We start from the raw sequence: 56,022 nt of genomic DNA, 5'->3' as shown, positions 1-56,022 counted from the left end.
ACCCGCCATGGCCCGACACCGACGCGCGCCACGACGCGGGCGATCCCGACGAGGCGTTCCGGACAGGGATCAGCCTGTTGGCGGCGTTCCTGATCCTCGCCTGGTCGATCCTCGCGCAGGTGGTGGTCGTGGCGGTCGCGGTGGCCGCAGGTGTGGACGTCGACGGCCTGTCGGGACTGGCCAGCATCTGGCTGGTCGTGGGCATGCAGGTCCTGACCCTGGCCGGGGTCCTGGGCTGGCTGCGCCTGACCGGTCGCTCGGCGTGGCGGCTGCTGGGCCCGGTCCGTCCCCGGTGGCGCCACGTGGGATTCGGGATCGGCCTGGGTGCCGTGGGTTTCCTGCTGGTCCAGGTCACCGCCCTGGTCGTGGTCGCCGCCTTCCCCGACTCCCAGGCACCCAGCCAGGCCCTGCTCGAGATCGAGGGCGGGGTCGCGACCACGATCGCCGTGGTCGTCGCGACGATGGTCATGGCCCCGATCGTCGAGGAGACGACCTACCGCGCCGTCCTGTTCCAGTCCGCTCGCTCCCGGGTCGGGCTGGTCGGCGGCCTCGTGCTGTCGTCGCTGCTGTTCGCGTTCACCCACCTCGAGGTGCTGAACTCGCTCCCGGCGGTCTTCGGCCTGCTGGTGCTGGGCCTGTGGCTCGCCGCCATCTTCCACCGGACCGGCTCACTGGTCGTCCCGGTGGTCGCGCACGCGACCTTCAACGGGATCACCCTGCTGCTGGCGTCACTGGTCCCGACCAGCCTGTGACCCACGAGCGGCGGGGGTCGGCCCGGCCGGGTGGGTCGTACCCTGCCCGTCGACGCCCACGCCACCGACGTCGGTGGCCACGAGGAAAGTGACCGAGGTGACCGACCGCATCCGCCGCGTGGGGGTCGTGGGTGCCGGCACCATGGGTGCCGGGATCGCCCAGATCATCGCCGGCAACGGCATCGAGGTCGCGTTCGTCGAGGTCGACGAGGCCGCGGTCGAGACCGGGCGTGAGCGCATCCGCAACGCGCTGGACCGTGACGTGCGTCGGGAACGCCTCAGTCCCGACGACGCCGAGGCGATCGCGGACCGGATCACCGGCTCGCCGGACTGGTCGGTCCTGGCCGGGGCCGACCTGGTGATCGAGGCGGTCCCCGAACAGCTCGCCCTCAAGCAGCGGGCGTTCGAGCAGATCGACGCGGTCGTGGGGCGTGACACCATCATCGCGACCAACACCTCGTCGCTGCCCGTCATGGACATCGCCGTCCACGCCTCCCGGCCCAACCGGGTCCTGGGCTTCCACTTCTTCAACCCGGCACCGGTCATGAAGCTGATCGAGCTGGTCCGCACCGTCGTGACCGACGAGTCGGTGGTCGACACCGCCAGGTCCTTCGCCGAGTCGATCGGCAAGTCGCCCGTGGTGGTGGGGGACCGGCGTGGCTTCATCGCCAACCAGCTGCTGTTCCCCTACCTCAACCAGGCCGTCGAGCTGGTCGAGTCGGGCTACGCGACCAAGGAGGACGTCGACGCCGCGATGCGCTTCGGGGCCGGCCTGCCGATGGGCCCGATCGCGTTGGTCGACCTGGTCGGGCTGGACACGATGGTCGGGATCATGGACGCGATCCACTCGCAGTTCGACGACCCCCGGTTCGCGCCCCGTCCGATCCTCAAGCAACTCGTGGAAGCGGGCTACCGCGGGCGCAAGTCCGGACGCGGGTTCTACACCTACCAGCGGCCCGGATCGACCCGCTTCGCCGAGTCCGAGACCGAGCGCGAACCGGCCGACCCCGGGTCGATCGCGAGCTGGGGTCGCGTGGGCGTCGTCGGCACCGGGACCATGGCGACCGGCATCGCCGAGGTCTGTGCCCGGACCGGCCACGACGTCGTCGTGCGGGGTCGCAGCCCCGCCAAGGCAGACGCCGTCGTCGCGGGGGTCGGTGCATCCCTGCAACGCATGGTCGACAAGGGACGCCTCGACGGCGGGGATCGCGAAGAGACCCTCGCGCGGATCACCTCGACCGATGCGTTCGACGACCTCGCCGGGTGTGACCTGGTGATCGAGGCCGTCGCCGAGGACCTCGACGTCAAGCGGGAGGTGTTCGCGGAACTGGCCGACGTGCTGGACGAGGACTGCGTGCTGGCCACCACCACGTCGTCGCTGCCCGTGATCGCCTGCGCGATGGTCACCGATCGCCCCGAGCGGGTCGTCGGCCTCCACTTCTTCAACCCGGCGGCCGTCATGCAGCTGGTCGAGGTCGTGCCCACGGTCCGGACCGACCCCGCCGTCGTGGAGGCCGCCCGGGCCTTCGTCGACCAGGTCGGCAAGGTCGGGGTGCTGGCCGGGGACCGGGCCGGGTTCATCGTCAACGCACTGCTGTTCCCCTACCTGAACGACGCCATCAAGATGCTGGACTCGCACTACGCGACGGCCGAGGAGATCGACACGGCTATGAAGCTGGGGTGCGGGTACCCGATGGGACCGTTCGAACTGCTCGACATCGTCGGGCTGGACGTCTCCCTGGCCATCATCGATCGCCTCCACGCCGAGTTCCGCGAGCCGTCGTACGCCGCGGCGCCGCTGCTGCGCCACATGGTGCATGCCGGCTTCTCCGGTCGGAAGGCAGGACGAGGATTCCATGTCCACGAATCGTGATCACTCGACCCCCCCACGCGGACGCCTGTCCCGGATGGCCGATCGCGGCCGCCGCGGGCTGAGCCCGACCGGACTCGGCCGGGCCCGCTCCAAGCTGGACGACCTCGGGATGCTGCTCGCAGACGGCGAGGCACGTGAGCTGCTCCCGGGCATCGTCATCGACTCGGATGGGCGGATCGCCCCGGGTGACAACGCCACCGACCCGACCACGTGGGTCGAGCTCGCCAAGTTCGCCGGGAGTGCAGGACGACTGCTGTGGGACCTCGCCCGGGACGACCGCGTGCCGGCCCGGGCCAAGGTCGTGTGCGGGCTGGCCGCCGCCTACGTCGTGTCGCCGCTGGACGTCGTGCCGGACTTCATCCCGACGGCGGGTCGCATCGACGACATCTACCTGGTCGCCCGGTCCCTGCGCTACCTCGTGGACTCCGCGGGCTACGAGGTCCTGACCGACCTGTGGACCGGGTCCGACGAGGGCCTGGCCCTGATCATGGGGCTGGTGGGCGTCAAGTGATCGAGCGCCGGTCCGCGTGCTGACCGCCGTGTCTGACCTCGTCCCCCCGACCCCGGACGGCTGGCAGGTCCGGCCCGTTCCCGGTGTGCGGGCCGCCAAGGACTACACCTGCCCGAACTGTGGCAACTCCGTGACCAGGGGGACCGGCCACCTGGTCACCTGGCCGGACGGGCTCCCGGACCTGCGGCGCCACTGGCACCGCCACTGCTGGCGGGTCGCCGTCCGGGCGGGACGGCTGTGGTGACCGTCGACGAGGTCCGGGTCCGGCCGGCACGTCGCGCCGACGCCGACGCCCTCCGGGAGATCGACGACGCCACGCTGTCGTCGCAGGTGTCGCCCGCCGACCCGGTCGACCCGCAGGCCGCTCCCGTCGACCCCTTCGCGCGGCACGGGCCCGAGGACGTGCTGGTCGCGGAGGTCGCCGGACGGGTGCTCGGACACGTCGTGCTCGGCCGACCCACGCCCCTTCGGTCCAACGCGCACGTCTGGTCGATCATGGGCCTGGCGGTGCATCCCGACGCCCAGGGCCGGGGGATCGGGACGCGGCTGGTGCGGGCCGCGGTCGACGAGGCCCGTCGACGTGGTGGCCGCCGGCTGACGCTGCGGGTGCTCGCGACCAACGGCGCTGCGCGCGCCCTGTACGCCGCCCAGGGCTTCGTCCGGGAGGGGGTCCTCGCCGGGGAGTTCGTCCTGGACGGGGTCGAGGTCGACGACCTGTTGCTGGCCCGGCGGCTCTGACCCACACGTGACCCCTCGGGCCGTCGCCGGCGCGAACCTCCCATCGCGACCCGACGCTGGCTAGCCTGCCGCCCCGCGGCCGTGGAGGGACGATGAGCAGGAAGCACCAGGAGAAGCAGCAGGCGCGGGCGCGGGCCCGACGGGAGCAGGAGCGCAGCCAGCAGCGCAGCCAGCGACGCATCGTGATCGCCGTTGTCGTGGTCGCGCTGGCGGCTGCCGGGGCGCTGGCGTGGTGGCTGCTGGTCGGCCAGGACGACACGCCCGAGGTGGCCGCGTCCGAGACCCCGTCGGCGGCCCCGAGCAGCAGTCCCGCGGCCACCCCGAGCCCGGGCGCCAGTGCCAGTCCCGTCGAGGAGTCCGCGGCGCCGACCGCGGGGGAGAGCGCCGATCCGAGCGCGGTCCCGGCCGATCCGGACGCGACCGAGGCGACCGAGGCCACGGCCCCGTGCCCGCCGCCGACCGACGCGCCGGAGCCCGACACCTCCCTGCAGTTCGACCAGGCGCCACCGCCCGACGTCACCGAGACGGTGATCGCCACCATCGAGACGACCTGTGGCACGATCGTCGCCGAGCTCGACGGCGCCGCCGCCCCCCAGACCGTCTCCAGCTTCGTGTTCCTGGCCGAGGAGGGCTTCTACGACGGCACGCCGTTCCACCGGGTCCAGGCCGACTTCGTGATCCAGGGCGGCGACCCGACCGGGACGGGCACGGGTGGCCCCGGCTACGCCTTCGACGACGAGCTCACCCTGTCCGAGCAGGTCGTGGCCGACAACGACGGGCTGTACCCGCGTGGCACGCTCGCGATGGCGAACTCGGGGCCGAACACCAACGGTTCGCAGTTCTTCGTCGTCCAGGCGGAACCGGGCTACCCGTTCCCACCCGACTACGCCGTGTTCGGCACCGTGACCGAGGGCATGGACGTCGTGGACGACATCGCCAACGGCCCGGTCACCGGTCCCAGCGCCGACCAGGCCGTCGATCCCGCCCGGATCATCGACATCGTCCTGGAGCCGGCGACGACTCCCTGACTCTCCCTGACCGCGGTCGCCAGCACCCAGCGACTATCGACCGTGACCGGTGAGCGCGAACTGTTGCGCGATCCCTTCACGGTCGGTGGGGTCAGGGGCGGCCGTGGTCGACCTCGCGGGCGGGTCCGACGTGGGCCTGCAACCAGTCGTTGATCGGGCCGGCGTCACGCCACAGGGCGGTGATCCGGCGCAGCGCCTCGCGGGTCTGCAGCCACTTGTAGGGCTTCCAGGCGCGGGACAGGGTCAAGCCCTTGTGGCGCAGCAGCTCGACCCGCGGATGGTCGTTGGCGTACCCCCGCGGTGAGGTCTTCAGCTCGCTGCCCCCCACCTCCATGCCGGCTGTTCGCGCGTCCGCGACCAGGGCCGCGAGCTCGGGACCGGTCCGCTGGTCGTCGATCGCGGCGTAGAAGCGGGCCACCTGGTCCCGGCTCATCCGGTAGTAGCCCGACGCGGTGCGCAGCCCACTGCCGCTGACCTGCGCGTAGTAGACGGGGGACCCCGGCTCGCCATCGCCGATCACCGCCCCGCAGTGCAGCTTGTAGGGGGACTTGTCGTGGCTGAAGCGCACGTCCCGGTTCGGGCGGAACACCTTGCCGTCGAAGCCGAACTCGTCGGCGACCTCGCCCAGCAGCCGCTCCATCGGCTCGCGCACGTCACGCTCGTAGACGTCCCGGTGGTCGTCGAACCATGCCTTGGAGTTGTCGTCCTCCAGCCGACGGTAGAACGTGACGGCCTCCGGCCCGAAGCCCGCGAAGGGCGCGATCTCGTGGTCCACGACGACCTCCTGTGCGCGTCTGGTCGACGGTAGGCCGTGCCGACGTGCGGTGGGGTGGGCGCCGGGTGGCGCAACCATCGGCCCCGGTACCGTCGAGCCCGAACCCTCCCACTGAACGCACCCCGAGGATGCCTCCATGGCCCAGCAGTACGACAGCCCGCCCGAGATGACCATCGACCCGGACTCGGCCTACACCGCCACGATCGAGACCAACCACGGCACGATCACGGCCCGCCTGCACGCCGACAAGGCGCCCCGGACCGTCAACAACTTCGTGTTCCTGGCCAACGACGGCTTCTACGACGGGGTGATCTTCCACCGGGTCATCGAGGGCTTCATGGTCCAGGGCGGGGACCCCACAGGCACCGGTCTCGGTGGTCCCGGCTACACGTTCGACGACGAGCTCGACGCGGCGCGCGAGCTGCGCTACGCACGCGGCACCCTCGCGATGGCCAACTCCGGTCCGAACACCAACGGGTCGCAGTTCTTCATCATGCACGCCGACTACGGCCTGCCGCCCCAGTACAACGTCTTCGGCAAGGCGGTGGACGGCCTCGACATCGTCGACGCCATCGCCACCACCGCCACGGGTGCCCAGGACCGCCCCGTCGACGATGTCGTCATCGAGTCCATCACCATCTCCCAGGACTGACCAAGAGCGTCGAGTGTGCTCGTTGCGGCCGCACGTGGCCGTGATGCGCACACTCGACGGGTGATGCGGGGGTTGGCGCCGGGAGGTGTGGCCGGTGCTAGTGGGTGATGACGATGCGGAGGGGGTGGTCGTGGCGGGTGTGGAGCATCTCCAGGGCGGTGGGGAAGTCGTCGATGTCGAGGCGATGGGAGATCGACCGTGACAGGTCGAGGCGGCCGGCGTCGAGCAGGTCGAGCAACTCGTTGACGTCGGAGGTCGTCGCGCCGAACGACCCGACCACCTCCTGCTCCCGGGAGACGAACAGGCCGAGCGGGGGCCCGGCCAGCCGGTCCCGACCGATCCCGGCCAGGGTCGCGCGGCCGCCCGGTGCGAGCACGCTGCTGGCCAGCGCGGCCGTGTCCGCCGAGCCGACGAACTCGAAGCTGACGTCGGCCCCGCCACCGGTCAGGGACCGGACGTGGGCACCGGCGTCGGGCCGGCTGGCGTCCACCACCTCGACGGCGCCCCACTCGCGCGCTCGCTGCAACGCGACCTCGTCGACGTCGATCCCGATCACCTCGGCTCCGGCCAGCCGGGCGAGCTGCAGCGCGTGCATGCCCAGCCCGCCCAGTCCGATGACGACCGCGACCATCCCGTCGCCGATCCCGCCACGCTTCAGCGCGTGGTAGGGGGTGGCGACGGCGTCGGCGAGGATGGCCGCCTCGACCAGGTCGACGTGGCCCGGGACCGGGAGGGGCAGGCGGGCCGGCACGCGGACCCAGCCCGCCTGGGCGCCGTCGACGTCCACGCCCAGGACGGCGACCTCCTGGCACAGGTTGTCACGACCCGTCCGGCACAGGGCACAGGTGCCGCAGGACCGACCGGCCGGGACCAGCACCCGGTCCCCGACCTGCCAGTCACCCACGTCGTCCCCGACCGCGGCGATCGTGCCGGCCGCCTCGTGGCCCAGGGTCAGCGGCAGGGTCGCCGCGGGGGTGATCCCCAGGGCGACGTGGAGGTCCGACGCGCACACGCCACAGGCCGCGACGGCGACCAGCACCTCGCCCGGCCCCGGCTCGGGCACCGCGAGCTCGTCGATGCGGACGTCCGCGGCGGACGGTCCACGCTCGGGGTCCGACGCCGTGGCGTGCAGGCGCGCGGCGCGCATCGTGTCGGGGAGGGGCTGGGGCATGGGCGTCTCCACGTCTGGCCGCCCGCCGGTTGGGGGCGGGCGGGGAGGGGATCCGGGACGATGGTGCGGTCGCGGTCGTGGCAGGGCGCTCAGGCGTCCGGTGGGTCGTCGTCCCCGGGCCACGGCGGCAGGTCCTCGAGCTGGATGGCCTCGCGGCGGATCCCGCGGTCGTAGTCGCGCATCCGCTTGGGATAGCCCACCTTGGCCGCGTCGTACAGGGGCAGGCTGTGACGCTCGCACAGCTTGCGGGCGCGGTCACGGTCGAGGATCGGCCGGCGCAGGTACTCGCCGTCACCGGCAACCAGCAGCAGGGTCGTCGGGTAGACCGTCGTCGCGGGCTCGACGAACCCCTCGACGCCGTCCCGCCCCTCGAGGAACCCCTCGAGCTCCTTGACGGCCTGCCGGCTGGCGGGCGTCGACGCGGCCGGCTTGGCGGCCTTGGCAGGCTTCGTCTCGCCCTTGAACCACGCCTTGATGCGGTCGGCGAATCCCACGGACGACCACCTCCTGTTCGACCGTCGAGGCTATCGCGTCGGCCACCCGCCTCCGTGTCCGACCGGGCCCGCCAGCGCGCCGGGGAGTTCGCAGCGCAGCGAGCAACTCCAACGCGTCCGAGCGCAGCGAGGACGCGCGTCAGCCAGGGGTGCCGAAGAGGCGGTCGCCGAAGTCGCCCAGCCCGGGCACGATGAACCCGTTGTCGTCCAGGCCCGGGTCCAGCGCCGCCGTCACCACGTGCGCCTCGGGGTCGGCCTCCAGGATGCGGTCCACCGCCTGCTGGGTCGCGACCACCGAGACCACCGTCACCCGGGCGGGCTCGAGGTCGGCGACCGACCGCACCGCCGCCGCGGCCGAGCCCCCGGTCGCCAGCATCGGCTCGAGGACCAGCACCCAGGCGCCCTTGGCCGGAGGGATGTTGCGGTAGTACTCGCGCGCCTCCAGCGTTTCCTCGTCGCGCTCGAGCCCCAGCATGCCCACCACCAGCGTCGGCAGCGCCTCCTGGAGTCCCTGGAGCAGTCCGAGCCCCGCCCGCAGCACCGGCACGGCGACGATCGGCACGGCAGGTTCGCGAGCCGGGGCCGGTCCGAGCGGGGTCGTGACCTCCACCTCGCGGACCGGCAGGTCGGCGACCGCCGCCAGGCCCAGGTGCACGCCGAGCTGGCGGGCATGGCGGATGAAGTCGGTCGGCGAGGTCGACGCGTCCCGGACCCGGGCGAGGTGGACGCTGGTCGCGGCGTCGTCGACGACCAGGACGCGGTCGGGGGTGGGGGTGGACGTTGGCACGGGGCGCTCCTCGGTTCGGTCGCAGCCTAGGGTGCGGCCATCGCCACCGACCGGGAGTCCGTCGGCGTCACGATCCGTCACCGGGATCGGGTCAGACACGACCCGAGGTGCGCACCTAGGCTCGTGGGGGGCGACGACCGTCGCCCCCCACCATCACCGACAGGAGCATCGTCGTGCGTCGTGCCAAGATCGTGGCCACGCTCGGGCCGGCACTGGACGACGAGGGACGGCTCAAGGCCGCGCTCGCCGCCGGGATCGACGTGGTTCGGCTGAACTTCTCGCACGGCACCCATGCCGAGCACGAACGACGCCTGTCGCGCGTCCGGACGATGGCCGACCAGCTCGGCCGCACCGTCGGCGCACTGGGCGACCTCCAGGGACCGAAGATCCGGCTGGGGCTCCTGCCGGAGCCGGGGATCCCGCTCGAGGACGGCTCCGAGGTCGTGCTGGTCAGTGGCGTCGAGGAGGTCGACGACCACGACGACGGCACCGGGACTCCCGTGCTGCCGGTCGTCTACGAACAGCTCGCCGACGACGTCGAGCCGGGCGCGCTGGTCCTGATCGAGGACGGGCTCATCCGGCTGGTCGCCGCCCGGGTCGAGGGCAACACCGTCACTGCCCGGGTCGTCGCCGGCGGCATCGCCAAGAGCCGCAAGGGCGTCAACCTCCCGGGCGTGGCCGTCTCGGCGGGCTGCCTGACCGACAAGGACCGCGAGGACCTCGCCGCCATGGTCGACATGGAGGTCGACTGGGTCGCCCTGTCGTTCGTGCGCCGGGCCTCCGACGTGACCGAGGTCCGCGACCTCATCCACGGCCACGGTGGCGAGGCGCCCGTGGTCGCCAAGCTCGAGCGACCCGAGGCGATGACCAACCTCGAGTCGATCGTGGCCGCCACCGACGCGGTCATGGTTGCCCGGGGTGACCTGGGTGTCGAGATCGGGCCGGAGCGCGTGCCGGCCCTGCAGAAGCGCATCATCGACATCTCCAACGACGCCGGCCGGCCGGTGATCACCGCCACCGAGATGCTCGACTCGATGATCCGCAGTCCACGGCCCACCCGGGCCGAGGCGTCCGACGTCGCCAACGCCATCTTCGACGGCACCGACGCCGTGATGCTGTCCGGGGAGACCGCGGCGGGGCGCTACCCGGTCGAGGCCGTGCGGACCATGGCACGGATCATCGAGGTCGCCGAGTCCTCCGAGCACCTCCTCCACGCACCGCCCAAGCAGCGCCAGGACGCCTCGGTCTCGCGGATCGTCGCCAAGGCCGCGGTCGAGGTGGCAGCCGACGTGCACGCCAAGGCGCTGCTGGTGTTCTCGCTGTCGGGCTCGTCCGTGCAGCTGGTGTCGAAGTTCCGGCCGTCGACGCCGCTGGTGGGGCTCACCCCCGACCACCGATCGCTGCGGCGGATGGCGCTCATGTGGGGCACCCGCGCCCTGGACGTGCCGACCAAGGACGACTCGCGCGCCCTCACCCTGGCCGCCGAGGAGGTCTGCCTGCGTTCCGGGCTCGCCGCCCCCGGTGACTCGGTCGTCATCGTGTCGGGCATCCCCGGCGGCCACGGTGGCACCAACCGCCTCCTCGTCCACGAGATCGGCGGCGTCCCGGATTAGGGCTTGTCGTCGGTGGGGGCCCAGGCCTCGTCGACGTCCATCTCGACCAGTTCGAGTTCGACCCAGTCCGAGACGGCCAGCTCGGGATTGCGCGGACGACCCGGACCCTTGGCGGTGCGGTCGAACACGTCGGACCACCACTCGCGCAGGCGTCGCCGGGGAGGGGGTGGCTCGGGCCACTCGCGTCCCGGCAGTCGCGTCCGTGCCTCCGCGGCCCGTTCCGGCCCGAGCAGTCGGGCCGTCAGCAGCAGGGCGACGTCGACCGCGGTGACCTTGCCCTCGCAGGTGACGATCCGGTCGTGCTCGACGATCCGCTCGGTCGAGGCGGCCGAGCCGTAGGACTCCAGCAGCGAGCCGGCCAGCCAGTGGGTCGCGACCGGTCGCTCGTCCAGCAGCCCGGCCGCGGCCAGCACGACCGTCCCGGTGGAGCTGGCCACCATCCACCGGCAGGTCGGCTCGACCTGCCGCAGCCAGGCGACCAGCTCGTGGTCGGCGGCGGTCTCGCGCACCCCGAGCCCGCCCGGGAGCAGCACGACCTCGGGCCGGGTGACCTCGTCGAAGGTGGCCTCGACGTCCTGGTGGGGCCCGACCCCCGGGACCGGCCCCACCTCGGCGCCCACGGCGACCAGCTCGACCTCGGGCAGTCCTCCCAGGACCGCGGCGAAGGCCTCGCACTCGTCGCCGGACACGCCCGGGAACAGCGCCAGGGCGATCTGGACCATGTCGTTGCCGTTCCCGGGCCCGGCTCGTGGCGGGCCCCTCGGGATCCAGCATGCCCGGGCGACGCACCCCCGGCAACCCCTGGTGCGGGAGGTGGCAGGTCGTCCAGTCGTCCGGCCGGTCGGACGAGCGCCAGGGGATACGGTCCCGACCGAGACCGGCGAGGCGCAGCCTGCCGGTCCTCCACGTTTCCACGTCCTGCGTTCCACGTCCTGCCTCGATCGTCCGTCTGTTCGCCGTCCGGGTGTCGTTTGCCTTCCATGGATGAGCCGTCCCGCCGTCGCTGGCCCCTGGTGCTGGGCCTGGGCTACGCCGTGCTCGCACTGCTCCTGGTGGTCGCCTGGATCGTGGTGGGCGATGCCTGGTGGCTCCAGCCGTTCAACCTCACGACCTTCTGGTGGAGCCTGCCGGCGGTGTTCCTCCTGCTGCTGGCCGCCCTGTTCCGACGCTGGGACGTCGCCGCGGCGCTCGCCGTGCCGGCCGCGGTCTTCCTGTGGAGCTACGGCACGCTGTTCCTGCCCTCCACCACCCCCGACCTCCCACCGGACCTCACCGTCGCGACCTACAACACCTGGGTCCAGGCGCCCGACGGCGGCCACGTGCGTGACCTCGTCGACCGGGTCGACCCGGACGTGCTGCTGCTCCAGGAGGTGTTCCCACCACTCCAGGAGGAGCTCGAGGAGTCGTTGGCCGACACGCTGCCCCACACGATGACGGTGCAGTCCGAGGGGGTCGGCGGGGTCATGGTCGCGTCGCGCTACCCCATCGTGGAGGAGCGGCCGGTCGAGACCGGCTCGGACGACGTGCGGGCCACGGCCGTGGCGGTCATCGACGTCGACGGCCAGCTGGTGCAGGTCGTCCCCGTGCACCTGCGGTCACCGTGCCCCACCTGTGGCACGTCGCTGACCGATCGGCTCCAGCTGGAGGGCGAGTCCCGCGAGGCGGAGATGGCCACCGTGATCTCCGCCCTGGACCGGACCCCCGCGATCGTCGGGGGTGACTTCAACTCCAACGAGCGCTCCGCGCCGTACCGTTCCCTCACCGGTGCCGGGTTCCACGACGCGCACCGGGAGGCCGGCTCCGGGCCCGGGTTCACCTGGCCGGACGACGACCGACTGCCCTTCCCCGCCTTCCGGATCGACTGGCTGCTGAGTCGAGGGCTCGAGCCCATCGACGCCTGGGTCGACCGTGGCGGGCCCTCCGACCACCGACCCGTGGTGGCCGTGTTCGCCTTCGAGGAAGCCTGATGGTCGACGTCGACGTCTCCACGCTCCATGCCCCGCACTGCTGGCTGACCACGACCGGTCGGGTCACCGCGCGACGCCACACGGCCGAGCTGCGGTTCGTCCCGGCGGACGGTGGGGTGTTCCTGCTGTCGGGCTCGGGCGGCCTGCGCCAGTGGTGCCTCGACCTCGAGGCCGAGGAGCAGGCCGTGGTCCGGATCGGCGAGCACCGCTTCCAGGCACGCGCCGCCGAGGTCGCCGATCCCGTCGTGCGGGCGGCCGCCCTCGAACTGTTCCACGACAAGTACGACGTCTCCGACGACCGCCGCCAGTCGTGGGACGACGAGGCCAACGTCTACCGCCTGGTCTTCCTCCGCGAGGTGCAGGTCTGACACCCGTCCGGGGTTGACGGCCGCCGGCCGTCCACCGCCGACCACGACCGCCCGCCGCGCCGTGCGGTGGCACGGGTGGCGGCCGTCGCGGCGTCCACCGAGTGGTCGGTCCGGGTCCGCATCCGGCAGACTGGCCCCGAACCGCGTCCTCGCCCCGGAGCATCCCCACGTGATCGCCCGACCGCACCGTCCGGTCCGACTCGGCCTCGCCCTGGTGGTGTCGCTGGCACTGGTGACCGCGGCCTGCGCGGGCTCCGCCGTCCAGGACGAGGAGCCCGCCGATCCGGCGACCGACGCGTCGGCCGCCCCGGACGACCCCGATGCGGACGCCCAGCCGATCACGGTCGGGCTGGTCAACCCCCTGACCGGGCCGTTCGCGGCACTCGGGGAGGACGTCAACGACGGCTTCCGGCTGTACCTCGACCAGCACGACGGGATGCTCGCCGGCCACGAGGTCGTCGTGGAGACCGAGGACACGGCCAACGACGTCGCCACCGCCCAGGAGGCCGTCACCAAGCTGACCGAGGACGGCGTCGACCTGCTGGCCGGGTTCGTCAACTCCGGGGTCACCTACGGCGTGGCCGCCGACATCGTGGACTCCGGCGTGCCGCTGGTCATCACCACCGCCGGCGCCGACGACCTGACCCAGCGGGACGCGGCCGACAACATCTTCCGGCTGTCCTACACCTCGTCGCAGGACGCCATGCCGCTCGGCGAGTACGCCTGCACCGAGCTGGGCCACGAGACGATGGCAATCATCGGACTGGACTACGCCTTCGGGTGGGAGGCGGCCAGCGGGTTCGCCACGGCCTACGAGGACGCCGGCTGCGACGTCGTCCAGGAGATCTACGCGGCCCTGGGGACCTCGGACTGGGCACCGTTCGTCCAGCAGATCGACGACCGGGCCGCCGCCGTCTGGGCGGTCGCCCCGGGCAGCGACGGGATCCGACTGCTGCAGGCCTACCGCGACTTCGGGGTCTCCCAGCCGCTGATCGGCCACGGGTCGACCACCGACGAGCAGATCCTGTCCGAACAGCAGGCCACGGCGGACGGCGTCGTCACCTCCCTGCACTACTCGGCGGCGATCGACAGCGACGACAACCGCGCGTTCGTCACGGCCTTCGAGGACGAGACCGGCCGGTCGGTGTCCCAGTACGCCGAGCACGGCTGGGCCACCGCGCAGGTCCTGGAGGCGGCACTGGAGTCGATCGACGGCGAGGTCACCCGCGAGACCCTGGTCGAGGCGATCGGTGGTGTCGAGATCGACGCGCCGCGTGGCCCCCTGCGCTTCGACGAGTACGGACAGGCGATCTACACCGTCTACGTGCGCCGGGTCGCCGAGGTCGACGGGACCTGGGTGAACGAGGTGGTGGATTCCTACCCGGACACGTCGCAGTTCTGGACCTACGATCCCGAGGAGTTCATGGCCGGCACGCCACTGGCCGAGCTGCACGGCACCTGGGACTAGCGGCACGCACCGGCTGACGACCCGGGAGGGACCCCATCGCCACGTTGCTGGGGCACGTGCTCAACGGGCTGTCCTTCGGGGGGCTGCTGTTCCTGCTCGCCAGTGGGCTGACCCTGACCTTCGGCATGATGCGCACCGTCAACCTCGCCCACGGGGCCTTCTACGCGCTGGGCGGCTACCTCGCCCTGGCGGTCATCCGGGCCAGTGGCAGCTACCTGCTCGGCCTGGTGGTCGCGGTCGCCGTGGTGGCCGTGGTCGGGGTGGTCCTCGAGCGCGTGGTGCTGCAGCGGGTCGCGGGTCGCGAACTGCCCCAGATCATGATCACGGTCGGGATCGCCTACGTCATCGGTGACGTGGTCCTGGCCGTGTGGGGCGGTCGACCCCAGACGCTGCCGCGCCCGCCCGGGCTCGACGGGGTGCTCAACCTCGGCAGCCTCACCTTCCCGTGGTTCCGGCTCGGGCTGCTCGTCCTGGCCGTCGTGGTCTACCTGGTGCTGCAGCGCAGCCTCGCCGACACGCTGGTCGGCGCCCGGATCCGCGCGGCGGTCGACGACGACGAGACCGCGCGCGCCGTCGGGATCGACGTCGGGATGCTGTTCGCCGTCACGTTCGCCGCCGGCTCCGGGCTGGCCGCCTTCGCCGGCGTCTGGGGTGGCGCGTTCACCGGGCTGCGACCCGGGACCGAGTGGGACATCCTCCTGCTGGCGCTGATCGTCGTCGTGGTCGGCGGGCTCGGGTCGATCCGCGGGGCGTTCGTGGCCGCCCTGCTGGTGGGCCTGCTCGACGAGTTCGGCAAGTGGCTGTTCCCGTCCTTCGCGCTGTTCACGCTCTACGCGCCCGTCGCCGTCCTGCTGGCCCTGCGGCCACGAGGGCTGTTCGGGCGCGAGGAGCGGGTGGCATGAGCAGCACGACGCCCGACCTGCGACGCCAGCCCGACCCGCGACGCCAGCCCGACCTCCGCCTGGTCGCCCTGGCGGTGGCCGTCGTGGTCGCGCTGGCGGTCGTGCCGTTCGTCGCGTCGACCTACGTCGTCACGGTGGTCCTGCGGATGGTGGTGCTGGGCCTGTTCGCCCTGGCCTTCAACGTGGTGTTCGGCGCCGCGGACATGCCGTCGCTGGGCCACGCCGCCCTGTTCGGCGTGGGCAGCTACGCCTGCGGGCTGGGCCTGGTGCGCTGGGGCTGGGGTATCGGCACGGTCGTCGTGGCCGCCGTGGCCGTCGGCACCCTGCTGGGGATCCTGATGGGCATCGCCACCCTCCGCACGCAGGGGATCTACCTGTTGCTGCTGACCCTGGCGATCGCGCAGGCCGTGTGGGGCCTGGCGTTCCAGCAGGTCCGCCTGACCGGAGGGGACAACGGGATCGCGGGCATCGACCGGGGCCTGCTGACCCTGGGGGGTGACGGGTTGGTCGGCTTCTACTGGGCGGCGCTGGCCGTCGTGACCGTCGCGGCCGCGCTGCTCTACGCGTTCCGGATCTCGATCGTCGGCACCGTGGTCGAGGCGGTCGGGATGTCGCCGTCGCGCCTGCGGGCCCTGGGCTTCGCCGTCGGCAGCTACCGGGTCACCGCCTTCGCCGTGTCCGGTGCGTTCTCGGCCCTGGCCGGGATGCTGATGGCCATGGCGACCAGGTTCGTGGGGCCCGAGAACCTGGCCTGGCAGCTGTCGGCCGAGGTCATGCTGTTCGCGATCCTGGGCGGGGCCGCCTCGTTCGCGGGGCCCCTGGTCGGGGTCGTGCTGGTCGCCGGGGCGGAGGTCGTCGTGTCCGACTGGACCGACCGGTGGCCCACGGTGCTGGGCCTGCTGTACGTGGTGACGCTGTTGTTCCTGCCGGACGGCGTGGTCGGATGGCTGTCGCAGTGGCGCGACGGTCGCGACGACCCCGATCGGCCGACCCGTGCGTCCCGAGTGGGACGGTCGCTGCCGCCCGCCGTGGAAGCAGAGCCATGAGCGACCGGGGATCGACCACGCCGGTCGCGCTGGCCACGCACGCGCTCTCGCGATCCTTCGGTGCGGTCCGGGCGCTCACCGACGTCGACCTGGTCGTCCCGGCGGGGGAGACCAGGGCCGTCATCGGGCCGAACGGTGCGGGCAAGACCACCCTGTTCAACCTGGTCTCGGGGCACCTGCCGGCCACGTCCGGACGCATCGAGCTGTTCGGGGTGGACGTCACCGACGTGCCGGCGCACGAGCGCAGTCGCGACGGGGTGTCCCGCACGTTCCAGCTGTCCAACCTGTTCGACGACCTGACCGTGCTCGACAACGTCCGGTTGGCCGTGACGGGCAACGACGCCGTGGCGCGACGGCGGTTCTGGCAGCCGCTGCGGACGCTGCCCCGGGTCGACGACCGGGCCCGCGAGGTGCTGGCGACCTTCGGCCTGGAGGACGTGGCGGCCCGGCGCGTCGCCACGCTGGCCTACGGCCAGCAGCGGGTGCTGGAGATCGCCATGGCGCTGGCCGGCGAGCCCCGGGTGCTGCTGCTCGACGAGCCGACGGCCGGGGTCGCGCGCGGAGACGCCGAGGCGATCACGGCGATCGTCGACGACCTGCCCGGCGACCTGACCGTCCTGCTGGTCGAGCACGACATGGAGGTGGCGTTCGCGCTCGCCGACCGCGTCACGGTGCTGGTCGACGGCGCCGAGCTGGTGACCGGCACGCCCGACGAGGTGCGCCGCGATCCCGCCGTCGTCGCGGCCTACCTCGGGGCCGAGATCGGGGTCGACCCAGGAGCCGAGCCCGACACCCCGCCCGAGCCCGACACCCCGCCCGGGACCGAGCCCGGGACCGCGTCCGGGACCGAGCCCGGGGGAGGCCACCACGATGGGTGATCCCCGGCTGCAGGTCGAGCGGCTCGACGCCCACCACGGTGCGGGCCAGGTCCTCCACGGCCTGTCGTTGGAGGTGGCGGCGGGCGAGTGCCTCGCCGTGCTCGGACGCAACGGGATGGGCAAGACCACGCTGGTCCGCACCGTGATGGGGCTGCACCCGGCCACGGCGGGCACGGTCGCGGTCGACGGCACCGACGTCACCGGCTGGACACCCCAGCGTCGGCACGCGGGGGGCATGGAGCTGGTGGCACAGGGCCACCGCGTGTTCCGGTCACTCACCGTGGCCGAGAACCTCGCCGTCGTGGCGGGCCTGGACCTGGGCCGTCGCGACCGCATGCTCGAGCGGTTCCCGATCCTGTCCGAGCGCCTCCACCAGCGCGCCGACAGCCTGTCCGGTGGCCAGCAGAAGATGCTGATGGTCGCGCGTGCGCTGGTCACCGACGCCCGGGTCGTCCTGCTGGACGAGCCGTCCGAGGGACTGGACCCCACCCGGGTCGGCCGGGTCGCGTCCGCCGTCACCGACCTCGTCGCCGGTGGTGCCGCGGTGCTGCTGGTCGAGCAGCGCCTGGGCTTCGCCCTGGACGTGGCCGACCGCGTCGCCGTGATCGAGCGCGGCTCCGTCACCGAGGTCCTCGACGCCGCCACGGCCCGGGACGATCCCGCCCTCCTGCGGCGCGAGCTCGGCCTCGCCTGACGCGTGCCCGCCGGGTCGGGAGGTCGACCGTGCGGTGCGCGGTGCGGCGGCCGTCGTCGATCGCCCCGTGGCCTACCCTCGCGGGTCACGACTGCACGTCCCCACGCCCCTCGAGGAGCCTGCCGTGAGTGGTGTCCGCACCGACCTGGCCCCCACGCCCACCGACTTCCTGGACGTCCGCTCGATGCTCGACGAGCAGGAGCGCCTGCTGGTCGACACCGTCCGCGACTGGGTCGGCGACCGGGTGCTCCCCGACATCGGCGACTGGTACGACCAGGGCATCATCCCGGCCGAGCTGGCCGGCGAGCTGGGGGACCTCGGGCTGCTCGGCATGCACCTGGAGGGCTACGGCTGTGCCGGGTCGTCGTCGACCGAGTACGGGCTGGCCTGCCTCGAGCTGGAGGCTGGTGACTCCGGCGTGCGCAGCTTCGTGTCGGTCCAGGGCTCGCTGGCGATGTACCCGATCTGGGCGTTCGGCTCCGAGGAGCAGAAGCAGCAGTGGCTGCCGGAGATGGCGGCGGGACGGGCGATCGGGTGCTTCGGCCTGACCGAACCCGACTCGGGGTCGGACCCCTCCTCGATGCGCACCACGGCCAAGCGCGACGGCGACGACTGGGTGCTGAACGGCACCAAGATGTGGATCACCAACGGGGGCGTCGCCGACGTCGCCGTCGTGTGGGCCCGCACCGACGAGGGCGTTCGCGGATTCGTCGTCCCGACCGACACCGACGGGTTCTCCGCCCGGCCGGTGCCACCGAAGATGTCGCTGCGGGCGTCGGTCACCTCCGAGCTGGTCTTCACCGACCTGCGCCTGCCCGGCGACGCGGTCCTGCCGGGCGTGCAGGGGATGCGTGGGCCACTGTCGTGTCTCAACGAGGCACGTTTCGGCATCCTGTTCGGTGCCGTGGGAGCCGCCCGGGCGTGCTACGAGTCGGCCCTGGACTACGCCGGCACCCGCGAGCAGTTCGATCGACCGATCGCCTCGTTCCAGCTCACCCAGCGCAAGCTGGTCGAGATGATGGTCGCCGTCAACAAGGGCATGCTGGTCGCACTGCACCTGGGTCGCCGCAAGGACGCCGGTGAGCTGGCCGCCACCCAGGTCAGCTTCGGCAAGATGGACAACGTGGCCATGGCGCTGGAGGTCGCGCGGACCGCGCGGTCGGTGCTGGGCGCCAACGGGATCACCCTAGAGTACCCGGTGATCCGGCACATGAACAACCTCGAGTCGGTCTTCACCTACGAGGGCACCAACGAGATCCACACGCTGATCCTCGGCCAGGCCCTGACCGGCATCAACGCGTTCACCTGATCATCCCCTCGTCGGCGCACCGAGCCCGGCGAGCACCCGTCGCGCCGGTGGGGCCGCGACGGCGGACCCGGCCCCGAGCCGGCCCGCCCGACCACCCCGAGGAGTCCCCGTGGCGACCGACGTGACCATCGACGACCACCGCGCGTCCCGACTGCGCCGCGACAACCTGGTCATGGCAGTGCTCCATGCCGCCCAGGGCGTCGCGGTCGTCGTGCTGGCCAACGACTTCACGCTGCCGGTGACGGCGAGCTTCCTGGAGGGACCGCCCGGGACGGACCCGGCCGCACCGACGACCGTGTTCGACCTGGACGTGGCCTGGGGCGTCGCCGTCTTCCTGTTCCTGTCCGCGGCCTTCCACCTGCTGGCCGGGGTGGTGCTGTTCGACCGCTACCGCGACCAGTTGGCGCGAGGCCAGAACCAGCTCCGCTGGATCGAGTACTCGCTGTCGGCCTCGGTCATGATCGTGCTGATCGCGATGCTCACCGGGATCTCCGACCTGGCTGCGTTGGTGGCGCTGTTCGGGGTGAACGCCGGGATGATCATGTTCGGCGCGGTCCAGGAGCGCTACGAACGACCGGGCGGGTCGCTGTGGCCGTTCTGGCTCGGCTGCGTCCTGGGCATCGTGCCGTGGCTGGCGATCGGCTTCTACCTGGTGTCGCCGGGCAGCGCCGCGGACGCCCCCGGGTTCGTCTACGGCATCTTCGTGTCGCTGTTCCTGTTCTTCAACAGCTTCGCGCTGGTGCAGTGGCTGCAGTACCGCGAGGTCGGCCGCTGGTCGGACTACCTGGTGGGGGAGCGGTCCTACATCGTGCTCAGCCTCGTGGCCAAGTCGGCCCTGGCATGGCAGGTGTTCGCTGGCACCCTGGCCGGCTGAGCGGCTGGCAGGCCCCGGCCGCGGCCCGCCTCCCCGTCATCACGTTGGGCGACCCGGTCGACGTCGGGGTGGGGCCGCCGGGATCAGCTTGCTGGCCACCAGGCGGGCGCGGTCGACCACCACCTCCTCACCGGATCGACGACGGACCGTGAACGTCATCGCATCGGCGGACACCAACTCGCCGACGACGTCCGTGGGGACCTCGCGTCCGTCGTCGTCGACCAGGTGGCGCACGGTGACGCGGTTGCCCACGTGCTCCGGGGTCACCTCGTCGCGGTAGCGGGTCATGCCGTCGGCCCGGCGGGTGCCACCGTCACGACCACCGTCACGTCGAAGACCTGTTCGAAGAAGGCGGTCCGGCGCTGGACCTCCTCGACCGCGACGTGCAGCTGGTCACCACGCAGACGCAGCCCGACGACGTCGCGGTTGCGGCGCACCTCCACGTCGTCCACGGCCTGGTCGCGCGCCCGGTCGAGGCCGTCGGCCACCTGGACCAGGGCCACCAGTTGGCGGGCCACCTCACGGTCGGTGTCGTCCATTGCCGCGAAGGCTGGGAACTTCGCCGACATCCCCCGGGTGGAGTGGAACCGCGCCATGCAGCACAGCATCGCGGTCTCGCGGGGCGAGAACCCTCGCAGCTCCATGTGCTCGATCAGGTAGGCGCCGTGGTGGTGCTGGCGTCGCAGGGCGAGGGACTGGCCGACGCCGTGGAGGCGGGCGCCGGCCACCAGGAGGTCACGGTCGGCCTCGTCGAGGTCGTGCAGGTCGGTGGTCGCGTCGAACAGCCGGGCGGCGAGCCCGCCGACGTGGTCGAGGTGGGGGTCGTCGGGCAGGAAGGTCTGCTGCATCCGGACGACCTCGCGCTCCCGCAGCTCGGGCAGCGCGGGCGGGACGGCAGCCCGAGCCTGGAGCAGCACGCCCTCGCGCAGTCCCCAGTCGGACACCACGACCTCGTCGATCCCGAGCTCGCGCAGGACCGTGTCCACGATCGTGGCGGCGACGTGGACGTGGTCGGCGCGCTTGGCCTTCATGCCGGGCTCGTCGAGCCGGTCGTCGCGGTCCATCCTGGTCAGGCGTTTCCGCAGGTCCGTGAACTGTGCCCGCTCGAGGTGCAGGAGGTTGAGCGTCGCGGGCAGCCAGCGTCCCGCCCGGGCGGCCGCCACGCGCGCCAGCGCCCGCACGGTGCCCCCGACGGCCACCACCTGGGTGACGTCGTCCAGGGGGAAGTCGTCGATCGCCGGCGCCAGGACCTCGCGCACGTGCTGGCGCAGTCGCGTGACGTCCTTCTTCGACGGCGGGTCGTCGGCCAGCATGCCGGCCAGGCGCGAGACCCCCACGGGGAAGGTCGTCGCGTGGTCGACCGTGTGCCCCGTGCCGACCGCCAGCTCCAGGCTGCCACCCCCGAGGTCGAGCATCAGCCGGGGGGAGGTGGCCGCGCCCAGCGATGCGGCCACGCCGGCGAAGGCCAGTTCCCCCTCCTCGTGGCCGTCGATCACCCGGATCGTGGTGTCGGCCGCGATCTCCATGTGGGCGACGACGCTGGGCCCGTTGTCGGCGTCACGCAGGGCCGAGGTGGCGACGGCCAGTCGCTGCTCGGCCCCCAGCCTGGTGGCCAGCGCCGTGAAGTGGGCGACGACGGCGACCGCGTCGGCCCGCACGTCGTCCGGGATGGACCCGTGCTCGGCGACGACCGCGCCCAGGTGGAGCATCTCGCGCTCGCGTGCGACCGGGACGACCATGCCGGTCTCGTCGACGTCGGCCACGAGCACGTGGAAGGAGTTGGAGCCCAGGTCCAGCACGGACAGGCGCACGGGTGTCCTCGCTCGTCGTGACCGGACGACGAACGTAGCCACGGGCACGTGTGTGGGGCATCGGGAACGACACGGCCGGTGTCGGGGTCGGTGGTGTCGACGCCTTCGGTCGAGGAGGTGGAAGAAGTCTGGATCGGCCGTGGACAAACCTGTCGGGACGGTCTAGGGTCAGCACCACCTCGACCGCTGCCGGTGGGTGCAGGGCACCGGTCGACACAGGAGTGTTCCCCCCAATGGATGTCCTCTCCGTCCGCCGCACGACCACGATCCTCCTCGCCGTCCTGCTCGGCCTCGGCCTGCTCGCGACGGGCGCCACGGCCCAGTCGGCGACCGTCCCCGACGCCGAGGTCACCGGTCCGATCCCCGTCACCTCCGCCGTCGGTGATCCCGCGCACGGCTACCCGTTCCTGGCCACCGACTACGACCTCGCCGGCCATGGCTATGTCGAGGAGGAGTTCTTCCTCTCGGGCCAGGCCACGAGCTACGCCGCGAACGGCGCGACCGACGCGACCGTCATCAGCACCGGGCACGACTACACCACCCGCATCGTGGTCCGGCGTCCGGCCGATCCCGCCGACTTCAACGGCACCGTGATCGCCGAGTGGTACAACGTCAGCAACCAGTGGGACCAGGAGGTCGACTGGTTCCAGACCCACGAGCACCTGGTCCGGTCGGGCTACGCCTGGGTCGGCGTCTCGGCCCAGCGGAACGGGGTCCACTCCGGGACCGGGCTGCGTGCCTGGAGCCCCGAGCGCTACGGCGACCTCGACCTCACCGACGGTGGCGCCGTCACCAACGACACCCTCTCGTGGGACGTCTTCTCGCAGGCCGTGCAGGCCGTGCGTGACCCGGCCGCCACCGCCCCCCTGGGGCAGCTCGACGCCGAGCGCGTCATCGCCACCGGCCACTCCCAGTCGGCCGGACGGCTGTGGAGCTACGTGAACTCCGTGGACCCGCTGGCCGGCGTGGTCGACGCGGTCGTGCTGCACGGTGGCGGCGGCATCATGCGCACCGACATCGACACCCCCGTGTTCAAGATCAACAGCGAGACCGACGTCGCGATCAACCTGCTGGGCGCGGCCCAGCGGCAGCCCGACAGCGACACGCTGGTCACCTGGGAGGTCTCGGGCGCCTCGCACGGGGACTGGAAGCTGATCACCGACTACGGCCGCCTGCGCATCCGCGACATCGGCACGGCGCCCGGCGGCTATCCGGGCACCCCGCAGACCTGCGACAACCCGTCCGGGTCCCGCGTCCCGCAGCACATGGTCCAGTCGACCCTCTACGACCGCGTGGCCGACTGGGTCGCCGACGGGACCCAGCCGCCCTCCGGGCCCTCGATCACCCTCGCCGGTGGCACGGTCGCACGTGACGAGCTCGGCCTCGGGCTCGGTGGGATCCGGTTGGCCCCGCAGGACGTCCCCGTCCGGCTCAATTCCGGGCTGAACAGTGGTCCGGGGTTCTGCTTCCTCGACGGGAGCTCGGTCCCGGTCGACGACGCGACCCTGGCGGACTGGTACCCGGACAGCGACGACTACGTCGACGAGGTCGTGGCCGTGACCGCCAACGCCGTCGCCAACGGCTGGCTGCACGACGACTTCGCGCGTGACCCCGCCTGGTACACCGACGTCGTCGAGCTGGTCGAGGCGCGGACCGCCGACGGCCGACTGGACGACCGGGCGACCGACCGTCTGCTGGACCGGGTGCACCAGGCCGCGGACGCCGCGGACGACGGTGACCTGCGGGCCGCCCGACGCTGGATGCGACAGGCCGACGTGTTCGCCGAGCGCCAGTTGCGGGGCGACGCCGACGCCATCGCGACGGTCAGCCGTGGCACGGCCGCCGTCGTCGGCATCCTCGAGCTCGCGGGCGCCTGATCGTCACGCGGGTCGATGTGCGCCCCGCCCCAGCGGGTGGGAGCGGGGCGCACACTCGACGTGGTTGCCCCTCCGTTCCCCTCTGCTGTTGACGTCGGGCGGTCTCGTGGCTAGTGTTCGGTCGATCGACCGAACGACAGCCAGCGGGGGCAGAGCATGGGGACGGGCGGACCCCGATCGGGGGCGGCGTCGGGGGACACCCGGGCGGCGCTCCTCGACGCGGCGAAGACCTGCCTGCTCGAGCAGGGGTACGGACAGTTGTCGACCCGGTCCGTGACCGATGCCGCCGGGGTGCCGCTCAGCCAGATCCACTACCACTTCGGATCACGCCGCGGGCTGGTGCTGGCGTTGCTGGAGGCCGAGAACGCCCGCCTGCTGGCCCGCCAGTCACAGATGTACGGCAGTGACGCGCCGTTGTGGAAGCGCTGGGAGCAGGCCTGTGACTTCCTGGACGACGACCTCGACTCGGGCTACGTCCGGGTGCTGCAGGAGATGACCGCGGCCGGCTGGTCCGACGACGAGGTGGCTGCGGCCGTCCGCGCGAACCTGGACGGGTGGTTCGCCCTGCTCACGGGCGTGTTCACCGAGCTGGAACAGCGCACCGGCGACGTCGGGCCGTTCGATCCGCAGGAGGCAGCCATCCTCGCCGGTGCCGCCTTCCTCGGCGCCGAGCAGTTGATCCTGCTGGGACTCACCGAGGAGGCCGTGCCCGTCCGTCGCGCACTGCGGCGCGTCGGGGAGATGCTGCGACGGGCGGAGGACCGCGCGGACGGGAGGACACCATGAGGGCACGTGAGCCGGACCGGGTGGGGACACTCGACCACGAGGGGACCACGATCGGTTGGGAGTCGTTCGGGGACGGTCCCTTGACGTGGCTGCTGCTGCCCACGTGGACGATCGTGCACAGCCGCTTCTGGAAACTGCAGGTGCACCACCTCGCCCGCCATGCCCGGGTCGTCACCTACGACGGACCGGGCAACGGCCGGTCCGATCGCTCGGTGGATGCGACCGTCTACGACGTCGAGCGCCAGGCAGCCCTGGTGGGAGCCGTGCTGGACGCCACCGGGACGGATCGGGCGATCCTCGTGTCCCTGTCCATGGGGGCGAACTGGTCGTTGAAGTTCGCCGCCGACCATCCCGAGCGCGTCCTGGGTCAGGTCCTGGTCGGCGCGTCGGTGCCGCTCGCGGAGCAGGCTCCCGACCGCGAGGCGATCGGGGACCACTTCCACGACGAGGTCGACCATCCGCAGGGCTGGGCCAAGTACAACGCCAACCACTGGCGCGACGACCTGCCCGACTTCACGCGGTTCTTCTTCGACCAGTGCTTCACCGAGCCGCACTCGACCAAGCAGCGCGAGGACACCCGGGGATGGGCCGCCGAGACCACCCCCGAGGTGCTCGTGGCCGAGGCCGAGGGCGGGGGGCGCGGGACCGACCGGGACCGCGTGCTGGGGTGGTGCGCGTCGGTCGACCACCCAGTCCTGGTGGTCCACGGCAGTGACGACCGGATCAGCCCGGTGTCGCGGGGGGAGGCCCTGGCGGGCGCCACCGGTGGGGAGCTCGTGGTGCTGGAGGGGTCTGGGCACATCCCGCTGGCCCGCGACCCGGTGCAGGTCAACCTGCTCCTGGACGAGTTCGCCGCACCACTGCGCCCCGCGCCGCCAGCGCGACGCACCTGGACCCGGGGTCGGTCCCGCCGTCCTCGCGCGTTGATGGTGTCGTCGCCGATCGGGCTGGGCCACGCCACCCGCGACCTCGCCACGATCCGCGAGCTGCGCCGCCACCATCCCGACCTGGAGGTCGACTGGCTCGCCCAACACCCGGTCACGACCGTGCTGGAGCGGGCGGGGGAGCGGGTCCACCCGGCCAGTGCCGAGCTCGCGTCGGAGTCGGCCCACGTCACGTCCGAATCCGGCGAGCACGAGCTGCACTGCTTCCAGGCCTGGCGCCGCATGGACGAGATCCTGCTGGCCGACTTCATGGTGTTCCACGACGTCGTCACCGCGACCGACTACGACCTGGTCATCGGCGACGAGGCGTGGGACGTGGACTACTTCCTCCACGAGAACCCGGAGCTCAAGCGCTTCGCCTATGCGTGGTCGACCGACTTCGTCGGCTGGCTGCCGATGCCCGCGGGCGGTGATCGCGAACGATTCCTCACCGCGGACTACAACGCCGAGATGATCGAGCACATCGCCCGGCACCCCCGGATCCGTGACCTCGCGCTGTTCGTCGGCAACCCGGACGACATCGTCGACGACTGCTTCGGCCCGGACCTGCCGAGGATCCGGGACTGGACCGAGGAGCACTACGACTTCCCGGGCTACGTGACGGGCTTCGACCCGGCGGCACTGGGCGACCGCGAGGAGGTCCGCGACGAACTGGGCTACGACCCGGACGAGCAGGTCTGCATCGTGACGGTCGGCGGCTCCGGCATCGGACGCGACCTGCTGGACCGGGTCGTGTCCGCGTTCCCCGCAGCCCGGCGTCGGGTCCCCGGCCTGCGCCTGGTGCTGGTGGCCGGACCACGGATCGACCCGGACTCGTTCCCGGCGCACGAGGGGCTGGAGGTACACGGCTACGTCCACGAGCTGTACCGGCACCTGGCGGTCTGCGACCTGGCGGTCGTGCAGGGCGGCCTGACCACCTGCATGGAGCTGACGGCGTCACGCCGCCCGTTCGTGTACCTGCCGCTGCGCAACCACTTCGAACAGAACCTCCACGTCCACCACCGCCTGCGCAACCACGGCGCCGGTCGCCGGATGGACTTCGCGGCGGCCGATCCGGACCAGCTGGCCGAGGTCATCGCCACCGACGTCGGCCGGGACGTGGCCTACCGCCCGGTCGAGACCGACGGCGCCGCGCGCGCCGCAGCCGCGCTGGCACAACTCCTGTAGGGCCGCGGGGTCACGTGGCGAGACCGGCAAGTGAGCCGTCATCCGGGTTTCGTCGGTGCGACCCTGGCTCAGGTGGGGGGTGGGAGGTACCGGGCGGCGAGGGGGCGGTGGCCGGCCAGCGTCACCCACCACGTGGCGCCCTTCTCCCAGCGCAGGTGGTCGAACCCGGCGTCCAAGGGCGTCTCGGCCACCGCCGACAGGCGGCTGACGAGATCCCCGATGACGTCGCCGTGGCTGCAGATCAGCGCGGCCGCGGGCAACTCGTCGACGAGTTCGAGGACCTGGGCCAACGGGGTCTCCTCGGCGAGCCGCTCGTCGACGACGACGTCCAGGCCGCGTGCCTTGGCCAGCTTCGTGACGGACTGGCGGCACCGCGTGTACGGCGAGGTCACGATCATGTCGATGCGGTGGCCGTCGAGCTGCGTGACGAGCTTCTTGCGTTGCTTCTTGCCCTTCTTGGACAGCGGGCGATCCTCGTCCGGATCGACCGTGCCACGCTTGCCGGCGTGGGCGTGGCGCAGGATCAGCAGGCTGGTGCGATCCTCCAGGGCCGTGGCCAGGGTCGCGCGGTCGGTGCGGTAGGTGAGCCGGCGCTGCGCCTTGTCGATCGGCAGCCAGGCCACCTCGTCGACCTCGCGGTCGGGCTCGCGCGACTCGATGTCGGTCGGGCTCATGGCCCACCAGTGCACCCGCTTGGGTCGGCCCTTGCGGTCGCGGTAGTCGATCGCGCCCAGGTGCGCACCCAGCCGTGCGTGGACCCCGGTCTCCTCGTGCACCTCGCGCAGCGCGGCTGCCGGCAGGTCCTCGCCCCGGTCGAGCTTGCCCTTGGGCAGCGACCAGTCGTCGTAGGACGGCCGGTGGACGACCAGCACCTCGCGGCCCCTGCCCCGCTGGCGCACGACCACGCCACCGGCGGCGAGGACGGGCGAACTGGTCATCGTGGGGGATCCTGTCGAGGGGTCGGTGCCTCGGTGCATCGGTGCGCGCGAGCACACGCTAGCGGAGCCGCCAGGTCGACAGCCTCCGGACGACCACGGGCTCGGGGCGGCCCCGCTCGGCCCCGGCGAGGCCCGACTCAGTCGTCGGCAGCCCGGGTGTGGGCGAGCTCCTGCAACCGCTCCTGGGCGTTGATGCCGTCGACCGTGGGCACCCGGGACCACGAGCCGTCGGGGAACTGCTCCCAGGCCAGGACGTCGTCGGCCAGCACCAGGTCGAGCAGGTCGAGCAGCTGGGTCTTGAGGGCCGCCTCGCGGATCGGGATCAGCGCCTCGATCCGGCGGTTGAGGTTGCGCGGCATCAGGTCGCCGGACCCGATCAGCACGTCGACGTTGTCGCCCGGCACGCCGAAGGCGTAGATGCGGGAGTGCTCGAGGTAGCGCCCGACCAGCGACCGGACCCGGATGTTGTCCGACAGCCCCGGCACCCCGGCCCGCAGGCAGCAGATCCCGCGCACGACCAGGTCAACGGGCGTGCCCGCCTGCGACGCCTCGTAGAGCGCGTCGATCATCTCCGCGTCGACCAGGCTGTTCATCTTCAACACGATCCGGCCACGTTCGGCGCGGGACTCGCGCCGGATCAGGCGCAGGATCTCGGAGCGGAAGGTGGTCGGCGCGGTCACCAGCCGGCGGTAGGACCGCTGGCGCCCGTAGCCGGTCATGACGTTGAACAGCTCGGTGAGGTCCGCCCCGACCGCGGCGTCGTTGGTGAGCAGCCCGACGTCCTCGTAGATCCGGGCGGTCTTGTCGTTGTAGTTGCCCGTGCCCACGTGGGCGTAGCGCACCACCCGCCCGTGTTCCTGCCGCACCACCATGGCGATCTTGGTGTGGGTCTTGAGGCCGGCCACGCCGTAGGTGACGTGGACCCCGACCTCCTCCAGCGTGCGAGCCCACTCGATGTTGCGCTCCTCGTCGAAGCGGGCCTTGAGCTCGACCAGGGCCACCACCTGCTTCCCGGCCTCGGCCGCCTTGATCAGGGCGTTGACGATCGGGGAGTCCGGCGACGTCCGGTACAGGGTCATCTTGATCGCCAGGACATGTGGGTCCCGGGCGGCGGTCTCGACGAAGCGCTGGACGGTGCGCGAGAACGAGTCGTAGGGGTGGTGCACGAGGATGTCGCCGCGGCGGATGCACGAGAAGATGCTGCCGGTCGCGGACTTGCCCAGTGCCGGTGGGACGGCGGTCTTGTAGGGCTTGTACTTGAGGTCGGACCGCTCGAGGTCGTACAGGCTCATCAGCCCGTCCAGCCCCAGCGGGCCACGGATCTTGTCGACCTGCTCGTCGGCGATGTCCATCTCGCGCATCAGCAGGTTGAGGATGTCGCCGGGGATGGACGGCTCGATCTCGAGGCGCACGACACGGCCGAAGCGCCGCCGGGTCAGCTCGGACTCGATCGCCATCATCAGGTCGTCGGCCTCGTCCTCCTCGACCTCCAGGTCGGCGTTGCGGGTGACCCGGAACAGGTGGTGGTCGACGATCTCGTGACCGGGGAACAGCCGGTCGAGGTGGGCGGCGATCACCTGCTCGAGCGGGACGAACCGCTCGCCGTCGGGCATGACGACGAACCGGGGCAGGATCGGCGGGACCTTGACACGGGCGAAGTGGGTGGTGTGGTCGGACGGGTTGCGGACCACGACGGCCAGGTTCAGCGACAGATTGGAGATGTAGGGGAAGGGATGGACCGGGTCGACGGCCAGCGGGGTCAGGACCGGGAAGACCCGTTCCTCGAAGGCCGACACCAGGTAGCGCCGGTCGTCGTCGTCCAGCGAGCTCCAGTCGGAGTAGCGGATGCCCTCGGCGTCCAGCGCCGGGCTGACCTGGTCGTGGAAGATCGTGGTCTGGCGCTCGGCCAGCTCGCCCGCGTAGGCGCGGATCGCGGTGAGCTGCTGGCTGGGGGACATGCCGTCGGGCGGTGGCGTCGAGCGCCCGGCGGCCACCTGGTCCATCAGGCCGGCGACCCGGACCTGGAAGAACTCGTCGAAGTTGGTGGTGAAGATCGCCAGGAACTTCACGCGCTCCAGCAGGGGGAGGTCGTCGCGTTCGGCCAGCGCCAGGACCCGCTCGTTGAACGACAGCCAGGTCAGTTCACGATTGAGGTAGCGCCGGGGCTCGTCGATGTCGGGGTGGTCGGCCAGGACCGCGCGCGACGTGGGCGTGCCCTCGTGACCGTCGCGAACCGTGCGCCCGTGGCGGGTCGGGACCCCCTCGGGCGACGGACGCTCCGACGACCCCGGGGGTGGGTCGGTGACCACGTCGGCGGGGGTCGTGGTGGTGGAGGACTGCTCGGTCATGGGTGACGACCTCGGGGTCCGGGGAACGGGCGCGATCCGGGTGGCATGCGTCGAACGCGGCCACGGCGACCGCCTCGGCCCACACCCTAGAGCCTGTCACCGAGGGCCGGGTGGACGGCCGGCCGGGCCCACCGACGGGACGGGGTGGCGGGGTCGGTGCTGGCCGCGATCCGTGCCGGTCTTCGCTACTGTCGGGACTCCCGTACCGCCACGAGCGCCGGCGGAGCGCCGGACCAGCAGGAGGACGTCCCCACAATGACCTACACGATCGCGGAACCGTGCATCGACGTCAAGGACAAGGCCTGCATCGAGGAGTGCCCCGTCGACTGCATCTACGAGGGGCCACGGATGCTCTACATCCACCCCGAGGAGTGCATCGACTGCGGCGCCTGCGAGCCGGTCTGCCCGGTCGAGGCGATCTTCTACGAGGACGACGTCCCCGACGAGTGGGACGAGTTCACGCCGATCAACGCCGAGTTCTTCGAGGACTCCGTGTCGGGCCTGGGGTCGCCCGGTGGCTACGCGGGTGTCGGCGCGGTCGACGTCGACCATCCCAAGATCGCCGACTGGGAGATGTGACCACGCGACCTCCGGTCGCACCCGGGTCCCGTCGGCTGGTGGCGGGAGTTCACCAGCCGGTATCGTTGCCTCCCAGCACGACCGGGACCACCCGACGCCAGCCGATTCCGGCCCCGATGCCTCCAAGGACCACCCCATGACCTACGTCATCGCCGAACCGTGTGTCGACGTCAAGGACAAGGCCTGCGTCGAGGAATGCCCCGTCGACTGCATCTACGAGGGTGACCGCAGCCTCTACATCCACCCCGGCGAGTGCATCGACTGCGCCGCCTGCGAGCCGGCCTGCCCGGTCGAGGCGATCTTCTACGCCGACGACGTCCCGGACGAGTGGTCGCAGTTCACCGCCTGGAACGCCGAGTTCTTCGACGACGACATGACCGGACTGGGCTCACCCGGCGGTGCGGCCGAGGTCGGCGCCACGGGGGCCGACCACCCCAAGGTCGCCGAGTGGGAGATCGCCTCCCCGGCATGACCGACGGATCCGGGCCCGACGACGAGCCCACCGAGACCACGAGCCCCCGGGACGATCCCGGGGGCTCGCCTGCTGGGGTGGGTCGTGACCCCGGGGGCGATCCGTCGTCCGGGCTCGACGGCCCGCTGGGCGCCTTGGCCGACGCGCCCCCCGGCCAGCGGGACGGTGGCGCCTCCGGCGATGGCGGGACCCCCGACGTGACCGCAGCGGCGGCCGCGGTGCTGCGCGACCGGGCGACGGAGTGGTTCGAGCCCCTGTACCGCGACGCCGCCGGCGATCCGTCCGCCGTGCCGTGGGCCGGCCTCGCCCCGCACCCCCACGTGGTCGGGTGGCTCGACCAACCCGGTCTCGACGTCACCGGCGTCGACGCCGTGGTGGTCGGGTGCGGGCTGGGCGACGACGCCGTGGAGCTCGCCCGGCGCGGCTGTCGGGTGACCGCGTTCGACGTCTCACCGACCGCCGTCACGTGGGCCCGGGAGCGATTCGCCCGGGACCTGGCGGGGATGCCGGGCACGGTGGACTGGCAGGTCGCGGACCTGCTCGACCTGCCGGCCCACCTGGTCGGGGCGTTCGGGCTGGTCGTGGAGGTGCGCACGGTCCAGTCGCTGCCGGCGACGGTGCGTGACCGCGCGATGGTCGGGGTGTCCTCGCTGGCCGGCCCGGGGGGCTGGGTGCTGGTGTCGACCCTGCTGGCGACCTCCGAGGAGGCGGCGAGGTCCTGGCAGGGACCCCCGTGGGCCCAGGCGCCGTCCGAGCTGGCCGCCTACCGGGTCGGTGGGCTCGAACGGGTCGCCCTCGAGCATCCACCGGCCGACCCGTCCCGGCCCGCGATGGAGGTGCGCCTGACGTTGCATCGGGCTGGATCGGCGTCCGACGTGGATTCCGACGTGGATGCCGCCGGGAGGGCCGTTCCGGAGTAGGCTCCGACAGGGGGTGACCATGGCGGACACCTGCACGCACCTCGACGACGTGACCGACGCACGTCCGAGCAGCGACGGCTGCGAGGACTGTCTCGCCATCGGTGCCCGGTGGCTGCACCTGCGCATGTGCCGGGTGTGTGGCCACGTGGGCTGCTGCGACAGCTCGCCGAACCGCCACGCCACCGCCCATCACCACGATGCGGGCCATGCGCTGATCCAGTCCTACGAGCCGGGTGAGGACTGGTGGTACTGCTACGACGACGACCTCGTGTTCACGATGCCCGACGCCACGTCGTATGCCCACCCCTGAGGCCACGCCCGACGGGGGGCCGGCCCGGAGCTCGTTGCGATTCGTGTTCATGGCCGACTGCCAGTTCGGCGCCTACGCCAGCTTCTCGGGTCTGGACGACGACGACGTGGCGGCCTACGCCGCTCGCGGGCTGCAGGTGGAGGCCGTCCCGTCCGTCGAGGGGTTCGCCTGGGACGCGGCCCGCTACCGCCTCGCGGTCGACGCGGCCAACGAGCTGTCGCCGGCGTTCGTGGTCATGGGTGGCGACATGCTCGACGACCCGGACGACGACGCGGCCCGTCGCGAACTGGTGCGACTGACCGAGCGCCTGTCGGCACCGATGCACTGGGTCCCGGGCAACCACGACGTGGCCGTGCCCGACCGGGATCCCAGCCCCGCCAGCCTGGTTGCCTACCGCGAGCACTGGGGCCCCGACCACTACGACCTGGTCCACGGCGACACCACCGTGATCGTGGTGAACTCGTCGGTGTGGATCCATGCCGAGCAGCTCCCGGAGGCCCACGCCCACCACCAGGACCTGCTCGAGCAGCGCCTCGCCCGGGCTCGTGACCGTGGGGGTCCGGTCGTGGTGTGTGGCCACCACCCGCTGTTCACGCGTGACCCCGACGAGCCCGACAGCTACTGGAACGTGCCACGGGCACAGCGGTCCGGGCTGGTCGACCTGTTCGTCGCGCACGGCGTGACCACCTACCTGTGCGGTCACTGGCATCGCAACGGCGGAGGCACCGTCGACGGGCTCGAGGTGGTCGTGACCGGTCCGGTCGGCTACCCGTTGGGGGACGACCCGTCGGGATTCCGGGTCGTCGACGTGCGCGGGGGCGCCGTGCACCACGACTATGTTTCGTTCACGGGGGACGTGGGGGTTGGAGATGGCCAGACCGGCGATCATCGCGGTCGATGACGACCCCCAGGTGCTGGCCGAAGTCCGGGCCGACCTGCGGAGTCACTATCGCGAGCACTACCGGATCGTGGGGGCGAGCAGTGGCGCCCGCGCGCTCGAGGCCGTGGAGGAACTCGTCCTCCGGGGCGAGGAGGTGGCGCTGTTCCTGGTCGACCAGCGAATGCCGGTCATGTCCGGCACGGACTTCCTGCTCGCGTCGGCGGGTCGGTTCCCCGATGCCAAGCGGGTCCTGCTGACGGCGTACGCGGACACCGACACCGCGATCGCGTCGATCAACACGGTCAACCTCGACCACTACCTGCTGAAGCCGTGGGACCCGCCCGAGGAGGCGCTGTACCCCGTGCTCGACGACCTGCTGGACGACTGGCAGGCCAACCGGCCACCCGCCGAGGGTGGCATCCGGGTGCTGGGGATGCGGTGGTCCCCAGCCACCCACGACGTCAAGGACTTCCTCGCCCGCAACCAGGTCCCGTACGTCTTCCTGGACGTGGAGCGTGACCCGCAGGCGACCCGGTTGCTCGAGGCCATGCCGACCGACGAACCCACCCTGCCGGTGGTCGTCCTGCCGGACGGGGACGTCCTGGAGGCCCCAGAGCCACGTGACCTCGCCGGTCGGATCGGGCTGCACGTGCAGGCGTCCGCGCCGTTCTACGACCTGGTCGTGGTCGGCGCCGGCCCGGCTGGCCTCGCGGCGGCGGTCTACGGCGCGACCGAGGGACTGCGGGTCGCGGTCGTCGAGCGCCAGGCCACGGGTGGCCAGGCAGGGAGCAGTTCACGGATCGAGAACTACCTCGGCTTCCCCAAGGGCATCAGTGGCCTGGACCTCGCCCGTCGCGCGACCGCCCAGGCGGTGCGCTTCGGTGCCGAGATCCTGACCGCGGCCGACGTCGTCCAGCTCCGCGTGGAGGGGCCGCGTCGCACGATCGTGCTCGGTGACGGCGCCGAGCTGTCCTCGCACGCGGTGATCATCGCATCGGGCATGACCACCCGCACGCTGGACGTGCCGGGCTTCGAGCGCCTGACGGGCAAGGGCGTCTACTACGGCGCGACCCTGAGCGAGGCGGCCGCGTTCGCCGGCGAGGACGTGTTCGTCGTCGGCGGGGCGAACTCGGCCGGCCAGGGCGCCGTGTGGTTCGCACGCCACGCCCGCACCGTCACGCTGCTCGTGCGGGGGGACTCGCTCGCCCACAAGATGTCGAGCTACCTGGTCGACCAGCTCGCCGAGCTCGGCAACGTCGAGGTGCTCTGCGACACGGAGGTGGTCTCGGTCCACGGTGGGGATCGGCTCGAGCGGGTCGTGCTCCGCGACGGGCGGGCGGGTGCCACGCAGGAGCGTGCCGGGGCGGGCCTGTTCGTCTTCGCCGGCGCCGTGCCGCACACCGGGTTCGTCGCGGACGTGGTGGAGCGCACCGCCCGGGGCTTCATCCTGACCGGCCCCGAGCTGCTGGCCGACGGGACGCGCCCGGCCGGCTGGACCGTCGATCGCGACCCGCTGCCCTTCGAGACCAGCGTCCCGGGCGTGTTCGCGGCCGGTGACGTCCGCGACGGGGCGATCCGGCGGGTCGCGTCCGCGGTCGGCCAGGGCTCGACCTGTGTCACGATGGTGCACCGCTACCTCGGGATGGCCTGATGTCCCCGGCGTTCGACACCCTGCGAGCGCTCAGCCTCTTCGAGGGCATGGACGACACCGAACTCGAGCGGATCTGTGACGACGTCGTCCCGGTCCACCTCGACGTCGGCGAGTTCCTGTTCCACGAGGGGGACTGGGGCGAGCACGCCTACGTCCTGACCCGCGGACGGGTGGAGATCCTCAAGGCCGGCGAGCGTCGCGACATGCTGCTGGCGGTCCGCGAGGACGGTGACGTCATCGGGGAGATGGCCCTCCTCCAGCAGGAGCCGCGCACGGCCTCGGTCCGGGCCCGGACGCCCGTGGACCTGCTGGCCATCCCGCGGCAGGCCCTCGACCAGGTGCTCGAGGCCAGCCCACGCGCGACGCGGGCGATCTACGAGACCTTCGTCCACCGCCTGAAGGCCACCAACGACCAGTTGAAGCAGACCGAGCGCATGGCCCAGCTCGGCACGCTCACGGCCGGCGTCGCGCACGAGCTCAACAACCCGGCGGCAGCGATCGCCCGTGCGGCCCACCGCCTCTCCGACGACGTCGCCGGCCTGCTCGAGCACGTCGCGCGGGGCGCCCCCGAGGGTGCGCCGGACCTCGTGACGCTCGGGGTCGACCCGACCGAGGTCCCGTCCAGTGCCCTGGCACGCAGCGACGCCGAGGAGGAGGTCGAGGACTGGCTGGGCGATCGCGGGGTGCCGGCACCCTGGGAGCTGGCACCCGACCTGGTGGACGCGGGGATCGGGGTGGACGAGTTGGACGGCTGGCAGCTCCCGCCGACCGGCCCGGAGCTGGAGGACCTGCTGCGGCTGGCCGCCGCAGCCGTGGCGACCCGGCGCACCGCCGCCGTCATCGCCACGGCGGCCGGGCGGTTGTCCGGCATCGTCAAGGCGCTCAAGTCCTACGCCTACCTCGACCAGTCACCCGTCCAGGACGTCGACGTGCACCGGGGACTGGAGGACACCCTGGTGCTGCTGGCCCACAAGACCCGCCACGTCACCCTCGTCCGGGACTACGACGACGACCTGCCGACGATCACGGCGTTCGGCACCGAGCTCAACCAGGTGTGGACGAACCTGGTCGACAACGCCTGTGATGCCCTGGCCGGGGTGACCGACCGGGTGCCGAGCCTGACCCTGCGCACCCGGGCCATGGAGCGCGGCCTGGTGGTGGAGGTGGAGGACAACGGCCCCGGCATGCCCGAGCCCGTGCAGGAGCAGGTCTTCGACGCCTTCTTCACCACGAAGCCCCCCGGCGTCGGGACCGGGTTGGGGCTGTACCTCAGCTACCGCCTGGTCCTCGAGCACGAGGGCGAGCTGACCCTGTCGTCCGAGCCGGGCCGGACCGTCTTCCGGGTCGAGCTGCCGATGGACCGCGCCACGACCGACGGTGGCGCGGCCGAGGACTCGACGTCCGCCGGTCGCTCCTGCGCGGACCTGGCGGGGATGGCCTGGGCCGAGCGTCCCACCGGCGAGTGCCCGGACTGCCTGGCGGCCGGCGACCGCTGGCAGCAGCTCCGGTTCTGCAACCGCTGTGGCCGGATCGGCTGTTGTGACGAGTCCCCCAACCGGCACGCCTCACGCCACGCGGAGACCTCCGGCCATCCCGTGATCCGGTCGCTCGAGCCCGGTGAGGACTGGGCCTGGTGCTACGACCACGAACTCGGCCTCCAGCGCTGAGCAGGCCCTCGGGGGCGGGAATGCCGTCGGGACCGTGGGTCGTTCCACCGACGAGTGATCGACGTGCAGGAGTGGACGATGGGCGACCCGGACGCAGTGGTGCAGCAGGTGGAACTGGGACGGGTGTGGCAGACCGTCGACCCGTTCCTGTTCTGCGTGCACCACGACGACGACTACCCCCAGGGTGACGAGGAGTTCGGGCCGTGTGCGCCACTGGTCGGTCGCAACCTCGGCATGGACTTCTCCGGTCGTGACGGGTGGTCGATGTACCACGGATCGCTCGTGCCGGGCTTCCCCCAGCACCCGCACCGCGGGTTCGAGACGATCTCGTTCATGCGGGGCGGCTTCATGGACCACTCCGACTCGCTGGGCGCGGCCGCCCGGTTCGGGCGTGGCGACGTCCAGTGGATGACGGCCGGGTCCGGCATCGTGCACGCCGAGATGTTCCCGCTGCTCAACCACGCGGACCGGAACCCGACCGAGCTGTTCCAGATCTGGATCAACCTGCCCGCCGGCGACAAGATGGTGCCGCCCCACTTCACCATGCTGTGGGACCACGAGATCCCGCGCCACACCTTCCTCGACGACCGTGGTCGCCCGACGACGGTGACGGTCGTGGCCGGTCAGCTCCTGGACGGCCACCCCGCCCCGACCCCGCCACCCCACTCGTGGGCGTCGCGTGCCGACACCGACGTGGCCATCTGGCACCTCGACGTGGCGGGCGACGCCACGTGGACCCTGCCACCGGTCCGCCACCGCGACACCGTCCGCACCCTGTACGTCTTCGGGGACGGATCACTGCGGGTCGGGGGCACCGAGGTCACCGGTGGACACGCGGCCGTGCTGCGAGGCGACCGCCCGGTCGAGGTGGTCGACGACGCCGGGTCCGGGACCGAGGCACTGGTGCTGCAGGGTCGACCGATCGGCGAGCCGGTCGTGCAGTACGGCCCGTTCGTGATGAACGACCGTCGTGGGATCCAGCAGGCCTACGCCGACTACGCCGACACCGGCTTCGGTGGCTGGCCGTGGTCCGACGACGACCCCAACCACGGCCCCGAGGTCCGACGCTTCGCCCGTCACGCGGACGGTCGCGAGGAGGAGCTCGCCGTCGTGTGAGACGCCCGTGGACGGTCGTCACCGCTGTCCCGCTCGGTCACCCGGGCGGGTGACGGGGCTAGGGTCTCGCACACCAGACGCCACCGAACGCATCGGGACCAGCCATGCGCACCGAGATCACCGACGGACCGGCCTTCGCCCAGGCCACGCTCCACCTCGACGCCGGCGAGACCGTCCGGGCCGAGGCCGGGGCCATGGTCGCGATGTCGCCGAGCGTGGACATCGAGACCTCCACGCAGGGTGGGTTCATGAAGGGCCTGCGTCGCTCCCTGGGTGGCGAGTCCTTCTTCATGAACACCTTCACGGCCCGCGAGGCGGGTTCGGTCGTGCGGGTGGCCCCGCCCCTGCCGGGCGACATCGTCAGCTGGTCGATGGACGGCAGCCATGCGGTCTTCCTCCAGTCGGGGTCCTACCTCGCCTCGCCCGAGACGATCGAGGTGGACAGCAAGTGGGGTGGCTCCAAGACGTTCTTCTCCCGGGAGGGGCTGGTGATGCTCAAGTGCACCGGGGTCGGCGACCTCGTCGTGTCCAGCTACGGCGCGATCCAGGCCATCGACCTCGCGGCAGGCGAGCAGTACGTCGTGGACACCGGGCACATGGTCGGCTGGCAGGAGGGCGTCAACTACGAGGTCCGCAAGGTCGGCAACTGGAAGTCGACCGTGCTCAGCGGCGAGGGCCTGGTGGTCACGCTCACCGGCCCGGGCCGGGTCTACACCCAGACCCGCAGCCCCGAGGCCTTCCTGGGCTGGATCATCCCGAAGCTGCCGAAGCAGACCTCCAGCTGACGAGCGCCCTTCGGCTTCCACCGGGCCGATCGACTCCCTCGTCACGGGCGGGCCAGCTACACCCGGATGCGCTCCCACGGGCCCCAGATGGCGAACGTGATGCCGTCGGACGCCTGGATGTTCACGAACAGCGTGTGTCCGTCCGCGGTGAACGTCGTCCCGGCGAACTCCTCGCCGAACCTGGTCACGGTCGGGTCGTCGTTGCGTCGCAGGCGGTTGACGGCGATGTCGAAGATCTGGCCACCGCGGTTGAGGCCACGCAGGTGGTTGTCGGCCGGGCCGTCCTCGCACAGCACGAGCGTGCCCCGGGGGCTGGTGGTCACGTTGTCGGGGAAGTCCAGCACTTCCTCGCCGGTGGACTCGTAGACGAGTTGCAGTGTCTGCCCCCGCGTGTGGTAGGCCCAGACCTGCCCACGCCCGTTGCCGAAGCCGTCCCCGACCGGGCCGAACTGGCCCTCCGGCTCCCCGCCACCCTGGGTCGAGCAGAAGTACACGACGTTGTCGTCGTAGACGCAACCCTCGAGCCGGGAGAACCACGCCGCCCCGCCGGCTCGTCCCTGGTTGCCGACGTACACGATGGCGTCGTTGTTGCTGACCACCGGGTCGAACTCCGGGTCCGGGTCGTCGATGTCGACCCAGTCGACGTCGAAGGTCGCCCGACGTGGCTGGGCTCGTGCCAGGTCGGCGTTCGGACGGCCGACGACCGCGAGCATCTGGAGTCGACCGCCGTCGTCGAGCCTGCCGGTCTCCATCGGGTCGCTCGGGGGGAGGTAGCGGAAGAACCCCGAGGGGAACCCGAAGTTGTCCTCGGTCAGGTACAGGATGCCGTCGACCGGGTCGAACGCGACCGCCTCGTGGGCGAAGCGCCCGGCCTGGCGGATCGGCTGGCGATCGGACTGCCCGCCTGCCGGCACCTCGAAGACGAACCCGTGCGGTTGTTCGAGGTCCTCGTTGGACGTGCCGGTGAAGTCCGGACCGACGTCGGGGCCGTTGACCGTCTCCTCGCAGGTGATCCATGCACCCCAGGGCATGGGGCCCCCGGAGCAGTTCATCTGCGTTCCGTTCAGGCTGGTGTAGGACTCGCGGACCTCGCCCAGCGGCGAGACCAGGGTCGTCGTGGTGCCGCCCAGTGCGGCCCCGTCGTACGGCGTGCCGGGGCCGAAGGCACCACCCGGCGCGTTGCCGTTGACCTCGTGGTTGCGGACCAGCCAGACGTCCCCGTTCGGTCCGGGCAGCGCGGCCATCCCGTCGTGGCGTCCCGGCAGCGAGGTCCCGTCGTCCAGCACGACCTCGGGACCGTCGTTGTCATGGAAGGATTGGTAGGAGAAACCGTCCGGCAGCCACAGCCGGACCCGGCCGTCCCGCAGGTCCTCGACGGGTCCGAGGTCGCGGAAGCTCGGTCCGGGGCCCGCATGGGCCTGTCGTGCGACGAAGCCGGCGAACGGCCCGCCCAGCAGGGCACCGCCGGCAGCGGCCCCCGCGCCCTTCAGGAACGTCCTTCGATCCATCGACCCCATGGCGCACCTCCGTGGCCCGACCGCGAGGGTCGCGGCCGCCGACGCGGAGTCGCATCGACCGGTGGTGGCGCAACTGGATGGCGCACCCGAACCGTGCCCCGAGATCGCCCCGGGTCGTCGATCCCCGCTGGACTCGACCCTAGGAGCCCCGGTGGCCAGCGACAATGGGCAGCTTGGGGGATTCGTTCGATCGGCCGGGTCGGGTCACCCATCAGTCCGGTCGGGAGCGCATGAGGCTGGTTGACTGGGCGACGGGCGCGTCGTCGCGGCGTGTCCGTCGAGCCGACGAGGACGTGGCAATGGCAACCGTCGCAGGCGTGGACATCGGCGGCACCAACATCTCGGTGGCGCTGGTCGACGACGAACACCAGGTGGGGGATCGCCACAAGCGGTCCACGCCGACCGACGGGCCCGACGCGGTCCTGGAGGTCGTGGCCGAACTGTTGGGCGAACTCGACGAGGAACCGGCCGCGGTCGGGGTCGGCATGCCCGGTCCGGTCGACGACGGGGTCGTCAGCCACCCACCGAACCTGCAGAACTGGCCCGAGCCGGTCGACGTCGGAGGACGCCTGTCCGAGGCGGTCGCCATGCCCGTCGCGGTCGGCAACGACGCCAACGTCGGCGTGCTGGGGGAGTGGGTCGCCGGTGCCGGACGGGGCTCGAAGTTCCTCCTGGGCGTGTGGATGGGCACCGGCGTCGGCGGCGGGCTGGTCCTGGACGGCCGGCCCTACACCGGGTCGGTGGGTGGCGCCGGTGAGTTCGGGCACATGATCGTGCACGCCGGTGGTGCCCAGTGCGGATGTGGACGCCGGGGCTGCATCGAGGCCTACGGCGGTCGGGCCAACATGGAGCGCGCGGCGGAGCGCGCTGCCGCGGGGGGCTTCCCCACGACGCTGTTCGAGATCCGGGACGACAAGGGCAAGGACCGGCTCACCTCCAGCGTGTGGGACAGGGCGCTGGACCAGGGGGACAAGCTCGCCGTCCGGTTGTTCAACGAGGCCGTGGAGGCCGTCGCGATCGGCATCGCGTCGGTCATCAACCTGTTGGACGTGGACCGGATCGTGCTGGGTGGGGGCCTCGCCGAGAAGCTCGGGGACGACCTGGCCGAGCAGGTCGAGGAGGCCGCTCGACCCCACGTGTTCCTGCCCTCGGCGAAGCGCCAGATCGTGCTGGCCGAGCTCGAGGACGACGCCGGCATGGTCGGCGCCGCCGCACTCGGCCGGGCGGCGATGCTGCTGGGCTGACATGGGGACGGCCGGGCCCGTGGGCCCGGCCGTCCGTGATCGCGTCGGGTCAGCCCGCCATGACGCCCCCGTCACAGTGGCCCGGCCCGACCAGGCCGTTGTTGTAGTCGTCGAGCAGCGAGGCCAGGCCGGTCCAGGCCTGCTTGCTGCCACCCTTCAGGCCGGCGGCCTGGGCGGGAGTGGTGGTCGAGAACAACGTCTGGGCGCTCGACAGTGCGGCGGTCACCTCGGCAGGTGCACTCGCCCCGTCCAGCACGTTCAGCGTCGCGGCCTGGTACTGGTGCGCCAGGACGTAGTAGACGTTGCCCGCCGGCGGGGTCCAGAAGGTCTGGTGCCAGGTCTTCCCACTCAGGAAGAACGTCGTCTGTTCCTCCATGGGGCCGAGGTTGGCCCAGTCGGCGTCGTAGGGGGCGGGCCCCTGCTGGGAGTGGGTCTTCCAGTAGCCCTGGGTCAGGGTGCAGCTGGACGCGCACAGGACCTCCACGTCGACGGTCACGGTGTCGTCGTGCTCCGTGCCGGTGTCGTTGGTGGTCACCGTGGCGGTGTTGTCGTGGGAGGTGTCGCCGCACGCGACGACCACGTCGTTGTCGGCGGCGGTCCCGAACGACAGCGTGTAGACGAAGGCCTCTGGCGCCCCGTCCGCACAGACCGTCCCGAGGATCCCGACGTTGGTGTCGGTGACGTCCACGCACTCGTCCACCTCTGTGGTGGGCGTGGCCGAGAACGTCACGGGTGCGCTGCCCTGCCCACCGCCGACCGCACCGGTCGTGGTCGCGGTGGCGGTGTTGGTGCGGGACGAGGCGTCCGGGAGCGGCGTGCTGTAGGTGCACTCCAGGGTGGCGCCGGCAGCGACGGCGATCGGGAACGGCCCGCCGCAGTCCACGGCCACCGCCCCGAGGCCGGACACCATGTCGGTGACGCCGGTGACGGACGCTGCCGCCGTCGGGTGCGGGTTGGCGATCGAGATGACCCCGGAGACGGCCCAGTCGCTGTCGACGGAACCGGTCGTCGAGGCGGTGACGGTGTAGCCGACGACGAACGACTGGTTGTCCGAGATCATGACCGAGGTCTGGTCCGCCTCCTTGGTGACGTCCCAGTCCCAGGTCCGGGTGAACGAGGTCACCGCGGTCTTGGTCACCACGACCTCGAGGTCGTAGCAGAACTCCACGTGGCTCAGCCCGTAGAAGGTGCCGTTGCTCGGGTTGACCGGGGCGTGCAGACCCGTGTCGGCGGTGGCCTCCGGAACGTAGGTGTAGCTGTTCGCGTTCGGCCCACCCTTGACGATGACGGCGTCCACGCCGATGTTGGTGGACCAGTCGAAGGTCGTGGCGGTGGCGTTGGTGATCGTCACGACCAGCGAGTCGTCGGACGGCACCACCACGACTGCGTCGTCGCCCAGTTGGTAGGTCCCGTTCGTGGGTGACGTGTCGATCTTGACGCCGAACTCGTAGCCGAGGTCCTGGCAGTCCGGGTTGCCCGGCACGAGGACCGGGTCGACGTGGGTCGCCAGGGCCGGGCCGGCCATGAGCATGGCGACCAGCATGGCGAGGGCCGCGGCGAGCAGGGTGGTGACAGCCAGTCGGCGGGTGCCGTGGCGCGATTGGGTACAGGTGTCCTGTGGCATTGGTGGTTTCCCCCCAGAGAAACGGTCGGTCGTCGAGGACCGGGGTCCGACGCGATGATGCGCCCCGAGACGTCGTGGTCGGACCATGGACGACATCCACCGTGGAACGTAGTCACCACGTCCGACCAGGCATCACCCCCGTGCACTCACCGCGCAACAGGGGTTGCGCACGCCGTGCCGACGGGTCGGGGAGTCTCAGTCCGCCAGGGGGAGGAGCCCGGGTGTGCGGGCGTCGGCCGGGACGGCGTCGGTGGGCCAGCGCTTCCGGGAGACGGTGGACAGCCGGGTCAGGAGGTTCATCGCGACGGGGTCGTCCTCGCCCGGGCGCGCCTCGACCAGTCCGGCGTCGATCACGCCGCGCATCCACTCCTCACCACGTTCGGTGCGGACCAGCGTCAGGGTCCAGTCGTCGTCGGCGCCGATCCCGCCGGTCGCGATGTCGGCGTGCTCGGCCGCGAAGTCCGGACACAGCTTGCAGCCCGGCCGGGTGTGGGGGTGGAACAGCTTCAGCGGCAACTCCTCGTAGGTGCCGTCGCGCAGCCACACCATGTAGCGGCCCTTGATGTTGACCTTCACCACGTCGGCGATGTCGATGCCGTGCTCTGCCAGGACCTGCTTCTGCCCGTCGTAGGTGAACGTCTTGGAGCACAGCAGCCCGATCGTCAACGCGATCTTGCGCTTGTACTTGTTGACCCCGTAGGCCTCGACGGTGCCCCCGATCGACGCCTGGCACGACATCCCCACCAACGCGATGTTCTTGAGCCCGGCTTGCTCGGCGTCGGCCATGGCCAACGGGTTGGCGCTGTAGGTGTAGCGGGATCCTGCCGTCGCCAGCACGCCGTCGCGATCGGTCACCAGCGCCGGCTCGGAGTCGAACGGACCGCGCGTGTCCACGATCGCCGACGTCAGCGCACCGTCGATCATCTCCTGTTCGAGCCCCCAGATCAGCAGCGTCGACACCAGCCCACCGTCCTGGCCCTGCTCGTGCACGGCCGTGTCGGTCGCACGGGTCAGCAGGATCGACCGGACCTGGCCGTACACCTCGTCTCGGTCACGCGGCCGGCCGAACAACACCTCGTCGAGGTCGGACTCCCAGTTGCGGAACCGTGGGCACGCCCGCGTGCAGATGTCGCAGCCGCGATCGCCGATCGTGCACTGGTCGAAGGCGTGGCCCTCGCCGACCTGCACCGGGAAGTAGTCCTCGGTGTAGCCCAGCACGTCGCGCGGACACGCCATCACGCACGCCGCACACCCCGTGCACAGCCCCGTGTCCACCACCTCGTGGTACAGCTCCCGCCAATGCACGTCACCCACGCGTCCCGGCCCTTCCTGTGGCGTGGTGACCGAGCCTAGGACGCCGCCCCGTCGACCGGGCCCGCGCCGCCACGGTCGCTGTTCCCGGCCGTGACCTCCTGGTGGCGTTCGAGGCCGGGTGGGGCGGCACCGAACGCCAGGCTGTTGCGTCTCGACCCGCCGGCGACCTCCTGGTGGCGTTCGAGCCCGGGTGGGGCGGCAGCGAACGCCAGGTGGCTGTCGTTGGACCGACCTACGTGCGGTCGAGCAGGCGGAGGACGGCGGCGTGGATGTCGTCGACGCCCAGCAGGACGTGGTCCGCGGCCGGGCCGAGCGGCACGTAGGAGTCCCGGCTGGCGACGCTGTCCAGGCCTCCGTCCCAGCCGTGGCGGGCCAGGTCGGCGACCACCGCGTCGGCGATCCCGCCACCCGTCGCCCGGGCCTCGTCCGCGACCAGCACCGCCGCACAGTCGGCGACCGCGTCGCGCACCGCGGCCAGCGGCAGTGGGGCGAGCCATCGCAGGTCGATCACCCGGATCCCGGCGCCGTCGCCCAGCCGCCGCGCCGCCTCCAGCGTCATCGGCACGCCGTTGCCCCAGGTGACGACCGCGACGTCGGTCGCCTCCGGGTGGCGGATCCCCAGTTCGCCGGGCAGCAGGACGTGGTCGGGACCCGGCCACGGACTGGTCCACGCACCGTCGTCGGGCGCGTGCAGGTCGCGGCGGTGGTACAGCGCGATCGGCTCGAGGACCACCACCACGTCACCGTCGACCGACGCCATGGCCGCGGCCGCACGCACCATCCCCACGGCGTCGTCGGCACGCGTCGGCACCGCCAGTCGAAGCCCCGGGACGTCGCGCAGCGCCCCGATCGCGTTGTCGTTGTGGAAGTGGCCACCGAAGCCCTTCTGGTAGGCCAGCCCCGCCACCCGCAGCACCATCGGCGTGGCGAACGCACCGTCGGAGAAGAACCGGGTCGACGCCGCCTCGCCCCGGAGCTGGTCCAGGGCGTTGTGGAGGTAGGCCAGGTACTGCACCTCGGGGAACGGCAGCAGCCCGAGCAGCCCGGCGCCCTGGGCGGTGCCCAGGATCGTGGTCTCGTCCAGCAGCGTGTCGAACACCCGGGCCCGTCCCGCCAGGTCCTGCAGCCCCTTGGTGACCCCGTACACCCCACCCTTGACCGCGACGTCCTCGCCGAAGACCAACGTCTCCGGACGCGTCACGAGCTGCTCGCGCAGTGCCCCGTTGAGTCCCTGTGCCAGGGTCAGCTCGCCGGTCGGTGGGCCGTCGTCGCCCGCCGGGGCCACGTGGGCGACCGCGTCGGCACGCACGGCGTCCGGGCGGTGCGGTGCCATCGGCGCCATGACCTCGTCGGCCGAGGCCAGGTGGCGGTGGCGCCCCACGTCCGCCACCAGCTCGTCCAGCCGGGCGCGGGTGGCGGCCACCACCTCCCGGAGCTCCTCCGACGTGGTCAGGCCGAGCCCGCACAGCCGCAACGCGACCGCGACGAGCGGGTCGGTGTCCAGGTCGGTGTCGATGTCGCGCCGTCGTCGGTAGCCCGCCTCGACGTCACTGCCGGCATGCCCACCCAGCCGGACGCACGGCAGCCGCAGGATCGCCGGGCGTCGCTGGGTGCGGACCTGCTCGACCGCCGTTGCCACGACCTCCCAGGCGTGCTCCACCGGCGTCTCGACCTCCCCGACGTCGTGGAACGCCAGCCCCGGCAGGTGCGACAGCGAGTCGGCGATCCACCGCCGCGGCGTCGGCACCGAGATCCCCCGACCGTTGTCCTCCACCACCACCAGGACCGGCACCGGGTTGCCGTGGCGATGGGCCCAGCGTGCGGCGGTCAGCGCCGACAGCGTGGTGGCGTGGTTGGCCGACGCGTCTCCCAGGCTGGTGACGACGATCGCGTCGGCGGGGACCGCCGGGTGCTCCTCGAGCCGGGCCGCCCGGGCGAGCATCGCGGCCATCCCGACCGCCTTGGGCGGGTGTGACCCGATGGTCGACGTCTGGGGCACGATCCACGTCGCCGGGTCACCCCACACCTTGTGACGTCCTCCCGACGCCGGCTCGTCCGCCGCGGCCACGAAGCTGGCCACGGTCGCCGCCAGCACGTCGTGGTCCGGATCGGGGTGGGTCCGCGACTTGGCCATGACCAGCCCGCCGTCGCGGTAGTGCAGCAGGCACGGGTCGGTGCGACGCAGCTGGGCCCCGACGACGGCCGTCAGCTCGTGGCCAGCCGAGGCGATGGTGTAGAACCCGTGTCCCCGTGCCTGCAGTCGTCGCGCCGCCACGTCCAACAGGCGCGACCGCACCATGTCGGTGAACAGCGACTGCGCGCGGGCCGGGGTCAGGCTGGTCGGCGCGGCGGCCGCGGTCGGCTCCACCGGTCCTGCCAGCGCGGCATCCAGCCGGGCCAGCGAGGCGTCCAGGACGTCGGCCACGTCAGGTCTCGAGGAAGTCGCGCATGGCCTCGATGTCCGCCTCGAGACCCGAAAGGACGGCGTCCGCCGCCGCGCCACGCAGCCGCTGCTTGGTGCTGGCGTAGGCCCGGGGCGGGAGTTCGGCCAGTTGGCGGGCGGCGTCGAGGCCGGCCTGGCGCACCTGCTCGACGGGGACCAGGGCGTCGGCGTAGCCGACCTCGACGGCGGTCACGGGGTCGACCCGCCGACCCTGCAGGACCAGGTCGTCGAGCCGATCGGCCCGCACGTTGTGGCGGGCCAGCGCGAGTCCGTAGCTGGGCATCGCGAAGTCGATCTGGGTCTCGGTCAGGCCCCAGGCGAACTCGCCCTCGGCCGCGATGGCGTGGTCACAGGCCATCGCCAACATCGTGCCCGCCGCGACCGCGTGGCCGGTCGCCGCGCAGACCGTCGGCCGCGGCTCGGTCCAGACCCGCATCATGGCACGCCCGAAGACGACCAGCAGGTCATGGATGGCATCGGCGTCCGAGGCCGCCATGAACTTCAGGTCCAGCCCGGCCGTGAGGATGCCCTCGCGACCCGTGACCACGAAGGCCCGGACGTCGTCGTCGGCGTCGTCGAAGGCGGCGAGCAACTCGCGGAACCGCTCCGGTCCCAGCGCGTTGTGGGCGCCGTCGTCCAGGGTCAGGACGGCGATGCCGTCATCGGTGGTGGACACCTGCAGGCTCATGGATGCGACCTCGAGTCGACGGCGCGGCGTCCCGGGGCCACGGTGCCCCGGCCGGGTGGCGAGCCTAACTGGCGTCGTACCCTTGCGGCGTCGTCGACCCCAGGACGTGAGTGAGCGAGGAGCCACGTCAGCCCCAGCGTGGTCCGCTCACCACCCGTGAGCGGGGGATCGTCGCTGCCTGGAGCATCGCGCCGATCGGCGTGGCGATGGTCGCCATGTCGCCGTTCGTGCTGGCCGACCGTGCGTCCTTCGCCGACCTGGTCGCGGCCTCGGTCGTGTACGGGGGCCTGGTCGCCCTGGCCACCGGCTTCGTGGCCTACGACCGGCTCCAGGCCCGACAGTGCCCGGCCTGCACCGCGCGCAATCCCCGCGACGGCGTGGCCTGCAGCGCCTGTGGCTACGACCTCGCCCGACGACCGCGCTACCGGTGCAGCGAGAACCACGTCGTGACCCTGGATCCCGGGACCTGCCCGTGCGGCCGCCGCCTGCAGCCGCTCCCCGAACCACGGGGGATCGGGCGCGAGGTCACCGGCATGCTCCGGGTGGGCGGATGGATGCTGGTGTTCCTGCTGGCCGTCGGGCTCGTCCTGCAGTGGCTGAACTGACACGGCGCCCGCTCAGGGGCGGCCGTCGACCTCGTGCGGGACGTGGAGGTCGAGGGTGGGGAGGTGGTCGAGCCCGTCGAGGAGCCGCACGCGCACCCCGGACGTGAGCAGGAACTCCCGGGTGCGGTCCCACCCGTCGTAGCGGCCGCCCGAGGCCACGACCTCCCCGATGCCGGAGTTGGCGATCAGCTTCGCACAGCCGAAGCAGGGTGCACCGGTGCAGTAGAGGGTGGCGTTGGCGCGCTCGGCGGGACCGGAGAACAGCAGGGCGTTGGCCTCGGCGTGGATGGCGATGCACTGGCTGTAGTCGTGGCCCTGTGGCGTGTCCGACCGGGCCCGTGGACAGGCGCCCTCGGTGCAGTGGGGGTGCCCGGACGGGGCACCGTTGTAGCCGGTCGACACGATCCGACGCTCCTGGACGATCACGGCACCGTGCTTGCGTCGCAGGCACGTGGCGCGCGTGGCGGTCGTCCGGGCGAGTTCGAGGAAGTAGGCGTCCCACGTCTGGCGACCCGTGGCATCGACCCCCTCCCCGCCCATGGTGCTCCGTTCGGTCATTGCGGCGGCACCGGCGGGATCATCCCCGGGGGCAGGGCGTCCCGGCCCTGCAGGGGGGACAGTTCGAACTCGGGCTCGCCGATGCGCAGGAACTCGACCGGTTCCTCGTCGCGCAGGTGCTGCTCGACGATCTGCTCGACGTCGTCCACGGTCACGCCGCCGTACCAGACGTCGTCCGGGGCGACGTACACCACCGGGCCGACCATGCACGGTTCGAGACAGAACGAGGCGACGACCTTGACGTCGTCCAGGCCGTGGGCGCCGGAGAACTCGCGGACGAGTTCGAAGACGTCCCCGCCTCCCCGTGGCAGGCACGAGGGGCGTGGATGTTGGGGATCGCGCTGGTTGACGCAGACGAACACGTGCTTGCGGGGCTTGCCGGCTCGAGCCACTCGGACGGATCCTTCGCTGGCGACGTGGCACGACCGTAGCAACCGAGGCGGTCGGCCCACCCGGCGAACGACGGGCGTCCCCGGCAGTGGACTGGTTGGCTGGGAAGACCGTGACCGGCGTTGCCGTTGCCCCCGATGCACCGTTCCCGCGCGTCCGCCCCGCCCCGAGGAGCCATCGTGCCCACGCGACCATCCGCCGTCCCACTCGACGTCCCCGGCGTCGACGCCGACGACGTCTGCCCGGTCCCCGACGGGCCGCTCGCAGGCTCCCGCGACGCACGCGAGCAGCTGATCGACCGGCTCCTCGCCGAGCCGGGCCGGGTTGCGATCGTGGGCCTGTCCGATCGCCCCTGGCGAGCCAGTCACGAGGTCGCGGCGTACCTGCAGTCGCACGGCTGGGAGATCGTGCCGGTCAACCCCGAGGTCGACGAGGTCCTGGGGGTGCCGGCGGTGGACACGATCGCCGAGGCCGGTCCGGTCGACCTCGTGGACGTGTTCCGTCGCGTCGAGCACCTGCCCGGGATCGCGTCCGAGGCCGCTGCCGCCGGCGCGCCCGCGCTGTGGAACCAGTTGGGCCTGCGCAGCCCCGAGGCCGCCGAGATCGCGGCCGAGGCGGGCATGGACTACGTCGAGGACCGCTGCACCAGGGTCGAGCTCATGCGGCGCAGCTGAGGCGGCCGACGGACCACGGGGCCGGGAGGAGTCGGGATGTCGCGGCGCCCGGCACGGCAGTTCGCCCGGTGGCCGCTGGTCCTGGCCGTCCTGACCGGGGCCGTGCTCCTGCTCGAGCGGTGGGCCGGGCTGCCGGTCGAGGACTGGGTCCTGGCCCTGACCCAGATGGTGTTCGCGGTCGCGCTGGCCGGGATCGTGCTCGGTGGCTTCATGGCGTTCATCGTCTGGTGGTTCTTCAGCCGCCACCCTCGGTGAGCGTTCTACCCGGCCGCGACGTCGCCGACCGTGCCGCCCGTGCGAGCCGGCAGGGTCGACGGGTCGAGCGGGAACACGCTGTCGGGGCTGCCGGCCGCCGCCCACACGACGTCGTGGGCAAGCAGGTCACGGTCCACGAGCGTGGGCAGGGGAGCGGGGTGGCCGAACGGGGGCGTCCCCCCGATCGCGAAGCCGGTCGCCGCCCGCACGACGTCGGCGTCGGCCTTGGTCACGCGGTCGGCACCCAGCAGCGTCGCGACCCGGCCGGGGTCGACCCGGTTGCTCCCCGCGGTGAGGACGAGCACCGGCGTGTCGTCGGCCACGAAGACCAGAGACTTCACGATCTGCGCGACGTCGCAGCCGATCGCGGCCGCGGCGTCCGCCGCGGTGCGGGTTCCGGCGGGGTAGCGCCGCACCTGCACCCCCTCGGGGTCGTCGAAGGTGGCCAGGAAGCGGTCCACGGCATCCGGCATGGTGGTCGCTCCGTCGTCGTTGGAGGTCGTCGGCAGACTCGCTGCTACCGCAGGTTCGGGTTGAGGACCCAGATCGCCAGCGTCAGCGCCGTGGCGAACCCGACCCACAGCGCGTAGGGAACCATCAGGGCGACGGCGACGCGGTCGTGGCGTGCCATCAGGGCGATCGTCACCAGCACCAGTCCCAGCAGCACCACGATGATGGCCAGGGCGAGGGTCGCGAACTGCAGGTTGAAGAACGCCGGGGTCCAGGCCGCGTTGAACACCAGTTGCACCGACCACACCGTCAGGGCCGCGGTCCAGCCGGCGTGCTCCCACACGCGCCATGCCGCGACCGCGATCGCGATGTACAGCACGGTCCACACCGGACCGAACAGCCACGACGGCGGCGCCCACGCCGGCAGGTCGAGGCTGGTGTAGAAGCCCTCGACGCCACCTCCCTGCAGCGACACGGCGATCCCCGCGGCGGCGAACGACGCGGCGAGGAACCCGGCCAGGGCGAGCCACCGCCGGGTGGTCGGGACCGCAGGCTCTCCCGGGCTCGTCATGCGGACGCCGTGGGCAGGTCGACCGTGGCGGTGAGCGGCTCCTCGTCGCGCGCCAGGTCGACCGTCACGACCAGCCGAGCCCCCGGTCGCGGGGGCGGGGCGAGGCGGACCTCGCCGTTGGAGAACGCGCGGTCCCCGCGGCCGACCGCGTCCAGCACCCGGGCCGGGGTGCCGTCCACCGTGACCTGCCAGGCGTCGGCGCTCGGGACCCGGCGGGCGAGCGGCCGGGGGGCGTCGACGTCGATCCGGGCGAAGCGCAGGTCGGCGACCTCGTCGTAGACCTCCAGCGACAGCAGCACCAGGCGGTGTCCGGCCGCGGTGCCGACATCGGTGACCAGGGGGTCGACCCGGAGTGGTCGCATCGGTGGCCTGCCCGTCGAGGATCGACGACCGTAGCCGGACGGCATGCGTCCGATCCCCGCTGATCGTCAGGCTCGTGCGGGCCGGGTCCTGGCCGTCCGGCGCCGGCCCGTGTGGGCAGGGTGGCGTCGCAGTTGGCACCCTTGGTGTCATGCTCTACCTCGACCATGCGGCCTCGACGCCGGTGCGCCCCGAGGCCCGCGCTGCGCTCCACGACTGGCTGGACGAGGCGGGCCACGACGGCGTGCTCGGCAACCCCTCGGCGATGCACGCCGCCGGTCGCGCGAACCGGGTCGCGGTCGAGCAGGCGCGTGAGGCCGTCGCCCACGCCGTCGGCGCCGCCCCGGCCGACGTCGTGTTCACCTCGGGGGGCACGGAGGCCGACAACCTCGCCGTCAAGGGCCTGGCCTGGGCCGCCGCCGATGCCGGGCGGCACCACCTCGTGACGACCGCCGTCGAGCACGCGGCGGTCCGCAACGCCGCTCGCTGGCTGGCCGAGCACGGCTTCACCCTGACCGAGGTCGCGCCCGGCCGCGACGGTCGGGTCGACGTCGAGGAGGTGGTGGCCGCCGTCACCGACGACACGGCGGTCGTCAGCGTCATGGCCGCCAACAACGAGGTCGGTTCGTGCAACGACCTCGACACGCTGGCCGCCGAACTGGCCGAACGACCCGCCGTCCTGCACACCGACGCCATCCAGGCGTTCGCCACCCGCCCGGTCCGCCTGGTGGAGGGACTCGACGCCATCTCGCTGTCCGGACACAAGTTCGGCGCACCGCCCGGGGTGGGTGCGGCCGTGCTGCGTCGCGGCGTGCCGGTCCAGTCGCTGCTCCACGGTGGCGGCCAGGACCGGGGCGTGCGCTCGGGCACCTTCGCCGCCGCGCTGGATGCTGCGCTCGGTGCCGGTGTCACCGCCGCGGTCGCCGACCGGGACCGGCTCGTGGAGGCCGCGCGACGCCAGACCGACCACCTGCGCGGAGTCGCCGAGAGCATCGACGGCGTGCACGTCCACGGCGCGTCCGACCCGGCGTGGCGCCTGCCCACCCACCTGCACCTCGGACTGGACGGCGTGCAGGCCGAGCTGTTGACCTTCGGCCTGGACCAGGCGGGCCTGTGCGCGTCCACCGGCTCCGCCTGCTCGTCGGGAGGGGCCGCCACGAGCCACGTGGTGAGCGCGTGCGGGATCGACGACGACGCGGTGCTGCGCCTGTCGGTGGGCTGGACCAGCACCGACGAGGAGGTGGCCCGCGCCGGCGAGGTGCTGGTGGACGTGGTTGCCCGGCTGCGGGCCGGCCAGGGGCTGTTCGACCTGGCGGGCTCGTCGTGAGCCGGGTCCTGGTCGCGATGTCCGGCGGGGTCGACTCCGCGGTCGCGGCCGCGTTGCTGGTCGAGGCTGGCCACGACGTCACCGGTGTGCACCTCAAGCTGGCCGACGTGCCCGACGACCAGCAGGTCCCCGGGCACGGCTGCTGCAGCCTGGACGACGCCTCGGACGCCCGCCGCGCCGCCCAGGTGCTGGACGTGCCGTTCTACGTCTGGGACCTGTCGACGGTGTTCGCCCGGGAGGTCCAGGACCCCTTCGCCCGCGAGTACGCGACCGGACGCACCCCCAACCCGTGTGTCAGCTGCAACGAGAAGGTCAAGTACGCGGCCCTGCTCGACCGGGCCCGGGCCGTCGGCTTCGACGCGCTGGCGACCGGCCACCACGTCCGGCTGCGCACGCCGGACGGGCGCCCGGTCACGCGTCCGGGCGGCCCCGCGCGGCTGCACCGCGCCGTGGACGAGCGCAAGGACCAGTCCTACGTGCTGTGGATGGCCACCCCGGACCAGCTCGCCCGTTCCCTGTTCCCCGTCGGTTGGCTGACCAAGGACGAGGTGCGGACCCGCGCGGAGGTGTTCGGGCTGCGCGTGGCGACCAAGCCGGACAGCCACGACATCTGCTTCGTGCCCGACGGCGACACCGCCGGGTACCTCGGTCGCCACCTCCCGGTGGTGCGTGGCGAGATCGTCGACGTGTCCGGCGAGGTGCTCGGCCAGCACGACGGGATCTGGCACTACACGGTCGGCCAGCGACGCGGGCTGGGCCTGGACCACCACGAGCGTCGGTTCGTCGTCGAGGTGGACGCGACGTCCAACACCGTCGTGGTCGGACCACGCGACGCGCTCGCCGTCGACACGATCGGGGTGGACGAACCGTCGTGGACCACCGGTGCGTGGCCGGACGGTGACGGGCTGACGGTCCAGTTCCGCGCCCACGGCCGCCCTCGGCCCGCCCGGCTCGAACGGCACGGGTCACGCGGCGTCGTCATCCGGCTCGACGAGTCCGTGCACGGGGTGGCGCGGGGCCAGTCGGCGGTCGCCTACGACGGTGGGCGGTGCCTGGGCGGGGGACGGATCACCTCGGTTCGCCGCCAGCCCGTGCCGGTGGGCTGATCTCCCGAGGGGTTGGCGGTCCAGGTCGACGGGACCACGTCGCCGTCCCGGTGGCTCAGGAGGCTCCAGGCCACGATTCCAGCACGCGGGTGGCGTCCTCGAGTCGGCTGACCCCGACCAGGGTCATGGATCCGGGGTCGAAGCCGTCCAGCTCGCCGGCCTGTGGGAGCGGGAAGAACAGGAGGTCCGCGCCATCGTCGCGCGCGGCGCGTGCCTTGGGCTCCAGTCCTCCGATCGGGGTGACCACCCCGTCCCCGCGGATGCCTCCGGTCCCGGCGACGTGCACGCCGTCGAGCTCCAGGCCGCTGGCGGCCGCCCACGTCGTGAGCGCGACCATCAGGCCGTGGGAGGGTCCCAGCGCCAGGTGGTCACGCGCCCACTGGATCGGTGCCACGTCCGGGAGGTTGCCGAACAGCCTGGCCTGGAGGTCGTCGGGCGGCACGTCGGCCACCTCGATGTCACGCCAGGGAAGGGTCCGCCCGGGGTGGGTGCCCGTGGTCCCGTCCGACAACCGGAAGGTCACCGGCAGGCCCGGGCGGCTGGCGGCCACCGCCCAGTCGCCCCGGTCCTCCAGGGTCATGCCGTTGAGTTCGACGAGGACTGCTCGCTCGGGGAGTCGCGGATCGACCGCTTCCGAGACCGTGACGGTGAGTCCCACCGAGACGTCGCGACCGGCGGCCCGCAGCCCGGCGGCGGCGGCCACCGGTTCGACGACGGCTGGCCGTGACGTGGACGCGCCGTCGCGGATGTCCCACGACGATCGGTCGCCGCCGTCGAGCACGTCGACCAGCACCTCCCCGGCCAGTGGGGGACGACCGACGGTCAGCCACGTCCACCTGCCCGGGGGGTCGAGCAGTTCCCCGTCGACCTCCAGTCGGCCGTCGAGGTCCCAGGTCAGGGCCAGCGGGTCGTCACCCATCTGCAGGCGCCACGGCACCGGGACGAGGAGGAGGCCCAGGGCCGCCACCCCCACGACGAACGGGCGCCACCGACGTGGCGCGACACGTGGCCCGTGCCGGGGTCCGGTCCGTTCCCGGGTGGTGGGCCCGATGGCCATCCGGGACTCGCGCACCGCCGTCGAGGATCGGTTCGCCACCTGTGTCCCCCGTCCCGGTGCGAGCTGTCGGACCCGGAGGTCTGGATCGCCGCACACCCCATCCATCCACCCTACTGACGAGGAGGTGGGCCGGGTCAGCCCAGGCGCTCGCCGGCCCGGACCGTGACGTCGAGGTGGTTGCCCGGCGGGGCGAGCGGGCAGGACCAGGAGTCGTCGTGGACGCACGACGGGTGGTAGGCGAAGTTGAAGTCCAGCACGACGTCGTCGCCCTGGTGGCCGAGGTCCGCACCCTTGACCGTGTCGAGCAGGTAGCGGCCACCGCCGTAGGTCTCGTCGCCGTTGGTCGCGTCGCGGAAGGGCAGGAACACGCCGCCGCCGTAGCCGGCCAGCCACAGGACCTCGAGCTCGTGGTCGGTCCCGTCCCGGTGGAAGGTCACCGTCCCGATCGGTCGGAAGGGCGTGGTCCCGTCACCGGAGTGGGCCACGTCCGCGGCCGGCCGGTCGTCGCCGGGGACGAACCTGCCGACCAGTCGCCACGACGGGTCGTGGTCGAAGTAGTCGATGCCGGTGAAGGACGCGCGGTCCGCGACGGGGCTCTGCGGGTGGTCGGCGAACAGCTCGTGGCGGCCGTCGATCCAGGTGCGGTGTGCGACGGCCGGGTCGGCCGTGCTCCGCACCTGTCGGTACAGGTCGGCGACGCGTCGGCGGTAGTCGAGCAGGGTGAGGTCCATGCCGGCGAGCCTACGGGCAGCCGGGGGCCGTCCGGGCCCCACCGAACGACTGGCGAATTGATTCGCTTGCACCCTGGGCCAGCGAGGTGGTAGACTCACCGCATGCTCGGCAGGGAAACCGCCGGGCATTCTGCGTGAACGACGCGGAACGACCCACCTGTCCCCGTCCGTCGGACGACCGTTGCGCCACCTCGCCTGAACCCTTCTGGTTCGACTGCATCCCCGCTCTGGGATGCCTGCGAGGTACTCCATGGCTGCATCATCCTCGGGCAGTGCTGCCCGTTCACTCACCTCCGTGCACCTGCGCGGGGTCTCGTTCGCCCACTCCACGGCCGTGCCCGTGCTCGACGACGTCACGCTGGACGTCGGCCCCGGGCTGCACGCCGTCGTCGGTCCCAACGGCGCCGGCAAGTCCACCCTGCTCGACCTCGTCGACGGCACGCTCACGCCGACGTCCGGGCGAGTCGACCTCGTCCACGACGGTCCGGTGCGGCGAGTCCGCCAGGACGCCACCGACCTGACCGACGTCGTCGGCGACTTCGCTCTGCGCTGGGACGGTGATGCCGTGACGTGGCGGCGGCGCTTCGGCCTGGACGTCGACGACCTCGCCGACTGGTCGACCCGATCGCCCGGTCGACGGATGCAGTGGCATCTCGCCGCGGCGTTGGCATCCGACCCCGACGTGCTCGTGCTGGACGAGCCGACCAACCATCTCGACGCCGGGGCCAGGGACCGGTTCGTCAAGGCAGTTCGGGCCGGCGGCGTGCCCCTGGTGCTGCTCGTCAGCCACGACCGTGCCGTCCTGGACGACCTGGCCGAGGACACCCTCCGGGTCTCCGACGGTGACGTCGTGCGCTGGGCCGGCGGCTGGACCGAGGCCCACGGCCGCTGGGAGGCAGCGGACGCGGCGGCACCCCGCTCGATCCCGCGCTGGCGGGTGCGCACGTCGGCCAGCAG

57 protein-coding genes (1 of these 57 only partly in view) are annotated in these 56,022 nt (G+C 72.2%); 36 read left to right on the top strand and 21 right to left on the bottom strand.

Going from position 1 to position 56,022, the window contains the following annotated elements; all coding sequences use genetic code 11:
• The 6 genes from KR546_RS12795 to KR546_RS12770 all read left to right on the top strand — a co-directional run.
• Positions 1-752, top strand: partial view of a CPBP family intramembrane glutamic endopeptidase gene (locus tag KR546_RS12795; protein WP_238445107.1) — the 3' portion only. The gene continues 121 nt to the left of window position 1, outside the view; only the last 752 of its 873 coding nucleotides appear in the window; the start codon falls outside the window, past its left edge; it ends in the stop codon at positions 750-752.
• 97 nt (positions 753-849) lie between these two features.
• Positions 850-2,625, top strand: coding sequence for a 3-hydroxyacyl-CoA dehydrogenase family protein (locus tag KR546_RS12790; protein WP_338019153.1), 1,776 nt, complete (start codon positions 850-852; stop codon positions 2,623-2,625).
• A complete protein-coding gene (locus tag KR546_RS12785) occupies positions 2,609-3,136 on the top strand; it encodes a YkvA family protein (RefSeq protein ID WP_238445106.1) in 528 nt (175 codons plus the stop codon). Before KR546_RS12790 ends, KR546_RS12785 begins: the two co-directional genes overlap by 17 nt.
• Before the next feature lie 28 nt (positions 3,137-3,164).
• On the top strand, positions 3,165-3,380 hold the full coding sequence (locus KR546_RS12780; protein WP_238445105.1) for a hypothetical protein: 216 nt from the start codon (positions 3,165-3,167) through the stop codon (positions 3,378-3,380).
• The gene (locus tag KR546_RS12775; RefSeq protein WP_338019152.1) at positions 3,377-3,874 is read left to right on the top strand and encodes a GNAT family N-acetyltransferase; all 498 of its coding nucleotides are present in this window, start codon (positions 3,377-3,379) and stop codon (positions 3,872-3,874) included. The genes KR546_RS12780 and KR546_RS12775 overlap by 4 nt, the downstream gene beginning before the upstream one ends.
• A 92-nt stretch (positions 3,875-3,966) precedes the next feature.
• Positions 3,967-4,902, top strand: coding sequence for a peptidylprolyl isomerase (locus KR546_RS12770; RefSeq protein WP_238445103.1), 936 nt, complete (start codon positions 3,967-3,969; stop codon positions 4,900-4,902).
• A gap of 91 nt (positions 4,903-4,993) precedes the next feature.
• Here KR546_RS12770 and KR546_RS12765 read toward each other — a convergent pair whose 3' ends face one another.
• Positions 4,994-5,677 carry a DUF2461 domain-containing protein gene (locus KR546_RS12765; RefSeq protein ID WP_238445102.1) on the bottom strand — a complete coding sequence of 228 codons (684 nt, stop codon included), beginning with the start codon at positions 5,675-5,677 and terminating at the stop codon, positions 4,994-4,996.
• Positions 5,678-5,813: 136 nt separating this feature from the next.
• Here KR546_RS12765 and KR546_RS12760 point away from each other — a divergent pair, with 136 nt between their 5' ends.
• Positions 5,814-6,329: a peptidylprolyl isomerase gene (locus KR546_RS12760; RefSeq protein ID WP_238445101.1), complete on the top strand. Its 516-nt coding sequence runs from the start codon at positions 5,814-5,816 to the stop codon at positions 6,327-6,329.
• A 97-nt stretch (positions 6,330-6,426) separates the two neighbouring features.
• On the opposite strand, the gene KR546_RS12755 is transcribed toward KR546_RS12760, so the two are convergent.
• From KR546_RS12755 to upp, 3 genes are all read right to left on the bottom strand, one after another.
• Entirely contained in the window at positions 6,427-7,500 is a 1,074-nt protein-coding gene (locus KR546_RS12755; RefSeq protein WP_238445100.1) for an alcohol dehydrogenase catalytic domain-containing protein, read from the bottom strand.
• A gap of 89 nt (positions 7,501-7,589) precedes the next feature.
• A complete protein-coding gene (locus tag KR546_RS12750) occupies positions 7,590-7,994 on the bottom strand; it encodes an oxidoreductase (RefSeq protein WP_238445099.1) in 405 nt (134 codons plus the stop codon).
• Between the two features lie 139 nt (positions 7,995-8,133).
• A complete protein-coding gene (gene upp / locus KR546_RS12745) occupies positions 8,134-8,781 on the bottom strand; it encodes a uracil phosphoribosyltransferase (protein ID WP_238445098.1) in 648 nt (215 codons plus the stop codon).
• A 173-nt stretch (positions 8,782-8,954) separates the two neighbouring features.
• Between upp and pyk the strand changes: the two genes are divergently transcribed.
• Positions 8,955-10,394, top strand: coding sequence for a pyruvate kinase (pyk, locus tag KR546_RS12740; protein ID WP_238445097.1), 1,440 nt, complete (start codon positions 8,955-8,957; stop codon positions 10,392-10,394).
• Here the strand turns inward: pyk and KR546_RS12735 are convergent.
• Complete coding sequence (locus KR546_RS12735; RefSeq protein ID WP_238445096.1) at positions 10,391-11,116, bottom strand: DJ-1/PfpI family protein; 726 nt, start codon at positions 11,114-11,116, stop codon at positions 10,391-10,393. The genes pyk and KR546_RS12735 overlap by 4 nt on opposite strands.
• A 258-nt stretch (positions 11,117-11,374) precedes the next feature.
• On the opposite strand from KR546_RS12735, the gene KR546_RS12730 reads away from it, so the two are divergent.
• From KR546_RS12730 to heR, 9 genes are all read left to right on the top strand, one after another.
• Positions 11,375-12,361, top strand: a complete 987-nt coding sequence (locus KR546_RS12730; protein ID WP_238445095.1) for an endonuclease/exonuclease/phosphatase family protein — start codon at positions 11,375-11,377, stop codon at positions 12,359-12,361.
• Entirely contained in the window at positions 12,361-12,729 is a 369-nt protein-coding gene (locus tag KR546_RS12725; protein ID WP_238445094.1) for a nitroreductase/quinone reductase family protein, read from the top strand. Before KR546_RS12730 ends, KR546_RS12725 begins: the two co-directional genes overlap by 1 nt.
• 169 nt (positions 12,730-12,898) lie before the next feature.
• Positions 12,899-14,197 (top strand): ABC transporter substrate-binding protein, encoded by a 1,299-nt coding sequence (locus KR546_RS12720; RefSeq protein WP_238445093.1) that lies wholly within the window; start codon positions 12,899-12,901, stop codon positions 14,195-14,197.
• 44 nt (positions 14,198-14,241) lie between these two features.
• Positions 14,242-15,099: a branched-chain amino acid ABC transporter permease gene (locus tag KR546_RS12715; protein ID WP_238445092.1), complete on the top strand. Its 858-nt coding sequence runs from the start codon at positions 14,242-14,244 to the stop codon at positions 15,097-15,099.
• The gene (locus KR546_RS12710) at positions 15,096-16,145 is read left to right on the top strand and encodes a branched-chain amino acid ABC transporter permease (protein WP_238445091.1); all 1,050 of its coding nucleotides are present in this window, start codon (positions 15,096-15,098) and stop codon (positions 16,143-16,145) included. Before KR546_RS12715 ends, KR546_RS12710 begins: the two co-directional genes overlap by 4 nt.
• The gene (locus KR546_RS12705) at positions 16,142-17,023 is read left to right on the top strand and encodes an ABC transporter ATP-binding protein (protein WP_238445090.1); all 882 of its coding nucleotides are present in this window, start codon (positions 16,142-16,144) and stop codon (positions 17,021-17,023) included. Before KR546_RS12710 ends, KR546_RS12705 begins: the two co-directional genes overlap by 4 nt.
• Positions 17,016-17,717 (top strand): ABC transporter ATP-binding protein, encoded by a 702-nt coding sequence (locus KR546_RS12700; RefSeq protein WP_238445089.1) that lies wholly within the window; start codon positions 17,016-17,018, stop codon positions 17,715-17,717. Before KR546_RS12705 ends, KR546_RS12700 begins: the two co-directional genes overlap by 8 nt.
• 184 nt (positions 17,718-17,901) lie before the next feature.
• Positions 17,902-19,026 carry an acyl-CoA dehydrogenase family protein gene (locus tag KR546_RS12695; RefSeq protein ID WP_238445122.1) on the top strand — a complete coding sequence of 375 codons (1,125 nt, stop codon included), beginning with the start codon at positions 17,902-17,904 and terminating at the stop codon, positions 19,024-19,026.
• A 109-nt stretch (positions 19,027-19,135) separates the two neighbouring features.
• The gene (gene heR / locus KR546_RS12690; RefSeq protein ID WP_238445088.1) at positions 19,136-19,900 is read left to right on the top strand and encodes a heliorhodopsin HeR; all 765 of its coding nucleotides are present in this window, start codon (positions 19,136-19,138) and stop codon (positions 19,898-19,900) included.
• A 39-nt stretch (positions 19,901-19,939) separates the two neighbouring features.
• On the opposite strand, the gene KR546_RS12685 is transcribed toward heR, so the two are convergent.
• Complete coding sequence (locus tag KR546_RS12685) at positions 19,940-20,188, bottom strand: putative acetyltransferase (protein WP_238445087.1); 249 nt, start codon at positions 20,186-20,188, stop codon at positions 19,940-19,942.
• Positions 20,185-21,711, bottom strand: a complete 1,527-nt coding sequence (locus KR546_RS12680) for a Ppx/GppA phosphatase family protein (RefSeq protein WP_238445086.1) — start codon at positions 21,709-21,711, stop codon at positions 20,185-20,187. The genes KR546_RS12685 and KR546_RS12680 overlap by 4 nt, the downstream gene beginning before the upstream one ends.
• Positions 21,712-21,944: 233 nt before the next feature.
• Between KR546_RS12680 and KR546_RS12675 the strand changes: the two genes are divergently transcribed.
• The 3 genes from KR546_RS12675 (at position 21,945) to KR546_RS12665 (ending at position 26,485) form a co-directional block, all read left to right on the top strand.
• Positions 21,945-23,588 carry an alpha/beta hydrolase domain-containing protein gene (locus KR546_RS12675; protein ID WP_238445085.1) on the top strand — a complete coding sequence of 548 codons (1,644 nt, stop codon included), beginning with the start codon at positions 21,945-21,947 and terminating at the stop codon, positions 23,586-23,588.
• A gap of 156 nt (positions 23,589-23,744) precedes the next feature.
• On the top strand, positions 23,745-24,374 hold the full coding sequence (locus KR546_RS12670) for a TetR/AcrR family transcriptional regulator (protein ID WP_238445084.1): 630 nt from the start codon (positions 23,745-23,747) through the stop codon (positions 24,372-24,374).
• Entirely contained in the window at positions 24,371-26,485 is a 2,115-nt protein-coding gene (locus KR546_RS12665) for an alpha/beta hydrolase (protein ID WP_238445083.1), read from the top strand. The genes KR546_RS12670 and KR546_RS12665 overlap by 4 nt, the downstream gene beginning before the upstream one ends.
• 68 nt (positions 26,486-26,553) lie before the next feature.
• Here KR546_RS12665 and KR546_RS12660 read toward each other — a convergent pair whose 3' ends face one another.
• Positions 26,554-27,423, bottom strand: a complete 870-nt coding sequence (locus tag KR546_RS12660; protein WP_238445082.1) for an NUDIX hydrolase — start codon at positions 27,421-27,423, stop codon at positions 26,554-26,556.
• A 137-nt stretch (positions 27,424-27,560) separates the two neighbouring features.
• Positions 27,561-29,771 (bottom strand): polyphosphate kinase 1, encoded by a 2,211-nt coding sequence (gene ppk1 / locus KR546_RS12655; RefSeq protein ID WP_238445081.1) that lies wholly within the window; start codon positions 29,769-29,771, stop codon positions 27,561-27,563.
• A gap of 255 nt (positions 29,772-30,026) precedes the next feature.
• Here ppk1 and fdxA (KR546_RS12650) point away from each other — a divergent pair, with 255 nt between their 5' ends.
• The 9 genes from fdxA (KR546_RS12650) to KR546_RS12610 all read left to right on the top strand — a co-directional run bounded on the left by fdxA (KR546_RS12650) (position 30,027) and on the right by KR546_RS12610 (position 38,151).
• On the top strand, positions 30,027-30,350 hold the full coding sequence (gene fdxA / locus KR546_RS12650; RefSeq protein WP_238445080.1) for a ferredoxin: 324 nt from the start codon (positions 30,027-30,029) through the stop codon (positions 30,348-30,350).
• A gap of 136 nt (positions 30,351-30,486) precedes the next feature.
• Complete coding sequence (gene fdxA, locus KR546_RS12645; RefSeq protein WP_238445079.1) at positions 30,487-30,822, top strand: ferredoxin; 336 nt, start codon at positions 30,487-30,489, stop codon at positions 30,820-30,822.
• Positions 30,798-31,742: a class I SAM-dependent methyltransferase gene (locus KR546_RS12640; protein ID WP_238445078.1), complete on the top strand. Its 945-nt coding sequence runs from the start codon at positions 30,798-30,800 to the stop codon at positions 31,740-31,742. The genes fdxA (KR546_RS12645) and KR546_RS12640 overlap by 25 nt, the downstream gene beginning before the upstream one ends.
• 19 nt (positions 31,743-31,761) lie before the next feature.
• Positions 31,762-32,052, top strand: a complete 291-nt coding sequence (locus tag KR546_RS12635; protein ID WP_238445077.1) for a UBP-type zinc finger domain-containing protein — start codon at positions 31,762-31,764, stop codon at positions 32,050-32,052.
• Positions 32,039-32,953: a metallophosphoesterase gene (locus KR546_RS12630; protein WP_238445076.1), complete on the top strand. Its 915-nt coding sequence runs from the start codon at positions 32,039-32,041 to the stop codon at positions 32,951-32,953. The genes KR546_RS12635 and KR546_RS12630 overlap by 14 nt, the downstream gene beginning before the upstream one ends.
• Positions 32,922-34,583 (top strand): FAD-dependent oxidoreductase, encoded by a 1,662-nt coding sequence (locus KR546_RS12625; protein WP_238445075.1) that lies wholly within the window; start codon positions 32,922-32,924, stop codon positions 34,581-34,583. The genes KR546_RS12630 and KR546_RS12625 overlap by 32 nt, the downstream gene beginning before the upstream one ends.
• Positions 34,583-36,250: an ATP-binding protein gene (locus KR546_RS12620; protein ID WP_238445074.1), complete on the top strand. Its 1,668-nt coding sequence runs from the start codon at positions 34,583-34,585 to the stop codon at positions 36,248-36,250. Before KR546_RS12625 ends, KR546_RS12620 begins: the two co-directional genes overlap by 1 nt.
• A 78-nt stretch (positions 36,251-36,328) precedes the next feature.
• Positions 36,329-37,366, top strand: coding sequence for a pirin family protein (locus KR546_RS12615; RefSeq protein WP_238445073.1), 1,038 nt, complete (start codon positions 36,329-36,331; stop codon positions 37,364-37,366).
• 104 nt (positions 37,367-37,470) lie between these two features.
• Positions 37,471-38,151, top strand: a complete 681-nt coding sequence (locus KR546_RS12610) for a TIGR00266 family protein (protein ID WP_238445072.1) — start codon at positions 37,471-37,473, stop codon at positions 38,149-38,151.
• A gap of 56 nt (positions 38,152-38,207) precedes the next feature.
• Here KR546_RS12610 and KR546_RS12605 read toward each other — a convergent pair whose 3' ends face one another.
• Positions 38,208-39,659: a PhoX family protein gene (locus tag KR546_RS12605; protein WP_238445071.1), complete on the bottom strand. Its 1,452-nt coding sequence runs from the start codon at positions 39,657-39,659 to the stop codon at positions 38,208-38,210.
• A 308-nt stretch (positions 39,660-39,967) separates the two neighbouring features.
• Here KR546_RS12605 and KR546_RS12600 point away from each other — a divergent pair, with 308 nt between their 5' ends.
• Positions 39,968-40,912: an ROK family protein gene (locus KR546_RS12600; RefSeq protein WP_238445070.1), complete on the top strand. Its 945-nt coding sequence runs from the start codon at positions 39,968-39,970 to the stop codon at positions 40,910-40,912.
• A gap of 49 nt (positions 40,913-40,961) precedes the next feature.
• Here the strand turns inward: KR546_RS12600 and KR546_RS12595 are convergent, their stop codons facing one another.
• The 4 genes from KR546_RS12595 to KR546_RS12580 form a co-directional block, all read right to left on the bottom strand.
• Positions 40,962-42,536, bottom strand: coding sequence for a hypothetical protein (locus KR546_RS12595; RefSeq protein ID WP_238445069.1), 1,575 nt, complete (start codon positions 42,534-42,536; stop codon positions 40,962-40,964).
• A gap of 195 nt (positions 42,537-42,731) precedes the next feature.
• Positions 42,732-43,850, bottom strand: coding sequence for a Coenzyme F420 hydrogenase/dehydrogenase, beta subunit C-terminal domain (locus KR546_RS12590; protein WP_238445068.1), 1,119 nt, complete (start codon positions 43,848-43,850; stop codon positions 42,732-42,734).
• Positions 43,851-44,082: 232 nt separating this feature from the next.
• Positions 44,083-46,275 (bottom strand): thiamine pyrophosphate-dependent enzyme, encoded by a 2,193-nt coding sequence (locus KR546_RS12585; protein WP_238445067.1) that lies wholly within the window; start codon positions 46,273-46,275, stop codon positions 44,083-44,085.
• A gap of 1 nt (position 46,276) precedes the next feature.
• A complete protein-coding gene (locus tag KR546_RS12580) occupies positions 46,277-46,981 on the bottom strand; it encodes a crotonase/enoyl-CoA hydratase family protein (protein ID WP_238445066.1) in 705 nt (234 codons plus the stop codon).
• Positions 46,982-47,091: 110 nt separating this feature from the next.
• Between KR546_RS12580 and KR546_RS12575 the strand changes: the two genes are divergently transcribed.
• Positions 47,092-47,586 (top strand): hypothetical protein, encoded by a 495-nt coding sequence (locus KR546_RS12575; RefSeq protein ID WP_238445065.1) that lies wholly within the window; start codon positions 47,092-47,094, stop codon positions 47,584-47,586.
• A gap of 12 nt (positions 47,587-47,598) precedes the next feature.
• Here the strand turns inward: KR546_RS12575 and KR546_RS12570 are convergent, their stop codons facing one another.
• Entirely contained in the window at positions 47,599-48,144 is a 546-nt protein-coding gene (locus tag KR546_RS12570) for a deoxycytidylate deaminase (RefSeq protein WP_238445064.1), read from the bottom strand.
• A complete protein-coding gene (locus KR546_RS12565) occupies positions 48,141-48,536 on the bottom strand; it encodes a (2Fe-2S) ferredoxin domain-containing protein (protein ID WP_238445063.1) in 396 nt (131 codons plus the stop codon). The genes KR546_RS12570 and KR546_RS12565 overlap by 4 nt, the downstream gene beginning before the upstream one ends.
• 177 nt (positions 48,537-48,713) lie before the next feature.
• Here KR546_RS12565 and KR546_RS12560 point away from each other — a divergent pair, with 177 nt between their 5' ends.
• Positions 48,714-49,208 carry a CoA-binding protein gene (locus tag KR546_RS12560; RefSeq protein ID WP_238445062.1) on the top strand — a complete coding sequence of 165 codons (495 nt, stop codon included), beginning with the start codon at positions 48,714-48,716 and terminating at the stop codon, positions 49,206-49,208.
• 36 nt (positions 49,209-49,244) lie between these two features.
• A complete protein-coding gene (locus tag KR546_RS12555; RefSeq protein WP_238445061.1) occupies positions 49,245-49,463 on the top strand; it encodes a hypothetical protein in 219 nt (72 codons plus the stop codon).
• Between the two features lie 5 nt (positions 49,464-49,468).
• On the opposite strand, the gene KR546_RS12550 is transcribed toward KR546_RS12555, so the two are convergent.
• Genes KR546_RS12550 through KR546_RS12540 form a run of 3 tightly spaced genes read right to left on the bottom strand, consistent with a single transcriptional unit; the run spans position 49,469 to position 50,846 of the window.
• Positions 49,469-49,936 carry a YbaK/EbsC family protein gene (locus tag KR546_RS12550; RefSeq protein WP_238445060.1) on the bottom strand — a complete coding sequence of 156 codons (468 nt, stop codon included), beginning with the start codon at positions 49,934-49,936 and terminating at the stop codon, positions 49,469-49,471.
• 44 nt (positions 49,937-49,980) lie between these two features.
• Positions 49,981-50,484: a TspO/MBR family protein gene (locus tag KR546_RS12545; protein WP_238445059.1), complete on the bottom strand. Its 504-nt coding sequence runs from the start codon at positions 50,482-50,484 to the stop codon at positions 49,981-49,983.
• Positions 50,481-50,846 (bottom strand): hypothetical protein, encoded by a 366-nt coding sequence (locus tag KR546_RS12540; RefSeq protein ID WP_238445058.1) that lies wholly within the window; start codon positions 50,844-50,846, stop codon positions 50,481-50,483. Before KR546_RS12540 ends, KR546_RS12545 begins: the two co-directional genes overlap by 4 nt.
• A 149-nt stretch (positions 50,847-50,995) precedes the next feature.
• Between KR546_RS12540 and KR546_RS12535 the strand changes: the two genes are divergently transcribed.
• Together KR546_RS12535 and mnmA are read left to right on the top strand one after the other, a co-directional pair.
• On the top strand, positions 50,996-52,171 hold the full coding sequence (locus KR546_RS12535) for a cysteine desulfurase family protein (RefSeq protein ID WP_238445057.1): 1,176 nt from the start codon (positions 50,996-50,998) through the stop codon (positions 52,169-52,171).
• A complete protein-coding gene (gene mnmA / locus KR546_RS12530) occupies positions 52,168-53,277 on the top strand; it encodes a tRNA 2-thiouridine(34) synthase MnmA (protein WP_238445056.1) in 1,110 nt (369 codons plus the stop codon). Before KR546_RS12535 ends, mnmA begins: the two co-directional genes overlap by 4 nt.
• Before the next feature lie 55 nt (positions 53,278-53,332).
• Here the strand turns inward: mnmA and KR546_RS12525 are convergent, their stop codons facing one another.
• On the bottom strand, positions 53,333-54,334 hold the full coding sequence (locus KR546_RS12525; RefSeq protein WP_238445055.1) for a hypothetical protein: 1,002 nt from the start codon (positions 54,332-54,334) through the stop codon (positions 53,333-53,335).
• A 134-nt stretch (positions 54,335-54,468) separates the two neighbouring features.
• Positions 54,469-55,065 (bottom strand): DUF1684 domain-containing protein, encoded by a 597-nt coding sequence (locus KR546_RS12520; protein WP_238445054.1) that lies wholly within the window; start codon positions 55,063-55,065, stop codon positions 54,469-54,471.
• Positions 55,066-55,315: 250 nt separating this feature from the next.
• Between KR546_RS12520 and KR546_RS12515 the strand changes: the two genes are divergently transcribed.
• Positions 55,316-56,022, top strand: a 707-nt coding sequence (locus tag KR546_RS12515) for an ATP-binding cassette domain-containing protein (RefSeq protein ID WP_238445053.1), incomplete at its 3' end; no start/stop codon positions are given.

Origin of the sequence: Salsipaludibacter albus (assembly GCF_019798055.1) — a bacterium.
In the GTDB taxonomy this organism is placed as follows: Bacteria; Actinomycetota; Nitriliruptoria; order Nitriliruptorales; family Nitriliruptoraceae; genus Salsipaludibacter; species Salsipaludibacter albus.
The sequence above is the reverse complement of the archived record's forward strand: the minus strand, read 5'-3'. Positions and strand labels throughout refer to the sequence as shown.

Bases quoted from the DNA above. Each gene is read 5' to 3' on its own strand.
- KR546_RS12785 (WP_238445106.1), top strand. From the start codon at position 2,609: ATGTCCACGAATCGTGATCACTCGACCCCCCCACGCGGACGCCTGTCC.
- KR546_RS12595 (WP_238445069.1), bottom strand. From the start codon at position 42,536: ATGCCACAGGACACCTGTACCCAATCGCGCCACGGCACCCGCCGACTG.
- KR546_RS12665 (WP_238445083.1), top strand. From the start codon at position 24,371: ATGAGGGCACGTGAGCCGGACCGGGTGGGGACACTCGACCACGAGGGG.
- KR546_RS12700 (WP_238445089.1), top strand. From the start codon at position 17,016: ATGGGTGATCCCCGGCTGCAGGTCGAGCGGCTCGACGCCCACCACGGT.
- KR546_RS12545 (WP_238445059.1), bottom strand. From the start codon at position 50,484: ATGACGAGCCCGGGAGAGCCTGCGGTCCCGACCACCCGGCGGTGGCTC.
- KR546_RS12615 (WP_238445073.1), top strand. From the start codon at position 36,329: ATGGGCGACCCGGACGCAGTGGTGCAGCAGGTGGAACTGGGACGGGTG.
- KR546_RS12705 (WP_238445090.1), top strand. From the start codon at position 16,142: ATGAGCGACCGGGGATCGACCACGCCGGTCGCGCTGGCCACGCACGCG.
- KR546_RS12730 (WP_238445095.1), top strand. From the start codon at position 11,375: ATGGATGAGCCGTCCCGCCGTCGCTGGCCCCTGGTGCTGGGCCTGGGC.
- ppk1 (WP_238445081.1), bottom strand. From the start codon at position 29,771: ATGACCGAGCAGTCCTCCACCACCACGACCCCCGCCGACGTGGTCACC.
- KR546_RS12725 (WP_238445094.1), top strand. From the start codon at position 12,361: ATGGTCGACGTCGACGTCTCCACGCTCCATGCCCCGCACTGCTGGCTG.
- KR546_RS12735 (WP_238445096.1), bottom strand. From the start codon at position 11,116: ATGGTCCAGATCGCCCTGGCGCTGTTCCCGGGCGTGTCCGGCGACGAG.
- KR546_RS12770 (WP_238445103.1), top strand. From the start codon at position 3,967: ATGAGCAGGAAGCACCAGGAGAAGCAGCAGGCGCGGGCGCGGGCCCGA.
- KR546_RS12760 (WP_238445101.1), top strand. From the start codon at position 5,814: ATGGCCCAGCAGTACGACAGCCCGCCCGAGATGACCATCGACCCGGAC.
- KR546_RS12525 (WP_238445055.1), bottom strand. From the start codon at position 54,334: ATGGCCATCGGGCCCACCACCCGGGAACGGACCGGACCCCGGCACGGG.
- KR546_RS12695 (WP_238445122.1), top strand. From the start codon at position 17,902: ATGCTCGACGAGCAGGAGCGCCTGCTGGTCGACACCGTCCGCGACTGG.
- KR546_RS12630 (WP_238445076.1), top strand. From the start codon at position 32,039: ATGCCCACCCCTGAGGCCACGCCCGACGGGGGGCCGGCCCGGAGCTCG.
- KR546_RS12660 (WP_238445082.1), bottom strand. From the start codon at position 27,423: ATGACCAGTTCGCCCGTCCTCGCCGCCGGTGGCGTGGTCGTGCGCCAG.
- KR546_RS12580 (WP_238445066.1), bottom strand. From the start codon at position 46,981: ATGAGCCTGCAGGTGTCCACCACCGATGACGGCATCGCCGTCCTGACC.
- KR546_RS12605 (WP_238445071.1), bottom strand. From the start codon at position 39,659: ATGGATCGAAGGACGTTCCTGAAGGGCGCGGGGGCCGCTGCCGGCGGT.
- KR546_RS12620 (WP_238445074.1), top strand. From the start codon at position 34,583: ATGTCCCCGGCGTTCGACACCCTGCGAGCGCTCAGCCTCTTCGAGGGC.
- fdxA (WP_238445079.1), top strand. From the start codon at position 30,487: ATGACCTACGTCATCGCCGAACCGTGTGTCGACGTCAAGGACAAGGCC.
- fdxA (WP_238445080.1), top strand. From the start codon at position 30,027: ATGACCTACACGATCGCGGAACCGTGCATCGACGTCAAGGACAAGGCC.
- KR546_RS12670 (WP_238445084.1), top strand. From the start codon at position 23,745: ATGGGGACGGGCGGACCCCGATCGGGGGCGGCGTCGGGGGACACCCGG.
- KR546_RS12625 (WP_238445075.1), top strand. From the start codon at position 32,922: ATGGCCAGACCGGCGATCATCGCGGTCGATGACGACCCCCAGGTGCTG.
- KR546_RS12555 (WP_238445061.1), top strand. From the start codon at position 49,245: ATGTCGCGGCGCCCGGCACGGCAGTTCGCCCGGTGGCCGCTGGTCCTG.
- KR546_RS12685 (WP_238445087.1), bottom strand. From the start codon at position 20,188: ATGACCCGCTACCGCGACGAGGTGACCCCGGAGCACGTGGGCAACCGC.
- KR546_RS12550 (WP_238445060.1), bottom strand. From the start codon at position 49,936: ATGCCGGATGCCGTGGACCGCTTCCTGGCCACCTTCGACGACCCCGAG.
- KR546_RS12635 (WP_238445077.1), top strand. From the start codon at position 31,762: ATGGCGGACACCTGCACGCACCTCGACGACGTGACCGACGCACGTCCG.
- KR546_RS12600 (WP_238445070.1), top strand. From the start codon at position 39,968: ATGGCAACCGTCGCAGGCGTGGACATCGGCGGCACCAACATCTCGGTG.
- KR546_RS12610 (WP_238445072.1), top strand. From the start codon at position 37,471: ATGCGCACCGAGATCACCGACGGACCGGCCTTCGCCCAGGCCACGCTC.
- KR546_RS12755 (WP_238445100.1), bottom strand. From the start codon at position 7,500: ATGCCCCAGCCCCTCCCCGACACGATGCGCGCCGCGCGCCTGCACGCC.
- KR546_RS12540 (WP_238445058.1), bottom strand. From the start codon at position 50,846: ATGCGACCACTCCGGGTCGACCCCCTGGTCACCGATGTCGGCACCGCG.
- KR546_RS12710 (WP_238445091.1), top strand. From the start codon at position 15,096: ATGAGCAGCACGACGCCCGACCTGCGACGCCAGCCCGACCCGCGACGC.
- KR546_RS12570 (WP_238445064.1), bottom strand. From the start codon at position 48,144: ATGACCGAACGGAGCACCATGGGCGGGGAGGGGGTCGATGCCACGGGT.
- KR546_RS12535 (WP_238445057.1), top strand. From the start codon at position 50,996: ATGCTCTACCTCGACCATGCGGCCTCGACGCCGGTGCGCCCCGAGGCC.
- KR546_RS12675 (WP_238445085.1), top strand. From the start codon at position 21,945: ATGGATGTCCTCTCCGTCCGCCGCACGACCACGATCCTCCTCGCCGTC.
- KR546_RS12520 (WP_238445054.1), bottom strand. From the start codon at position 55,065: ATGGACCTCACCCTGCTCGACTACCGCCGACGCGTCGCCGACCTGTAC.